This is a genomic window from Fibrobacter sp. UWB12 (genome assembly GCF_900142485.1).
Classification (GTDB): Bacteria; Fibrobacterota; Fibrobacteria; order Fibrobacterales; family Fibrobacteraceae; genus Fibrobacter.
Genome location: NZ_FRAZ01000003.1, coordinates 57,672 through 115,342 on the forward strand (window position 1 = coordinate 57,672; position 57,671 = coordinate 115,342).

45 protein-coding genes (2 of these 45 cut by a window edge) are annotated in these 57,671 nt (G+C 47.1%); 27 read left to right on the forward strand and 18 right to left on the reverse strand.

Annotated features, from left to right (window positions below; translation table 11 throughout):
* Together BUA34_RS05220 and BUA34_RS05225 are read right to left on the reverse strand one after the other, a co-directional pair.
* Window positions 1-371, reverse strand: partial view of an ABC transporter ATP-binding protein gene (locus tag BUA34_RS05220; protein ID WP_072827688.1) — the 5' portion only. Its footprint begins 1,348 nt before the window's first position; the window shows 371 of its 1,719 coding nt (coding positions 1-371); the start codon lies at window positions 369-371; the stop codon falls past the left edge of the window.
* Complete coding sequence (locus tag BUA34_RS05225) at window positions 371-2,125, reverse strand: ABC transporter ATP-binding protein (protein ID WP_072827689.1); 1,755 nt, start codon at window positions 2,123-2,125, stop codon at window positions 371-373. Before BUA34_RS05225 ends, BUA34_RS05220 begins: the two co-directional genes overlap by 1 nt.
* Before the next feature lie 255 nt (window positions 2,126-2,380).
* Here BUA34_RS05225 and BUA34_RS05230 point away from each other — a divergent pair, with 255 nt between their 5' ends.
* The 7 genes from BUA34_RS05230 (at window position 2,381) to BUA34_RS05260 (ending at window position 9,607) form a co-directional block, all read left to right on the forward strand.
* On the forward strand, window positions 2,381-3,088 hold the full coding sequence (locus tag BUA34_RS05230; protein ID WP_072827996.1) for an energy transducer TonB: 708 nt from the start codon (window positions 2,381-2,383) through the stop codon (window positions 3,086-3,088).
* The gene (locus BUA34_RS05235; RefSeq protein WP_014546407.1) at window positions 3,088-3,654 is read left to right on the forward strand and encodes a MotA/TolQ/ExbB proton channel family protein; all 567 of its coding nucleotides are present in this window, start codon (window positions 3,088-3,090) and stop codon (window positions 3,652-3,654) included. Before BUA34_RS05230 ends, BUA34_RS05235 begins: the two co-directional genes overlap by 1 nt.
* A complete protein-coding gene (locus BUA34_RS05240) occupies window positions 3,647-4,039 on the forward strand; it encodes an ExbD/TolR family protein (protein ID WP_014546408.1) in 393 nt (130 codons plus the stop codon). The genes BUA34_RS05235 and BUA34_RS05240 overlap by 8 nt, the downstream gene beginning before the upstream one ends.
* A 4-nt stretch (window positions 4,040-4,043) precedes the next feature.
* Window positions 4,044-6,419, forward strand: coding sequence for an efflux RND transporter permease subunit (locus BUA34_RS05245; RefSeq protein WP_083579738.1), 2,376 nt, complete (start codon window positions 4,044-4,046; stop codon window positions 6,417-6,419).
* 9 nt (window positions 6,420-6,428) lie between these two features.
* On the forward strand, window positions 6,429-7,202 hold the full coding sequence (locus BUA34_RS05250) for an outer membrane lipoprotein-sorting protein (protein WP_072827690.1): 774 nt from the start codon (window positions 6,429-6,431) through the stop codon (window positions 7,200-7,202).
* 116 nt (window positions 7,203-7,318) lie between these two features.
* Window positions 7,319-8,539 (forward strand): DUF1302 family protein, encoded by a 1,221-nt coding sequence (locus BUA34_RS05255; protein ID WP_072827691.1) that lies wholly within the window; start codon window positions 7,319-7,321, stop codon window positions 8,537-8,539.
* A gap of 192 nt (window positions 8,540-8,731) precedes the next feature.
* Entirely contained in the window at window positions 8,732-9,607 is an 876-nt protein-coding gene (locus BUA34_RS05260; RefSeq protein WP_254794338.1) for a helix-turn-helix domain-containing protein, read from the forward strand.
* 24 nt (window positions 9,608-9,631) lie between these two features.
* On the opposite strand, the gene BUA34_RS05265 is transcribed toward BUA34_RS05260, so the two are convergent.
* The 4 genes from BUA34_RS05265 to BUA34_RS05280 all read right to left on the reverse strand — a co-directional run bounded on the left by BUA34_RS05265 (window position 9,632) and on the right by BUA34_RS05280 (window position 13,591).
* Window positions 9,632-11,272 carry a sensor domain-containing diguanylate cyclase gene (locus tag BUA34_RS05265; protein ID WP_072827693.1) on the reverse strand — a complete coding sequence of 547 codons (1,641 nt, stop codon included), beginning with the start codon at window positions 11,270-11,272 and terminating at the stop codon, window positions 9,632-9,634.
* 3 nt (window positions 11,273-11,275) lie between these two features.
* Window positions 11,276-12,751: a sensor domain-containing diguanylate cyclase gene (locus BUA34_RS05270; protein ID WP_254794339.1), complete on the reverse strand. Its 1,476-nt coding sequence runs from the start codon at window positions 12,749-12,751 to the stop codon at window positions 11,276-11,278.
* Between the two features lie 97 nt (window positions 12,752-12,848).
* Window positions 12,849-13,073: a DUF167 domain-containing protein gene (locus BUA34_RS05275; RefSeq protein ID WP_072827695.1), complete on the reverse strand. Its 225-nt coding sequence runs from the start codon at window positions 13,071-13,073 to the stop codon at window positions 12,849-12,851.
* 8 nt (window positions 13,074-13,081) lie between these two features.
* The gene (locus BUA34_RS05280; protein WP_072827696.1) at window positions 13,082-13,591 is read right to left on the reverse strand and encodes a DivIVA domain-containing protein; all 510 of its coding nucleotides are present in this window, start codon (window positions 13,589-13,591) and stop codon (window positions 13,082-13,084) included.
* Between the two features lie 542 nt (window positions 13,592-14,133).
* Between BUA34_RS05280 and rpmH the strand changes: the two genes are divergently transcribed.
* The 6 genes from rpmH to BUA34_RS05310 all read left to right on the forward strand — a co-directional run bounded on the left by rpmH (window position 14,134) and on the right by BUA34_RS05310 (window position 18,520).
* Complete coding sequence (gene rpmH, locus BUA34_RS05285; RefSeq protein WP_014546417.1) at window positions 14,134-14,289, forward strand: 50S ribosomal protein L34; 156 nt, start codon at window positions 14,134-14,136, stop codon at window positions 14,287-14,289.
* Window positions 14,290-14,327: 38 nt separating this feature from the next.
* Entirely contained in the window at window positions 14,328-14,666 is a 339-nt protein-coding gene (locus tag BUA34_RS05290) for a ribonuclease P protein component (RefSeq protein WP_072827697.1), read from the forward strand.
* Window positions 14,650-14,901, forward strand: a complete 252-nt coding sequence (gene yidD / locus BUA34_RS05295) for a membrane protein insertion efficiency factor YidD (protein ID WP_072827698.1) — start codon at window positions 14,650-14,652, stop codon at window positions 14,899-14,901. Before BUA34_RS05290 ends, yidD begins: the two co-directional genes overlap by 17 nt.
* On the forward strand, window positions 14,898-16,751 hold the full coding sequence (locus BUA34_RS05300) for a YidC/Oxa1 family insertase periplasmic-domain containing protein (protein WP_072827699.1): 1,854 nt from the start codon (window positions 14,898-14,900) through the stop codon (window positions 16,749-16,751). Before yidD ends, BUA34_RS05300 begins: the two co-directional genes overlap by 4 nt.
* A gap of 330 nt (window positions 16,752-17,081) precedes the next feature.
* On the forward strand, window positions 17,082-17,738 hold the full coding sequence (locus BUA34_RS05305; RefSeq protein WP_072827700.1) for a GlsB/YeaQ/YmgE family stress response membrane protein: 657 nt from the start codon (window positions 17,082-17,084) through the stop codon (window positions 17,736-17,738).
* An 8-nt stretch (window positions 17,739-17,746) separates the two neighbouring features.
* Window positions 17,747-18,520 (forward strand): hypothetical protein, encoded by a 774-nt coding sequence (locus BUA34_RS05310; RefSeq protein ID WP_139255880.1) that lies wholly within the window; start codon window positions 17,747-17,749, stop codon window positions 18,518-18,520.
* A 22-nt stretch (window positions 18,521-18,542) separates the two neighbouring features.
* Here the strand turns inward: BUA34_RS05310 and BUA34_RS05315 are convergent, their stop codons facing one another.
* The 4 genes from BUA34_RS05315 to BUA34_RS05330 form a co-directional block, all read right to left on the reverse strand.
* Entirely contained in the window at window positions 18,543-20,684 is a 2,142-nt protein-coding gene (locus BUA34_RS05315) for a histidine phosphatase family protein (RefSeq protein WP_072827702.1), read from the reverse strand.
* An 81-nt stretch (window positions 20,685-20,765) separates the two neighbouring features.
* The gene (locus BUA34_RS05320) at window positions 20,766-21,677 is read right to left on the reverse strand and encodes a hypothetical protein (RefSeq protein ID WP_072827703.1); all 912 of its coding nucleotides are present in this window, start codon (window positions 21,675-21,677) and stop codon (window positions 20,766-20,768) included.
* A 12-nt stretch (window positions 21,678-21,689) separates the two neighbouring features.
* Entirely contained in the window at window positions 21,690-24,146 is a 2,457-nt protein-coding gene (locus tag BUA34_RS05325) for a ribonuclease R family protein (RefSeq protein WP_072827704.1), read from the reverse strand.
* Window positions 24,147-24,148: 2 nt separating this feature from the next.
* On the reverse strand, window positions 24,149-24,871 hold the full coding sequence (locus BUA34_RS05330) for a 1-acyl-sn-glycerol-3-phosphate acyltransferase (RefSeq protein WP_072827705.1): 723 nt from the start codon (window positions 24,869-24,871) through the stop codon (window positions 24,149-24,151).
* Window positions 24,872-25,077: 206 nt separating this feature from the next.
* On the opposite strand from BUA34_RS05330, the gene BUA34_RS05335 reads away from it, so the two are divergent.
* The 8 genes from BUA34_RS05335 (at window position 25,078) to BUA34_RS05370 (ending at window position 40,074) form a co-directional block, all read left to right on the forward strand.
* Window positions 25,078-26,145 carry a glucokinase gene (locus BUA34_RS05335; RefSeq protein ID WP_072827706.1) on the forward strand — a complete coding sequence of 356 codons (1,068 nt, stop codon included), beginning with the start codon at window positions 25,078-25,080 and terminating at the stop codon, window positions 26,143-26,145.
* Window positions 26,146-26,280: 135 nt separating this feature from the next.
* Window positions 26,281-28,590, forward strand: a complete 2,310-nt coding sequence (gene hsdR, locus BUA34_RS05340; RefSeq protein WP_072827707.1) for an EcoAI/FtnUII family type I restriction enzme subunit R — start codon at window positions 26,281-26,283, stop codon at window positions 28,588-28,590.
* Between the two features lie 46 nt (window positions 28,591-28,636).
* Entirely contained in the window at window positions 28,637-29,632 is a 996-nt protein-coding gene (locus BUA34_RS05345) for a Fic family protein (RefSeq protein WP_217650179.1), read from the forward strand.
* A gap of 18 nt (window positions 29,633-29,650) precedes the next feature.
* The gene (locus BUA34_RS05350) at window positions 29,651-31,168 is read left to right on the forward strand and encodes a class I SAM-dependent DNA methyltransferase (RefSeq protein ID WP_072827709.1); all 1,518 of its coding nucleotides are present in this window, start codon (window positions 29,651-29,653) and stop codon (window positions 31,166-31,168) included.
* Window positions 31,168-32,718, forward strand: coding sequence for a restriction endonuclease subunit S (locus BUA34_RS15995; RefSeq protein ID WP_083579739.1), 1,551 nt, complete (start codon window positions 31,168-31,170; stop codon window positions 32,716-32,718). Before BUA34_RS05350 ends, BUA34_RS15995 begins: the two co-directional genes overlap by 1 nt.
* A gap of 23 nt (window positions 32,719-32,741) precedes the next feature.
* Complete coding sequence (locus BUA34_RS05360) at window positions 32,742-38,234, forward strand: hypothetical protein (RefSeq protein ID WP_072827710.1); 5,493 nt, start codon at window positions 32,742-32,744, stop codon at window positions 38,232-38,234.
* Between the two features lie 35 nt (window positions 38,235-38,269).
* The gene (locus BUA34_RS05365) at window positions 38,270-38,980 is read left to right on the forward strand and encodes a hypothetical protein (protein WP_072827711.1); all 711 of its coding nucleotides are present in this window, start codon (window positions 38,270-38,272) and stop codon (window positions 38,978-38,980) included.
* A gap of 95 nt (window positions 38,981-39,075) precedes the next feature.
* Window positions 39,076-40,074, forward strand: coding sequence for a virulence RhuM family protein (locus BUA34_RS05370; protein WP_072827712.1), 999 nt, complete (start codon window positions 39,076-39,078; stop codon window positions 40,072-40,074).
* A gap of 95 nt (window positions 40,075-40,169) precedes the next feature.
* On the opposite strand, the gene BUA34_RS05375 is transcribed toward BUA34_RS05370, so the two are convergent.
* Window positions 40,170-41,207, reverse strand: a complete 1,038-nt coding sequence (locus BUA34_RS05375; protein WP_072827713.1) for a Fic family protein — start codon at window positions 41,205-41,207, stop codon at window positions 40,170-40,172.
* Between the two features lie 84 nt (window positions 41,208-41,291).
* Between BUA34_RS05375 and BUA34_RS05380 the strand changes: the two genes are divergently transcribed.
* Window positions 41,292-42,137 (forward strand): 50S ribosomal protein L11 methyltransferase, encoded by an 846-nt coding sequence (locus tag BUA34_RS05380; protein WP_072827714.1) that lies wholly within the window; start codon window positions 41,292-41,294, stop codon window positions 42,135-42,137.
* Between the two features lie 104 nt (window positions 42,138-42,241).
* Here the strand turns inward: BUA34_RS05380 and BUA34_RS05385 are convergent, their stop codons facing one another.
* The 5 genes from BUA34_RS05385 to BUA34_RS05405 form a co-directional block, all read right to left on the reverse strand.
* A complete protein-coding gene (locus BUA34_RS05385; protein ID WP_072827715.1) occupies window positions 42,242-44,473 on the reverse strand; it encodes a YgiQ family radical SAM protein in 2,232 nt (743 codons plus the stop codon).
* A gap of 75 nt (window positions 44,474-44,548) precedes the next feature.
* Window positions 44,549-45,577 carry an FISUMP domain-containing protein gene (locus BUA34_RS05390; protein ID WP_072827716.1) on the reverse strand — a complete coding sequence of 343 codons (1,029 nt, stop codon included), beginning with the start codon at window positions 45,575-45,577 and terminating at the stop codon, window positions 44,549-44,551.
* 33 nt (window positions 45,578-45,610) lie between these two features.
* Entirely contained in the window at window positions 45,611-46,264 is a 654-nt protein-coding gene (locus BUA34_RS05395; RefSeq protein ID WP_072827717.1) for an epoxyqueuosine reductase QueH, read from the reverse strand.
* Window positions 46,265-46,654, reverse strand: a complete 390-nt coding sequence (locus BUA34_RS05400; protein ID WP_072827718.1) for a hypothetical protein — start codon at window positions 46,652-46,654, stop codon at window positions 46,265-46,267.
* A gap of 179 nt (window positions 46,655-46,833) precedes the next feature.
* Complete coding sequence (locus BUA34_RS05405; RefSeq protein WP_072827719.1) at window positions 46,834-48,225, reverse strand: hypothetical protein; 1,392 nt, start codon at window positions 48,223-48,225, stop codon at window positions 46,834-46,836.
* Between the two features lie 80 nt (window positions 48,226-48,305).
* Between BUA34_RS05405 and rsmG the strand changes: the two genes are divergently transcribed.
* Window positions 48,306-49,070: a 16S rRNA (guanine(527)-N(7))-methyltransferase RsmG gene (gene rsmG, locus BUA34_RS05410; RefSeq protein WP_139255881.1), complete on the forward strand. Its 765-nt coding sequence runs from the start codon at window positions 48,306-48,308 to the stop codon at window positions 49,068-49,070.
* A gap of 225 nt (window positions 49,071-49,295) precedes the next feature.
* On the opposite strand, the gene BUA34_RS05415 is transcribed toward rsmG, so the two are convergent.
* Together BUA34_RS05415 and BUA34_RS05420 are read right to left on the reverse strand one after the other, a co-directional pair.
* Window positions 49,296-51,464: a PorV/PorQ family protein gene (locus tag BUA34_RS05415; protein ID WP_072827720.1), complete on the reverse strand. Its 2,169-nt coding sequence runs from the start codon at window positions 51,462-51,464 to the stop codon at window positions 49,296-49,298.
* Window positions 51,457-52,020: a hypothetical protein gene (locus tag BUA34_RS05420; protein ID WP_072827721.1), complete on the reverse strand. Its 564-nt coding sequence runs from the start codon at window positions 52,018-52,020 to the stop codon at window positions 51,457-51,459. The genes BUA34_RS05415 and BUA34_RS05420 overlap by 8 nt, the downstream gene beginning before the upstream one ends.
* Window positions 52,021-52,092: 72 nt before the next feature.
* Between BUA34_RS05420 and BUA34_RS05425 the strand changes: the two genes are divergently transcribed.
* From BUA34_RS05425 to BUA34_RS05440, 4 genes are all read left to right on the forward strand, one after another.
* The gene (locus tag BUA34_RS05425) at window positions 52,093-53,283 is read left to right on the forward strand and encodes an FKBP-type peptidyl-prolyl cis-trans isomerase (protein ID WP_072827722.1); all 1,191 of its coding nucleotides are present in this window, start codon (window positions 52,093-52,095) and stop codon (window positions 53,281-53,283) included.
* A gap of 360 nt (window positions 53,284-53,643) precedes the next feature.
* Window positions 53,644-54,510, forward strand: a complete 867-nt coding sequence (locus BUA34_RS05430) for a DUF4423 domain-containing protein (RefSeq protein WP_072827723.1) — start codon at window positions 53,644-53,646, stop codon at window positions 54,508-54,510.
* Entirely contained in the window at window positions 54,507-55,724 is a 1,218-nt protein-coding gene (locus BUA34_RS05435) for a hypothetical protein (RefSeq protein WP_072827724.1), read from the forward strand. The genes BUA34_RS05430 and BUA34_RS05435 overlap by 4 nt, the downstream gene beginning before the upstream one ends.
* A gap of 122 nt (window positions 55,725-55,846) precedes the next feature.
* A protein-coding gene (locus BUA34_RS05440) for a carbohydrate-binding protein (RefSeq protein ID WP_072827725.1) crosses the window boundary here: on the forward strand, window positions 55,847-57,671 show its 5' portion. Its footprint extends 404 nt past the window's final position; the window shows 1,825 of its 2,229 coding nt (coding positions 1-1,825); its start codon is at window positions 55,847-55,849; its stop codon lies beyond the right edge, outside the window.

The following is a 57,671-nucleotide window of genomic DNA, read 5'->3' on the forward strand; positions in this document are numbered from 1 at the left end:
GCCATGTTGGTCGTAATCGTATTGTTGATGCGACCGAGCGATTCCTTCGAGAAATAACCCATCGGAGCGTTTTTCAGCTTGTCGCCAAGTTCAAGGCGCTTGTCTGTAAAGATGATGAACCCTGCAGCGGTCATGAAAATGTTCGTCAAGAACTTGAGAATAATTTTGCCTACAAGCCCAACGCCCAAAATCGCGATGGTTGTCCAGATGACATCCATCGTGAGATTGTTGATGTTTTGCAATACCCAAAGGAATGCCAATACAGAAGAACAGTTGAAAATCGTGTTCAGTACGCTACAGACAAGTCCCCAGTAAACGCGGCCCTTGTGTTTCCCGGAAAGCTTGATAATCCTTTTCAATGTCTTAAGCATTATGCCTCCTCCTTATTGTCGGAACCTGCAATGTGGCGTTCCCACATGGATTTGTACAAATCGCATTTTTTCATCAGTTCGTCGTGCGTGCCGCTATCGGCAAGTTCGCCCTTTTCAATGACCAGAATCTTTTCGGCGTTCTTGATGGTCGAAAGTCTGTGGGCAATGACGATGAGCACCTTGTCGTGAATGAGTCTCGAAAGTGCCTTCTGGATTTCGGCCTCGTTTTCAGGATCGGCGTAAGCGGTCGCTTCGTCCAAGATGATGACGTCTGCGTTTTTGAGAATCGCGCGTGCAATCGTGATGCGCTGGCGTTCGCCTCCAGAGAGCCTGTTGCCTGCATCTCCAGCCTTTGTTTCGTAGCCGTGTTCAAGCGCGCTGATGAACTCGTGGCAACCCGCAGCCTTTGACGCTTCATAAACTTCTTCGTCGCTAGCTTCTGGGCGTCCCATGCGGATGTTTTCCATGATGGAAACATTGAACAGGTAGTTGTCTTGCGCCACGTAGCTGATTTTTTGCATCTGCTGCTTGAACGGTATTTTAGACAAGCTGACGCCACCGAGCAATATGTCGCCTTCACCCACATCCCAGAACCCGGCCATCAATTTGGCGATGGTGGATTTTCCGCTGCCAGAATGTCCGACAATTGCGGTGACGCCTTTTTCTGCTGTCTTGAACGAGATTTTGTTCAAAACATTCTTTTCTTTATAGCCAAATGTGACGTTCTTGAATTCGAAAGAAGAACCGTTAAACTTTACGTTTTCTTTCGGGCGAATTTGATCTTTTTCGTTCAAAAATTCATTCACTTGCGTAAATGCCTGGAATACCGAAGCGAACATTTCCGCGTAATTCATGGCGGCAATCAATGGCCCCGCAATGCCCATGCTGAGTACCGCGCAAGTGAGGAACGTGCCGAATTCAATTTTCCCATTCATGAACAAGTAAGTTCCGAGCGGAAGCGTTACAAGTAAAGTTGAAGAAAGCGTATTCAAACCTGCGGCCGAGAAGAACCAGCAACCGCGCCACCATTCGAGTGTCGTATCGCGATAGTACTTGCAGGCGTTTGTGAACTTGCTGAACGATGATGCGCTTTGGTTGAAAGCCTTGATGACTTCGATGCCGTTTACGTATTCCACGATGGAATCGTTCATGTCGGCATTGGCCTTGAAGAATCGGGCAGATTTTTCCTTATAGCCAATTAATTGCCCCATGGTTACCAGAAATCCCAAAGGAATGGTCGCTACAGCGCCGAGAGCCATACGCCAATCCATGACAAACAACACGATTATTATTGTCAAAGGAGTCACGATGTTTGCGGTCATTTCTGGCACCATGTGAGCAAAGGGTTTTTCGATGCGTTCAACCGTATCGACGACGAGCATCTTGTAAGAACCGGAAGCTTTGTCGAGCATGATTCCCATGGGGATGTGCTCCATTTTCTCGGTAATCTTTGTACGCAACGTCTTTAAAATGGAAAATGCGGCCTCGTGCGAGGTCATTGTCGAAAATGTCGTCAAGAATACTTTCAGGGCGTAACCTGCAATTGCTATTCCGCCGTAAATCAGCACTTCGTCACTGGTAACTGTCTTGTTGTAGAATGCGGATAGCAATTGTGCAACACAAAAGTAGGGGATGATTCCGCATAAAATGCCCAAAACGGCATAAAAAGAGGCTCTGAAGAGCTGTGCTTTTTTATTTCCGGCGTAAACCCAAAGCAATTTAAAGGGGGTTTCCTGTTTCTTGTTCGAAGTCATTTTGAATAAATTCCTGAAAAGATAGTTTAGGCTAACAAAATTTAGAACAAAGAATCAATTTTTTTGAGGAAAATTCTTTGATTTAAGCCGGATTGGATTTAAGCAAAACTCTTTGGATTGTTGGCGAAATTCGCTCAAAAACGCCATTTCTGTTAAAAATGTTACCCTAGTCTAATTGGAGCTTTTTTAAACCGTTTAGAGTAGAATGGAGGGGGTGTTCTGATTTATTTTTGTCCGTCCAATTGTGTGGTTCAAATGACTCAGAAACGAATCTATTCAGCTTTGTCTTTCAACAAGGCCTTCTATATAGGGCTTGCCGTTGCAATCCTTATCCATATCGCCACACTTTTAAACCCGTATTTCAAGAAACAAGAAATCTCAACGCAACGCCCTGATAGCCCCGTAATGCATGCGGAAAAGGTCTATATCGCGCCCCCTCCGCCTCCAGAAGCGCCTCCGGTCGTGAAAAAGGTCGTTCGTGCTAAAATTATCCCGAAGGTCGTAGAAAAACCGGTCGAAGAACAGCCTCCTGAACCAGAACCAATTCCGGAACCGGTTACAGAAACGGCACCAGTCGCAGTTGCGGAACCTGTTGTCGAAGCGCCTCCTGCGCCCCCTGTGGTCAAGGAACCGCCCAAACCTTCGGCAGACTCTATAAAAATGGTGACCCGCACGTACTTGCGCTCGCTCAAAAAGCAACTGGAACAGATCAAGGATTACCCTGCGACGGCGAAGCGCCTAAAGCAGGAAGGCACGGTACGTGTGCGGTTTACCATCCTCGCCGATGGCAAGATTGAACAGATTGAAGTCTCAGAATCGAGCCGCTATTCTTCCTTGGACAATAGTGCCTTGGAAGCCGTTGCCAACATGGGCAAATTTCAACCTATTCCAAAACTTTTAGAAAAAGAACGCTGGAGAATCGAAATTCCAATCCAGTACAAACTTAATGCAGGGAGATCGTAATGAACTTCATTCTCGACTTTGTCAAACAGGGCGGTTACATCGGCTACATCCTGGTTGCACTGAACTTTATCGGTTACGCCATCATTATCTGGAAGGTGATTTCGCTAATTGTCTTTAATAAAACGGTTCAGCCGCGTTTGACAGACAAAGTTATTCATCGTGTGGTGACTTGCAATACCGACCATCACATCATTACAGAAAGTATCCGCACTGAAATCGGCCTTGCTTTCTCTCCGCTCACGAAGGGCCTTACGACAGTCGAAAATATCGCATCCATTTCTCCAATGCTTGGCCTCCTCGGTACAGTGGTGGGCATTTTCAACGCTTTCACGGTGATAGCGGCCTCTGGCCTTGATGATCCATCCGCTTTTGCGACGGGCATCAAGTTTGCTCTCGTGACAACGGTCCTTGGGCTTGTGGTCGCTATCCCGCACGTGATTGCGTTCAACTACCTGAACGCCCGCATGGAGCAGGAACAGGACGAAGTCGAAAACCAGGTGCTTTTGCACTTGGGCAAGACTTTGCAGGAACGTGACGCAAAGAGAACGGAGTCCCGCAATGGCTAAAAGACGTCGTCGCATATCGCTGGACATGACGCCGTTAATTGACTGCGTGTTTTTGCTGCTTGTCTTTTTCTTGGTGACGTCTGTCTTTAAGCAGGACAAATCTGTCCTCAAGCTTTTATTGCCCGAGACTTCGAGCGAAGTCAAGCAGGAAGTTTCCGAAGGATTCTTTATAGAACTTTCAGAAACCGAAATCGCCATCAACGGTGAATTGGCGACAGTTGAAATTTTGAAGAACAAGAGTGCCGCCGTGCAAAACAAGAAAGCTCCGGTGGCCTTGAAAATCGACAAAAAGACTCCTTACGAAAAAGTCGCAGAAGTCTTGGATGTTCTCCAGATGGAAAAGATTTACAACATACAATTCGTCAATGAATTAAAAAAGGAGTGAGAAGATGTCACGTATTCGAATAAATATCGAAAAGGTGAATGAAAAATTTGAAAACTTCGCAAGGTTCCTGATTTCGCACAGGGCCTTGCTTCTTGTTTCGTTTATCGCCTTGCTTGCGATTTCTATCGTGGGCATGAAAAAGATTTACGTCGAAGCATCATGGGATAGCTACTTTATCGAAGGCGACCCGATGCTTGTCGAAACGGACAAGTTCAAGGAAACGTTTGGCAATGACTATTTCGTAGGCGTGATGGTCGAAACGGAACAGTCCGTCTTGACGCCGGAAAACTTGAAGCTCTTGCGCGAGCTTTCTAACGAGTTGCGCGATAGCCTCTCGTATTCTGACGGTAAGGCCACATCGATTGTCGATTTGGAATACATGCTCGGTACAGACGAAGGCATGGAAATCGTGCAGATCGTGCCGGAAGAAATCCCGACAGATGCAGCGGGCCTTGCCGAAATCGAAAAGCGCCTCGCCGCAAAGCCGGAGCTTGCAAAAAAGCTCATCTCTAAAGACCGCAAGCAGGCCTTTATTAACGTGAAGCTCCGTCCGTTCCCGGATGATTCCGTGTGGAAAGCCGAAGGCGAAGCTCAGGGCAAAAAGGCCGAAGCTCCGGACATGAAGACAGGCCGCGAAACCTCTGAAATCATCGCCAAGGAAAAGTACGCTCCGCTGCACCCTCTTGCAACGGGTATGCCTTACTTGAGCCATCAGAAACTCAAGTACATCGGCGAAGAAATGAGCCGTATTTTCCTCATTACGGTTCTTTGCTCCATCATCGTGATGTTCCTTGTGACGCGTTCGCTTCGCGGAATTATTTCTCCGCTGATTACCACGTTCGCGGGCGTCATCATGACTTTTGGCTTGGTTGGCTATCTCGGACTTTACATGGACGCGACCAACATCATGGTGCCTGTTATCTTGGCGTTTGCCGTCTCCATTGCGTATAACATACATATCCATTCTTTCTTCCGCAAGAATATGATGCTCACGGGTAAGCGCAAGGAATCTGTGCTTTACGCCATGAAAGAAACCGGCTGGTCAGTGCTGTTCTCGGGACTCACAACGATTGTGGCACTTCTGTCGTTCCTGTCGGTGATGCTTAAGCCTATCCGCTCCGTGGGCATCCTCTCTTCTATCGCTGTTGGCTTCATTCTCCTTGTGGCTCTTACGGTTTCGCCGATTCTCTTGAGCTTTGGCAAGGACAAAAAGCCGAACGCCAAGGTGCTCGAAAAGGGCGATACGCGTATGGGCCTCATCCTCAATAATCTCGGTCAGTTTGTTCTGACTCACGGAAAGCCGATTGCAATAATCTTTGCTGTGATTACCGCAATTTCGATTTATGGCGTCACCAAGATGGAACCCGCTTTCGACGTGGAACGCACGATGGGCCGCAAGGTCGAATATGTGAACAAGATGCTTTACGTTGCCGAATCTGAAATCGGTAGCTTCTATTCTTACGATTTGGTAATTGACTTTGGCGAAAACGACAAGGCTAAGGAAGTCGATAATCTCAAGAAGTTGGAACAATTGCAGGATTACGCCCAAAAGTATCCGCTGACAAAACGTTCCACTTCCATTCTCGACATCTTGAAGGACTTGGACCGCACCTTGAACGAAAATCGTCAGGAAATGTACGCTATCCCGGAAACGGAAGAACAGGTGGCCCAGCTCTTGCTCTTGTACGAAAATGCCGGCGGTTCCGAAGCAAGCTACTGGATGGATTACGATTACAAGAAGCTCCGCTTGATGGTCGAAATTTCTAGCTACAACTCCAACGAACTCCAGAAGGAAATCGAGGACTTGCAGAATTTCGCACGCGAACTTTATCCGAATGCGAAGGTAACAGCTGTGGGTAACTTGCCGCAGTTTACCGCTATGCAGCAGTATTTGGAAGTAGGCCAGATGACGTCCTTCCTCATTTCTGTTGTGATTGTGGCGGTGCTCTTGATGATTGTCTTCGGTAGTGTCCGCACGGGTCTCATCGGCATGATTCCGAACATCGCTCCGGGTATTTTCGTGGGTGGCTATCTCGGCTTTAGCAACATCCCGCTCGACATGATGACGGCAACGCTTATCCCGATGATCATCGGCCTTTCCGTAGACGATACGATCCATTTCATCAACCATGGCCATGTGGAATTTGACCGTTGCAAGGACTACAAGGATTCCATTCTCAAGGTGTTCCGTGCTGCAGGACCTGCTCTTGTAATGACAACGATTATCATGGTGGCGACATTTGCGGGCTTTACGACTTCGCAGGCCACGCAGATGTTCAACTTTGGCTTTGTGGTGTTTGTGGGCCTTGTCTCGGCTTTGCTCGCCGACCTGTTCGTGACACCACTTTTAATCAAGAAGTTTAAAATTTTCGGAAAATAGGAGGATCTTATGAAAATTTCAAAAATTGCTGCGACGCTCGTTGTCGCTCTCAGTGCAATGTCTATGGCTCAGACGAATGCCCGTGACATTATGGTTAAAGTCAAAAACCGCCCGGATGGCGACACGCGTTCTTCCTCAATGGAAATGAAGCTCGTGAACAAGAGCGGTAACACCCGTGTCCGTAAAATTACTTCGTATGCGATGGACGTGGGCGAGGACACGAAAACCATCATGTTCTTCCTTTACCCGAACGACGTAAAAGGTACGGGTTTCTTGACCGTGAACTATGATGACGTCAACAAGGAAGACGACAAGTGGCTCTATCTCCCGGCTTTGAAGAAGACCCGCCGCATCAGCGGAAAGAGCTCCAAGACCGATTACTTTATGGGTTCCGACTTCACCTACGATGATATCGGCAAGCGCAATGTCGATGAAGATACGCACAAGCTCTTGCGCGAAGAATCGGCAGACGGTTTCGATTACTACGTTGTTGAATCGACTCCCAAGAAGGAAGGCGAAATCTTCTCCAAGAAACTCGTCTGGATCCGCAAGGATTGCGATGTCGTCGCCAAGGTCGAATTCTACGACAAGCTCGGTAAACTCCACCGTCAAATGGTTTCTTCGGACATCAAGAAGGTAGACGGCTTCTGGACTATCGGCAAGATGGAAATGAAGAATGTGCAGACGGGACACTCCACAGAACTCCTCTTCCTCGATCCGAAATTCAACATCCAGGTCGATTCCAAAATCTTTACGGTCAACAAGCTCGAACGCGGACTGTGATAGTAGGAAGTAGACAGTAGTAAGTGATGTTCTCTGTCATCCTGTAGGGGCGAATGATCCAGTGAATGTCCGGTTGTCATGCCCGCCTTGAGCGGGCATCTCCCATGGAGAAGGATATGATAAAAAAGTTGAGTCTCGCGTTATTGTCCGCAGCATTCGCCTTATCCGCGTATGCGCAGGATGAACTTTCTCTGCAACTGAACGGCTTTGTGGATTCCTATCACGCGTTGCAGGTGGAGCATCCGCACAAGATTATGTCTTCGCGGACGCGTCTCCGTCTTGAAATGCGTGCGAATTACGGCGAGGCATCGCTCTATTCGAGTATGAACCTTGCTTACAATAGCCTTATCAAAGATCAGACTGGCGCGTTTCTCCGTGAGGCCTATTTCGACTATGCCGGAAAATACCTTGAAGTCAAGGCGGGCCGTCAAATTATCACGTGGGGCGTTGCCGATGGCCTCCGCATCACGGACCTTATTTCGCCAATGGATTACACCGAATTCATGGCGAACGATTACGATGATATCCGCGTGCCTGTGAATGCGATCAACCTCAAGTATCCTGGCGAAAGTTTTTCTGCAGAACTTGTTTTTGTGCCGGTTCCCGAGTATTTCGTGATTCCGACGGGCGATGATAATCCGTGGCAAATGCCTGTGCCCAATGGCATGCGTATGGATTTGAGCGGAACGCCGGAAAAACGTCTCAAGAACAGTGAAGTTGGCGGACGTTTGCGATTCTTCCTCGAAAATCTGGATTTCTCGCTTACCGCGTTGCGTACCTTCAACAAGTCGCCTGTGACGATTGCAGGCTACGATCCGGAAACGAAATCTGCCGTGATTAAGGGAATATACGAGCCGATGAATGTCATCGGTGGTGATGTCTCGATTCCGGCGGGTGAACTCGTGATTCGCGGTGAAGTGGCGGCGTATTTCGGTGAACCGATTGCCTTGAAAAATTCAATGGATTATTGGCATAGAAGTTCGTTCAATGCCTTGATCGGTATCGATTGGTATGCTGGCGATAACTGGACCATCATGGCTCAGTACATGCACAAGACTATCATGGATTACCGTGAAGTGTTGGGGATGGAACAGAATACGTCCATGATTACAGCGCGAGTTTCCAAGGAAGTCTTGAACAATACGCTTAAACTTTCCGTTTATGGAATATTTGACGTCGATAATGTCGGTTTCTATGTGCGTCCGGCGGCAGATTACCTGCTGAATGACCAAATAACGATTTCGTTAGGCGGCGATTGGCTTGGCGGAAGGCGCGGTACGTTTAAAACTTACAAGAAAAATACGCAAATATGGGCAAAAGGTAAGTTTTTCTTTTAGATAAGTTACTTGACGCTTTCTTGAAAATTGCCTAAATTTAGTCTAGATTAAGTTAGTTGATTTAATCTAATAAAATTGGTTTAATCTAAAATACTTGGTTTGGTCTAATTTTTGAGAGAGTGAATTATGATAAAGCCTATCCCTGATAGAAATCTGATTCTAATACAGAATACAGATTTCTTTTCGCATTATATGCTTCAAAATAAAACGGGAACCGGGCATCTTCTAGTGTATAATGTGTTGCCTGGACTGCAGGTCTTTTACAGCAATTTCCACCTCAAAGAATTCACCTTCAACTTTGAAAATCAAGGGAAAAGCCTAATCGTTTTACATTGCCATAATGGCAGCTCGGAATGGCTGGATTCGAATTCCTTGCCGCGTTCCATGGAAGAAGACGGCTTGTTGCTCTTGGACCAGATGCCTTCTAGCAAGACGTTCCAATTCCCGGTGCATTGTTATCACGGCATTGCTGTTGTCTTTTCTATGGAACGTTGTCAAAGCGAACTTATGGATATGTTCAAGGCCGTGGGGGTGGACTTTGCGGCCGTAATTCAGAAAATCCAACCGCTTACGCTCCCGCTGAAGCTCCCTTCTAGCGAACATGTGAGCCACATCTTTTCGGAACTTTACAGGCTCCCTAAAAATATCCGCTTGCCTTATTTCAAAATCAAGGTGCTTGAGTTGATTCTCTTCTTGAGCCGTCTTGATTCCGAAGCCAAGTATGAGACTGCTGCAAAAATTCCGAGCCAGTACAAAGGTAAAATGGAGCTCTTGCGTGAAATCCTTCGCGAAAACGTTGAAGAGCACCTGACGCTCGAAGAACTTTCCAAGCAAATCGAGATGAGCCCGACGCAGATGAAAAAGTATTTCAAGCTTGCATACGGCGATTCCATTTACTCGTACCTCAAAACGTACCGCATGAAAAAAGCCACCCAGCTTTTGTTGGATGGCAAATTCAACATTGCCGAAGTTGCAGGCCGTGTGGGCTATACCAATTCCAGCAAGTTTGCGCAGGCGTTCAAGGAATTTACGGGTTGCACGCCCAAGGAATTCCGGAACAAGGCTTAATTTGCAATAACTGCGTTTTCGATTTTAGCTTTCGCTGTCTTCTTCGGCAGTGTATTTTGCTTCGTGCATTTCTTCGTCGCGGCTCAAAGGTCTGTGTTCCGCAATTTTAATGGCACGTTTGTTCTTGTACATGTTCTTGTCGGCTTTGTTGAATGTTTCCGCGATAGTCGTTGATTTTGCGACAGGGGCGATACCAATGCCATAAGCAATGGAAATTTGCTTCCACGGGAATGATGCGTTCTTGGTCGAATTCATGCCGTCCTTGAGTTGCCTCAGCAGGTTATGGTGATTGTCCAAATCATCCCCGATAAGGATTGCAATAAATTCATCTCCGCCAATTCTAAAGACCGGGCTATGCGTGAAAACCTGGCAAATCAATTTACTCGAATTGATAAGGTAAGCGTTTCCGTTTTCGTGACCGTAAGTGTCGTTGATTTCTTTAAGGTTGTTCAAATCCAAAACGATGATGCCGTATGACTCTACTTCGCCTTCTTGAATCCGTTGTTCCAAATCATTCAAGAAACTGTCGTATGCCATTTTGTTACGCAAGTTTGTGAGCGAATCCTGAAAGGCGAGCCCTTGCATATGCTTCATGTATTGGTTGATATGGAACTTGGCCGCAGAGAAACTTTTGGCGAGGTCCCCGATTTCATCGTTCTGGCGAATGTTGAATTCTGCATTCATGTCGCCCATAATCATCTTTTTTGCTTCTGCTGTAAGTTTTTTGAGCGGCTTGGTAATGCTTCTCGAGAAGAAAATCGAAATAGCCGTTGTAAAGGCCAAAAGGAACAGAATGAATATGATACTTTGTTTGAGGTGCTTGTTACGCTGGGCGTTTATTTCGAGAACCGGAGCGACCATAACAAGTTTCATGCCGTTTTGAAGCGGGTACGATAATTTCACTTGGTCGTCTTCGGGTTTGAAGGTGAGCCCGTTGGGAAGAGTGGGGTGGTAGACGACAAGTCCTTCGCTGTCTTCCAAGAATGCAAATCCCGTTTTCATGATGTGAACTTGCGAAAGCTGCTTTGTCAACAAATCGAAATCAATGTCTACGCCCGCAACGCCAATTTCTTTGTTGTTCAGGAACATGGGGATAACATAAGATATGATATAGGCGTTGTAATTTTTGTTAAAATAAGGCGAAATCCAAAGTGCGTTTCCCGAAAGAATGGGCTTGTAATACCAACCGACATGTTCGTTGTCTGTCGGGCTGTACTGTGAAATGTTTGTCGGTGTGCGTGGCTTAAAGAAATCATCCGGACCATCTCTAACGAGAAGCACTCCGTCACTTGGGTTTGTTATTTTGGGGTTGAATCTCACAAAAACGCTCTTAGTGCCCGAAAGATTGTAAATCGTTGAAACGAGACGTTCCTTGATTCCCTCAATATTGCCATGATGTTTTTCTTTATTTGTTAAAAACGTTGAATCTTCGTTTATTTGCGATAAAATTCCAGCAGCCATTGCCATCGTGTATTTTTCATGCGATTCGAACATGTAATTCAACTTGGCGGCTTCGGCACTTGCCTGGTCCCTCATGTATTGCATGGAATTGCGCTGTGTCGTTCGGCTGATAAATACGGTGCTGAGAATGCCGAGTGAAAGTGTGCCGATGAGGGTGCAAGATAGAGAAAGAATTAAAATTTTTGATTGAATCGATATTTTCATAATTTACTCGATGTTGTCACGGCCTTTTAGCATGTCATTTTCGGCGATGACCAATTGTTCGGAAAGTGTAGTCGATTGGACGTTTTTACAAATGGCGGTTCCAAGGGATATTTCGACTTTTTCCCACGCTTTTTCGGCGTTAGCTGTTGCTTCGATGCCTTCCTTTAATTTTTCCTGGAGCTTTTTGCAGTTCTTTAAATCGTTATTCATGAGGATGATGACGAATTCATCTTCATTTACTCTAAATACCGGGCTGTGATCAAATGTGGTGCATATAAGCTTGCTTGCGGCTTGCAAGAGCGCTACGGCCTTGGTGTTACCAAACTTGTTCTTGACCTTAAAAAAGTTATCGACGCTTGCGACGAGGACTCCGTAAGAACTGATTTCGCCAGATGTTGCTCGAATGTGGAATTCGTTGATGTAATGCTCGAATGAATTCCTGTTGCGTACGTTCGTTATCGGATCTTTGAAGGCGAGGCCCTTGATTTGTCCCATCGTTTCGGCGAGGCGCATCTTGGCGTTGACAAAACTTTTGGCGAGGTCTCCGATTTCGTCGTTCCGCTTGATGTTTAAGCTGATACCCATTTTACCGTCGATAAGCCTGTTCGCGTAATCTGTAAGGAGACGGATTGACTTGGTGAGCGAACTTGCGAAAATCAGCGATGCGAAAATAAACACGACCAAAATAAGCATCGTGATGAGTACCAAATTCTTGATGAGATTGTCGCGATTTGCGGAAAGCGAGGCTCTCGGAATGACAAACGTCAAGTTCATCCCGTTAGTGAGCTTGTTATGAATGAGTAACGTATTGCTCGGCAATGTAAATGAATGGCCTTTAGGAATAGTTGGGTGGAAAAGCGTGTTGCCGTATCGGTCCGTCAGAAATGCGTAATCCTTGTCGAAAAAGCGGATAGATGCGATTTCGCGGGTCAAGTAATCAAAGTCAATATCAACCCCTACAACGCCAATTACTTTATTAAACTTGAATATCGGAATAACGTAAGAAATCATGTAAATGCCGATGTTCTTGTTCAAGTAGGGCGCCATCCAGATGGGCCTCTTGGATTTAATGGGCGCGTAGTACCAGCCGACGTGTTCGGTATCGTCAGGTTTGTATTTCGAAAAATCAGTAGGCTCTGTGAATCGGAGGACGTGGTCTGTCGGAGTCATCGCCATGAAAACGCCCGATGTCGGGGAGGTCAGTTCTGGATTGAATCGCAAGTAGGCTGCGACAGTCTTTTCTGTATTCCCGATGGTAAGGCGAATGAGTTCGCGGCTTTTTTCAGTAAATTCTGCGAGTTGCTTTTCGTTGGTCAGCTGTCCGAGGCTGTCGAGCATGCCGTTGATGGCGATGTTCAGCGTGTTCACGTACTGCTCGACATTTTTGAGCCGGTTGTTTATTTTGATAGTCTCGATGTTGGTCAGACTTTGCAGGTTCTTTTCGGTCCCCTCGTAAACAACCTTGTCTGTAGTATACAAGCAAAGCCCGCCAAAGGCGAGCGCGCAAAGGAGTAGCCCGGCTAGGGCCAAAAACAAAACTTTTGTCTGAATTGAGGCTCTAAACCGGTTTTTCATCTTATCTCCCCAATATTTCGATGACTTTTTTGTTGTTTGTTGATCCCACTACCACTGAGACATCTCGCTTGTGCACGTGGAAGTGTTCCGCAATAAGTTCGCAAATCGCTTCGTTTGCAGCGCCATCTACCGGCGGGGCCTTGACATCGACCTTGTAGCTTCCGTCGGGGAGTGGCGTGATGCTTTCGCGCTTACTGCGTGCATGTACCTTTATGTTTATTCTCATAGCGTAGACTATGTGAGGGCGTAGCCGTCATTCCGCGGAGGGACCGGAGCTTCGAATTCTTTTTGCTGGTCGTTTTCCATTGCGGCGAGCAGCTCGTCTTGGCTATGGATGAGGGCGCGGCAGCGGATGAAGTAATTTGTGCGGAGCTGGCGGAGCTGCTCGATTTCGGTGCGCAGGTTTTCGCTCTCGCGCTTGATGCTTTCGACTTCGCGCAGTGCGCGTGCCTTTGCTTCGGCGACGATGATTTCGGCTTCCTTTTCTGCAGAAGCTTTGACTTCGTTAATCGTGCGCTGCATGGTGACTACGGCATCCTGGATGGTCTTTTCGATTTGGCGGTAGTAGTTCACGCGTTCTTCGGCGACCTTCAAGCGTTCGGTCAAGTTGGTGCGGTCGCGGAACATGTTTTCGAATGCGGTCGCGGCTGTTTCCAAAAACGCTTTCACTTCTTCCGGATCGTAACCCTTGAAGCTTTTTTTGTGGAAAGTTTGATTTCTGATGTCAAGTGGGGTAAGTTCCATAAAATTCTACTATTGCTCCATTATATATGTAAAAGATATAAAAGGAAATGCAAGTTGGTAGTTGTTAGTTACTAGTTACTAGTCAATAGTTGCTAGTTATTAGTTAAATCTTGCTTGAAAATGTGTTGGCGTTGTTATGCCCCGCTTGACGTCTTTGACTACTTGCAGCTTTGCTGCTTAGTAGTCATGATCCGCGTATGGGGAGGGCGTCTCCTTGTAATAGAGAATGGAGATTCCCACCTAAAGGTGGCCATGCGCACTATGGAACGAAGTTCCAAGTGCTGTCCGCCCGCTCAAGGCGGGAATGACATGAGCTTGCATGTCTATTATCTACTGACTAATGACCATTGACCACTGACCTGCTCTTTAAAAATATCTGTTTATATCTTGTGAATACATTGTGCTTTCGTTGAATGCTTTTTGTTTGGGTCTCGTTTGGGGCGATTTTTTAACCTTTAGGGGAGGTGTAACCCCTTGATAAAAACCAACATTTTACTAAATTTGAGTCTCAAAAAATTCTGTTTTCATAGAAAGGTTTTATCATGAAAAGAACATTCCAGCCTCACAATCGTAAGCGCGTTAACAAGCACGGTTTTATGGCCCGTATGGAAGACCGTTGGGGTCGTGCTGTTTTGAGCCGTCGCCGTGCTAAGGGCCGTAAGGTCCTCACCGTCAGCGACGAAATCTATAAGAAGTAAGTCGGGGCTGGCTTATAGCCACTCTGCGTTCTTATCGGCTGCCCAATCAGCCCGCTTACCGGCAAGTAGCCGTCCAAGGAAAGTTCGTCCGTGCGCCTTCTTTTAGTATGCGTTGGATTGAAGCTCCGGACGGTTTTTGTCGTTTCTGCTTCTTAGCCAAGAAGAAGAACGGAAATGCCGTGTATCGCAATAAGTGCCGTAGGATTCTACGTCCACTTTTTTATGGTATTGTCCCGAACATCAAAAAGCCCGTGTGGGCGATGATTATCGTGAGCGACAATTCCAAGGAAATGTCCTCTGAACGTTTCCGTGAATCCGCCCAGAAAATTTTCCACAAGATGGAATGGGATAAGCAGCCGGATGTGGCAGAAGGTTAAACAAGCCTTGGTGGCGGTGTTGATCGCCCCCATCCGTATATACCAAGTGGTTCACCCCTATTTTTTTCATGGGGTCTGCAGGTTCCAGCCTACGTGTTCAAACTACGCAATTGAAGCTTTACGCCTACACGGACCGTTCAAAGGTTTCTATCTTGCGGTTTTTAGAGTCTTAAGATGCAACCCCTTCTGCAAGGGCGGATATGATCCCGTTCCGCTCCCTAAGGATAAAAAATGAACAAGAATACACTCATTGGTTCCATTCTTATCGCGGTCATCGTGATTTGGTGGATGGCTGTCAATAATGCAAATGCCGAGGCGCAGGCTGCCGCTCGTGCCGCAAAGGCTAAGGCAGCGGCTGCTCAGGTTTCCAAGGATTCTGCAAGCACGCTCGTGGTGCCGAAGAAAACGCCTGAAATCAAGGCTGCTCCGGTCTTGGGCGGTGCTCAGGCTGAAGCCACTTCAGATAGCGTCATTGCGAGCGAAGCGAAGCAATCTGTCGCCCCGAAGGCAGAAATCGCAGAACGCTCCGTGACGGTCGAAAACGACAAGTTCATCATGACCCTCACCAACAAGGGTGCTAAGGTCAAGAGCGTCATCGTGAAGGCTCTCCCGGATTCTACCGGCAAGTTCCCGGAGCTCATCCAGGATACGACGCTTGGTGCATTTGACTTGATGCTCGACAACGCTGACCTCAGCGAAGCCATGTTCGAACTTGGCAACACGCCTGCAAAGATTGTCGTGACCGACAGCGCCAAAGTCCAGTTCGCATTCCAGGATGCAAACGGCAATCAGGTTATCCGCTCTTACGGCTTTACGAAGGATGGCCCGGCAGTCCGTCAAGAAAACAAGTTCATCGGTTTTCAGCCGAATGCTTATGAACTCGCATGGAAGGGCGGTCTCAAGGAAACTGAAGATATTCCGAAGTCCAAGGGTTTCATGGGTCTCGGTGGCGGTAGCACTTACTACTTCAGCGAAGTTGTCTTTAACGACCGTTATTCTGTGGAACGCGAAATGCCGCGCGAACAGGCTTCTTTTAATGCTACTGAAGGCAAAATCGTGTGGGCGGGTCTTCGTCGCAAGTACGTTGCCATGACGGTCCAGTTCGACGAAGCTGTTCCGGCAGTGCTCAAGACGAAGCATATGAAGGTTGACGATAGCGAAGTGGATCCGGGTACGTACAAGCTTACGATTGCCGACGATTTCCGCGGTGCTCAGTCCCTCAACTACGACTTGATGATTCTTCCGCTCAAGTGGGATGAACTTGCCTCGCTCAACAAGGACTACGAAAAGATTATTGTGAGTGGCTGGAGCTGGTGCGGTGCAGACGTCTGGTTCGTCTGGATTTGCAAGATGCTTCTCAAGCTCTTGAACCTCTTCTACAGCATCATTCCGAACTACGGTGTGGCTATCATCCTCGTGACGATTATCGTTCGCGGTATCACGACTCCGTTCACCGTGAAGCAGATCAAGTCTACTCGCGGTATGGCCGCTCTCAAGCCGCAACTCGACGAAATCAACCTCAAGTATCGCACCGACCCGCAGAAGAAGCAAGCTGCAATGATGGAACTCTACAGCAAGAACAACATCAACCCGCTTGCTAGCTGCACCGGTGGCTGCCTCCCGATGCTCATCCAGATGCCGATTTTCATGGGCCTCTTCTTTGTGCTCGGTCGTGCCATCGAACTCCGCGGTGCTCCGGCATTCCTCTGGATTTCTGACCTTAGCCGCAGTGACGTTGTCTGGAGTGGTATTAGCATTCCTATCATCATGCCGTCCGGCCTTGCAATTCTCCCGTGGCTCATGGTTGCAACGACCTACTTCCAGACCAAGGTGACGATGAGTTCTAACGCCGGCATGGATCCGGCTCAGCAAAAGATGATGGTGTGGATGATGCCTGCCATGATGCTCTTGTTCAGCGCCGTGATGCCGTCTGGTCTCGTGCTCTACTGGATTATCGGTAATATTTGGAGCATTGCTCAGTACAAGTACATCTACAGCAAGTTCCCGCCGATCAACGGCTCTACTCCGAAGACTTCTTCCAAGCTCAAGGGCAAGAACGTCAAGGACGCCGAAATCGTGAAGTAATTGAGGAAATGCGCGGGCTTTCCCGCGCATTTGTCATAATAGCCGTTTAGCCGCACATTTGGTATGCTCGTTGTGCGATGTCATCCCGGACTTGTTTTCTTTGACCACTTGCGGTTGACGCTTCGCGTCAGCAATTTCGGCTCGATCATAAAATCAAGTATGCTTGATTTTGCGACACTCGCCTTGAATGCTATTCAGCGCTTACGTGGTCATGATCCGCGTATGGGGACGGGATCGTCTTTTTACCGCAAGGATTTTATTTTTTCTACAACACTTATATAGCATTCCGGTTGATTTTTATTGATAGGTGTGTATTTTATAATAGACGTTATGAAAAAAATCTTGTTGCTCATTGTTTCGACTTTTCTGTTATTGACGGGTTGCGCGAATCCAACCCACGTTTACCATCCATTGGATTATCCTGAACAGAGCAAAGGCGAAGTTGTCAAGTACGAAGGTGTGCAAATCAAGATAAAATGGAACGATATCGCTTACGAGTCTAAAGTGTCCGATTCGTTGATGTTGTTCAGAGCGAAAAGATTTTGTTATGATCCGCAGAACGATTATTTTGTATTTCCAAAGAGTAAAGATGCGCTAAGTAATGAAACGGGTGATGGACTCTATTTTATTGTGCCGAAAGATAATGTTACTTTATGTAAAAATGCCGTTGTCAAGGATAATTCTTATTTCTCCAGAAATCACATGTTGAATGGTGCGGTTGTGGGAGGCACGATTCTTGGAGCCGTAGGCGCTGTTGGAGCTTTGGCTATGGCGCCATTGTTTCTCTTTTTATCAAATGGAGGGAGTGCTAGTCTGCTGATTTGGGGTACGACAGGTGCTGGAATTGTTATTGGATCTGCTATTGGTTTTAAGGTAAATTCAGCGATTCATTCAGAAAAACTTATTGATGATATAAAAGAAACTTGCGATGCTTATTATACCGAAGAAGAATTGAATTATTATCTTGAACGTAATTTATGTTTCTAGGAGAAAAAATGAAACGATTTTTTTTGATTTTTCTCCTTTTGAATGTGGCGCTTGCGTTTGCTCAAGATGATGAACGGACTCCTGAAGGGTATCGCATTATTCGTATTGAAAGGGAAAATACGAAAGATTATAAAGATAGTGTAGCTATTGTCGAAGAAATGAAAAAAGAGCCGGTTAATTTCCGGTTCACTTTGGGATTTATGTTTTCGGTGGGGTATAGGGCGATTCTCGGTAGTACTGATTATGACTATTTTCGCCATGCCAATGATGTAGAAGATTCGATAATGTTTTTTCAGGGGGCTCCGATTCAATTGGGAGCGGTTGCGTGGATTCCTTTAAATGAATATAATTTTGCGTTGAGGGTGGGTGTGTTGTTTGAATCAACTTACTTGTTCTGCAAAAATGATCTCCTCTTTGATGATCCTGAAAATCCTGGAAACTTGAAAATTGAACGAGGACGCATTTTGCAAGGACGCATCGCGTTTCCTTTGGTACTTGCTTTGAAACCGAGGACGAGTCCTTTTATGTTCGAACTTGGGGCTCAAATTTCAATCCCTATCGTGGATAAGTATGAGTCGGTTGATTTGATTGATAAAGATTTACGTGCTTCGGTAGATGTGGCGATTCTCTTGGGCGCTCATTTGTTTATCAACCATTATGTCGCATTGGATTTGCTTTGGGAAATTCAACCCAAAAGAGTTTACGATGATGATTTTCTGGTGGGAGTTTCTGATATAATTGCCGCAGGAATTAAACTCGGCGTGGTTTTCTCGCCGTTCTAGATGTCGTGGCGTTTTGCGCTTATTACATCGTTCCTGATTCAAGTCCCTTCACGGGGATGTAGCGCACGGAACCGTCGGCGGAGATAATCATGGCGACGCCTGCCATGTAGTTGACCCAGCGCCACTTTTCGTAGTAGCGCACGTTGGCGTGTCCGTCAGTGACGTAGGCGAGGAGCGGTACCACCAGGTAATCGTGCGTGCACATGATGTTTACGCGTTTCATGGCCGGGAGATTTGCTAGGATTTCGTCCTTGATTAATTGCTCGCTGCGCGATTCCAGATCGTAGAATGCATCGTCGTAGGCACCTGTAAATGCGTATTTAGAATAAACAACCCAGCCACCTTCGGCATTGACGTAGTTGTTTGCAATACTTGGATTCATGACATACCAAGCGCCATCCATGTAAGGGAGAATATCGAGCGTATAACCCATTTGACCTTTGCCGATGGCGATTTCTTCGCAGGTCTCTTGCGTGCGGGTGTAGCCCGAGTAACCGTAATAAAAATCTTCTTTGGCAATGGCAGCAAGGCGTGCTCCCAAATTGCGGGCGTACGTTTTTCCGTTGCTTGTCAAGTGGCCGGTGGGGCCTGTGTCATCGGTGCGTTCGCTGTGGCGGATGATGAAGACCGCCTTTTCGTCGGGCTTGAGGTTGGCGTAAACTTCGACAAGGTCGGTGAAACCGTCCGCTTCTTGCGGGGTGGCGACGCGCCATGCGTTTGTGGCTGTCTCGAAGATGTAATAGTTGTCGTGATTCACGCGGCCTTCGCGGATTTCCTTGTCGTATTCGCCGGGGCCAAATCCTGCAGTGTCTTTTTCGATGGGTTGTGCAATGCGCCATTCCTTGGAATTCACGTCGCAGATGAATCGAACGGTGGAATGGTCGGCATGCTCATAGTCGTTAGCGAAAAGAGTGCTTTGCCCTTGGTTCACGAATGTTACTTGCCCTGCATTTGCGTCGGTGCAGGCTTCAAAGCCGTAAGCGATGGGAACAAACGCGCGCATGTAACGCTCGAAATTCGGAATGGCTGCTACACCCCAAGATGATACGTTGTTGCGGATGTCGTTGTATTTCCAGAGCGTGTCAAGGCCTACAATCCAGTCGGCAATTTTGATTTTCCAGTTCGGGTCGTTCCAAATGCCATCGCCCTTGATGTCTTCGGCGAGGTTGTTCACGAGGCTCATCATATCAGCTTCGCTGCGGTCTCCCTGTAACATCGCTGAAATCGCAAACAATGCGGCGCTATATTCGCTGTTCCCGAACATGTCCAAATCTTCGGCAACGGGCTTATCCATGCGACCGTCGGTGAAGTATGGTTGCGAATAAAGTTGAATTGTGTCGATGCCGAAGGCTGCAAAAATTTCGCGTTCCGCTTGGGCTTTCGCTTCGGTAAAATCAACGTGGTTCATAGCGAGCTGCTCGATGCGCGGAATTTCCAATTGCGTAAGAACGTTCACGTTGACAGAATTACGAACGCGAAGGGGTGTTGTTGCGCCTGCATCTTCGGAAGTGTTTGCAACTTTAGTCAAAGCCGAAAGTGTCACGGGACTTGCGGACGTGCCTCCGGTCACCATGTTTCTGTAAAATCCCGTAGCAGAAATTTTCACGTAGTTTGAATTGGTGCCGACACTTTCTAGCGTGTAGCGACCGTCGTTGGTTTGCACGCAAGTGCTTGCTGTGTGTCCGATTCCGTCGGCCCTGTAGAAGTTCATTTCGTTTGCTTCGTTCTGAACAACGGAAGTTCCAAAAACAAAAGGCCCGTTCTGTATGATTCCCTGAATGGAATCTCGCAGTAACCCGTTGAATCGAGCTGTATCTGCATCGAAATCGGGCTGATTTGCAATTTTATCGATGGCGTGCAAAAATCCGTCGCTGCAGGTAATGCTAAAATCTGTAGTGTCCGCAGTGCTGCGCCATGAGCCTTTGATGCAAAGGCGTGGCAAGTTTTCATTCTGAACAAAGAAGGCGCGACCTTCACGGTTCGCGTCACATGCAGGCAAGTTCGCTGCACTTAAAACACTCAAGGTATCGAGAAGAAAAATAGGCGTGTCCTGTCCGCCGCCGGAGTTGTTGTCAGTTCCACTTGATGGGTTCCCGTCAGAACCACAGCCATTAACCAAAAATGCCGCAGCAAAACCAATCGCTGTTAAACCAAAAAATCTCATTCCATATACCTGTTTTATTACTTGCGCCTATCCTCGAAGCTTGTCATTCCCGCGCAGGCGGGAATCTCCGTGCAATTATCGTTATTTCTTTATCTTATCCAATAACCTTTTCGCAGGGAAGCCGACGAGCTGGAAGCCTTTTTCCCAGATAAAGTCTTTAATGCGTTCGGCGCGAGTCTCGTTGCATTTCGGGAGCCAGCTTTCGTCAAAGTCTTCGTCGAGTCCAGCGTTTTTTACAAGAGCAGCATAGTCCTTGTTGAGAGCATCGTAGGCGTGATGGCGTACAAAGTGCTTTTTCTCTTCATAATCGAAGCGGCGTTCCAAAAGTTTGCGTTTGATGAATCCTGCGCCTTGTTGGGTGATCTCGTCGTAAGCGAAGAATACAGGGCGCTCTGTGTGATAGAGCGATTCCATGAGAACTTCGGCTTCGGTGAATTTTTCGCTTAATCCCACTTCGAGCTTGCGGGTGACATCGTAGAATTCCGTTTGCTCCGGCGTCTCGAAAATGTGCAAGAAGAACACGCCGAGGGCGGCGGGTTTCATGTACAAGAAGAACGATTGCAAATGCGGTGCAAATTCGTCATTGCTCGTGAGCGAAACGACATCTGCATTGCTTTTTTCGGCGCGTTCAAAGAATTCTTTGAATTTGTTCTGGTAATAGACGATCGAATCGTTGATGAGCAGCAAGCGCTCCACATCGCGTGTGATGATGCCGGGGGCGTAGTTTCCAGCTGCGTCTGTGCGGTTCGCCTGCAGTTGCAAATAACGCCGCCACATGCCAAAGTCAAACCCGCGATTTTCGGTGAGGAAAAGCTCGATGTGATTTTCCTTCAAAAAATCGTAGGTTTCGTTCGAAAGCGTTCGGCGATTCGTGAGGAGAACGACCCTGAAGTCGGTCTCCGCGAGATGCTTGAGCGCAAAGCGGACATAGCCGGGGAGGTCTTCCCCGGTTTGGTAACTGGCATAGAGGGCGACTTTATTGCATGCGTCCATCAACTACCTCTCTTATCTCCCGCGACGGCCTCCGCGGCTGCTGCGTCCGCGACCTTTTTCGCTGGACCTGCGGCCACGCCTTGCTTCGCGCGGTTCGCTGGCCACATGGAATCCTTCGCCGAATTCACGGGAGTCACGACCTCCGCGTTTGTCAGAACCGTGTTTCCCGCGCTTGTCAGAACGGCGGCCTTCATCGAATTCGTTACGGCCCTTGAGGAGCCCTTTGCGACCGCGAGAATCGCGACCGGTGCGTTCGAAAATCGGACCGTCAAAATCTCTGCGACCACGGCGACCGCCAGAAATATATTCCGGTTCGTCGAAATCGTCGTCTTCGTCCGGCTGGCTTACATAGCCAAGTGCTTCGGCAGCTGCGGCGCGGTCAGCGCGTTCATTGAAGTTGCGTATGTCGCGTTCGGTATCTTCACGGCTGCGGCGCTTTTTCGGTTCGGCGCTCAGCTTTTCGGTAATGCTGAAGTCTGCCTGACCGCGCAACGGATCAACACGCAACAACTGTACCATCACCTTGTCGCCACGGCGGAAGGTGCGGCCACTGCGCTTGCCAAATGCAAGGCCCTGGTCCGGATTGAACACGTAGAAGTCGTCGCCAGCGATATCGCGGTAACGCACAAGACCTTCGGCAATCGGATCGTCGATGGAAACGTAAATGCCCCATTCTTCGATGCCCGTTACATTTGCCTCGAAACTGTCACCAATGCGGCTCTTCAAAATCCAGCAACTGCACACCTTGATGGCGATGCGTTCCACCTTCATGTTCTTGATTTCGTTTGCAGAAATCAAGTCGCAAACTTCAATCACGCTGTTCACGCGGTCGGCTGTGATTTCCTTGCCTTTACGTGCAAGTTCACGATGGCACCAAAGGTCTGCGTAACGGCGGATCGGCGAAGTAAAGTGGCTGTAATCTTGCCAGTTCAATGCGAAGTGCCCAAAGCTGTTGCTATCGTAATGAGCCTTCTGCATACTGCGTAAAATGCGGTTCGTGAGCGTTTCGTCGCCCGCGGCACGCTTCACCAAATGTTCGTACAGCTTGAATGCGGTCGGGTTCAAGTTCGTATCGCCGCTGCGCGGCTTGCCCAAATCACGCAACATCACCGGAGCGTCCTTGAACAGATCCGGGTACATGTAGTACAGTTCCATGATGTCCTTCGTGTCCGGCGCTTCATGGATACGGTAAATGCCTTGCAGCTTGCGCTGCTTGAGTTCCTTGGCGCAGCAGTTGTTTGCAATAAGCATGCACTCTTCGACCCAGGAATTCGATTCGTCATGTTCGCGCGGCACAATCTTGACCGGTTCGCCATTTTCGTCGAACTTGCAACCATATTCCGTTGTCTGGAATTCGAGTAAACCTTCCTTGGTACGGTTCTGCTTGAGGAGCGCGGTCACTTCGGCAAGAGCCTTGATGGAATCGTCGCCAGCTTCCATCATCTGCACGGCCTGCTGGTACGTGATGCCCTTCGTAATCTTCACGACACTGCGGTGGAAATCCCAAGAGAGCACGTTGGCATGCTTGTCCAATTCCATCATGCAAGTGAATGCGCAACGGTCTACACCCTCGTGCAAACTGCAAACACCGCTGGAAAGCTTTTCCGGGAGCATCGGCACTGCCGTCCACGGCAAATATTGCGTATAACTTCTTTCGAGAGCTTCTTCGTCGAGGTCAGATCCTTCAGGCACGTAGTAGCTCACGTCGGCGATGTGCACGCCGAGCTTGTAACCACCATTCGGCTTGCGTTCCACGCTGATAGCATCGTCGTGGTCCATGGCGCCTTCGGGGTCAATGCAAAGAATGTCCAGCTTACGGTAATCCACGCGGCCCTTGAAATCCTTTTCCGTCGGGTCCGTAATGGAGGCCACGTACTTTTCGATGGCAGGGCTAAATCCCTTGGGGAGATTGCTCTCTTCCATAAACTTTGTCTTGACTTCGTCCCAAGTCACGTTCATGATTTCGGCAGAGCGGTCCACCTTTGCCAAATAGCTATGCTTGAGCTTCGGATGCGGATAAAGTGTAAAGCTGATGGTCTCGCCTTCCTTGCCCGGAGCCTGCCTGCGGTGGCACATCTCGTAGACCTTGCCCGTATCGAGCTCAGTCACCTGCCAATCTTCTTCACCGGTCTGGTGCAAAATGCCGCGCTTCACGCGAGTGCCAGAATCCTTTTCGGTCTGACGGCGGCTGCGAGCGCCCGGACGGCGGTTGTCTTCAATGCCCTGCTCTGCAAGTTTCTTGCGGCGCTTTTCGCGCTTGTCTTCGAGCGGTTCGCCATCGCCCAATTGATATTCCTTGTGTGCAGAACGCTTTAAAACGCCACGCTCGATCATGTCGGCGAGGAGCTGCTTAAAAGCCATCTTCTGTTTTTTCGGGAGGCCGAGAGCGCTACGGAGCTGGCTCCCTACCATGGGTTCGTCACGAAGTATTGCAATAATTTGTTCTTCGCTCGGTAATTCTCTAGCCATAATTAAGCCTCCTTGTTCTGCATGTAAGGCATCGCGGATTCAATCAAATCGTGGGTTTCGTCGCGGAGGTCGGCCATCGGCTTGTCGGCGTAATCTTCATAGCGGATCAGCGGGTGAACGACCATCTCGACGGTGCCGGAATAGACCGCCCATTTGACCTTTGGGAGAATCTTTCCGGTATTGATAAATGTAACTGGCAAAATGTCAAAGTGCTGTTCTTTTGCCAAACGGAAAATTCCATTTTGGAACTTGAACATGTGCCCGTCTTCGCTGCGGTGGCCTTCGGGGAACACGACAATGTTGTAATTGCTTTCGAGGCGTTTCTTGAGGATTTTGCCGAGGCCTGCGTTTTTGCGCGGGTTCGTGTGGATAGGAATGTTGCCGGAGCGGTTCAGGACCCAGCCGAATACGGGCGCTTTCCAGAGGCTTGCCTTCGCCATGAATGACGCCGACGTGATGGAATGCCAGACGACGTTGATGTCCAAAAAGCTCTGGTGGTTGGCGACGATGACGTAGTTTACGCCCTTTGGAATGTTTTCTGCCCCCTTGACCGCGACTTTAATGCCGAAAAGCTTGAAAATAATGTTCCTGAAGGCGAAAGTGCAAATCTTGGTGCAGTTTTCCCAGTGCCCGCGGATACCGCAATAGAGGGTGTAGGGGATACCCGCAACAACCATGATAGTGAAAACGACGATGTAATAAAAGAGTGCAAGAATAGCGCGCATGTTCTCTACTTGTTAAATGTGAACTGAAGCCTACTCAATATAAATAGGTCCCTATGGGCTTAATGTATATTTTTTGAGCGGAGTAAATCGGTTGTTTTTGTTACATACGCATAAATACGCACTTGTCATTCCCGATTTAATCGTGAATCTCCTATTTCCTTGAGAAAAAACTATATTCCTCAACGTAAAACATGGAGTTTTAAATTATGGAAATTAAATGGCTTAATCCCGATGCTAAGTTTGACCGTCTTGTTTTGGCGGGTGATATCGGTGGTACGAATACGAATCTTGGTCTTGTAGGCTACAAGGATGGCAAGTTTACACTCATTCTCGAAACCGTTTGCCCGAGCCAGTGCATTGAAGGACTCGACACCCCGATCCGCGAAACGCTCAAGGCAGCCGCTGAAAATCGCGCCGATTTGAAGCCCTCTCACATCTGCATCAGCGCTGCAGGTCCGGTGGCAAACAACAAGTGCGTCATGACGAACCTCCCGTGGTGCGTCGACGGCGATGCCATCACGAATGCAACCGGCATCCCGACACTCGTGATTAACGACTTTATGGCCATTAGCTATGGCATCCCGACTTTGGATGTCGATGACCCGAATCAAATTCTCAAGTTCAAGCATACCGACGGAAGTGAACCGAAGCCGCAGAAGGCAACCAAGGCCGTGATTGGCCCGGGTACCGGCATGGGCGTTGGCTTCCTCGCATTTGACGGCGAAAAGTACATCCCGGCTTGCTCCGAAGGTGGCCACTCCACGTTCGCACCGTTCGACAAGGAATCCCAGGACTTCCGCGACTACATGGAAAAGCGCATCGGTACGGTGCCGGGCGTCGAACCGCTCGTCTCTGGCATGGGCCTTGCTCACCTCTATGAATGGTGGCGCGACACCAAGGGCGTTCCGCAGAACGAAGCCTTCAAGAAAATTGAAGAAACCGATTGGCATGACCGCCCGAAGTACATCAGCCGCGCAAGTGACACCGATCCGGTTGCTGCCGAAATGATGCGCATGTTCGTGAAGATGCTTGCCCGCTTCGCTAGCGACGCTTGCACGTTGTTCCTCCCGCTGGGTGGATTCTACCTCGCCGGTGGTACGGTCCAGAAGGACCTCCGCTGGCTCGAACGCGATAACTTGTTCATGACCTGGTTCGAAAAGAACTACAATCCGAACATCCGCCCGCTCTTGAACAAAATCCCGGTTTACCTTATCAAGGATTATAGCATTAGTTTGTACGGTGCTGCTAATGCAAGTTTGAATTTGCAGAAGTAAAAGCGGGAAATCTCCTTTTTAAGAGTGGTAGTTTCCATTTTGGAAACTACCACTTTTTTTGTATACAGGTGCGGTGCGAGGAGTTGAGGGCTATCACTCTCTTTATTTTGATATATATTTGTATTAAGGTTTCATATGCCCGAAAACAAGAAAGAACTTTCCGAAGAAGATATCAAGAACCGCTACATAACGCCGGCGTTAAACGCTGTTGGCTGGGCGGCCGAAGATATGTACATGGAAAAGTACTTTACCGACGGGCGCGTGATTTTTCAGGGCGGCAAGCATGCCCGCAAACAGGGCAAAAAGGCAGACTACCTGCTTTATTCTGCCCCAAATTATCCAATTGCCATTGTTGAAGCGAAAGACAACAACCATCCGATGGGTGGAGGCTTGCAACAAGCTATGGAATACGCTCAAATCCTTGATGTGCCGTTTGCCTATAGTAGCAATGGCGATGGATTTGTCGAGCACGACTTTTTGACTGGAGTTGAAACAGAACTCACATTAGAACAGTTCCCGACGAAAGAACAACTTCATGCGCGCTTGAAAGCTGCCAAGCAGTTCACGCCTGAACAAGAAAAGGTCATCAACGAGCCCTACTATTGGGATGTGGATACGCATTCTCCACGCTATTACCAACGTATAGCAATCAACCGTACGGTCGAGGCTGTAGCGAAAGGCCAACAGAGAATATTGCTCGTGATGGCAACGGGAACGGGCAAAACTTTTACGGCGTTCCAGATTATGGAACGTCTGCACAAATCCGGTTGCAAAAAGAAGATTCTTTATCTTGCGGACCGCAACATTCTTATCGACCAGACCATGGTCCAGGATTTCAAGCCCTTCACCAAAATAATGACGAAGATAAAGGGCAAGGAACTGGATTCCAGTTACGAAATCTACATGGCTTTGTACCAACAGCTGGTTTCGTATGATGAAGGCGTGCCTGATCCGTTTACGACATTCCAGCCCGAATTCTTCGACTTGATTCTGGTGGACGAATGCCACCGTGGTAGCGCTAAAGAAGATTCCGAATGGCGAAAAATTCTGGAATATTTCAGCGGTGCAACTCAAATAGGAATGACCGCTACTCCTAAGGTGAAATTCGGCGCAAATAATTTGGAATATTTTGGCGAGCCGGTTTTCACGTATTCCCTGAAGCAGGGGATTGAAGATGGATTCTTGGCTCCGTATCGCGTGACCAATAGCTTCTTGAACGTGGATTTGAACGGTTGGACTCCTGATGGCCCGCAAGAAATAGACCTTTTTGGCAATGTGATTCCGGAACAGCTTTATCAGCGTCCGGACTTTGGCCGCGAACTTGTTATCAAGACTCGCCGTGAGGTCGTTGCTAGACGAATCACTCAAATGCTTTACAAGATTGGTCGTATGACCAAGACCATTGTGTTCTGTCCGGATGTGGAAGAAGCAGAGGCGATGCGTCAACTATTGGCGACATTGAATGCCGACATGATGAAGGAAGATCCTCGCTATGTCATGCGCATTACAGGCGACGATGCCGTCGGCAAAAAACAACTTGGAAACTTTATTGAACCCGATGAGGCGTACCCGGTTGTTGTGACTACGTCTGAAATGTTGAGTACGGGTGTTGACTGCAAGACTTGCGGACTTATCGTCATTGATAAGGAAATCGGTTCGATGACGGAGTTCAAGCAGATTGTCGGCCGAGGAACTCGCCTCAAGACGGACAAGGGCAAGTGGCATTTTGAAATTCTTGACTTTCGCAATGCGACCAAGCTTTTTAAGGATCCCGAATTCGATGGCGAACCGGAAATGCCCGAGGAACCTCAAGGTCATGGAGGGGGAGTCCATGAGCCTCCTTCACCACCATATAATGCGGGCCCCAAGAAGTATTATATCAACCATGTCGAAGTGAAAATCGATGCCGAAACGGTCTCGTACTTGGGTGCCGACGGTAAGACACAGGTAATTGAAAGCTTTACTGACTTTACTCGCAAGAACATTCGTGGTAAATACGCTACTTTGGATGACTTTATCAAACGTTGGTCTGCCGAAGAACGCAAGGCTGCTATCGTTGATGAACTCAAGGAATACGATGTTCTGATTGATGCAATTCGCGAAGCTAATCCCGACTTGGCGAAAGTGGATGTTTTCGACATCATTTGCCATGTGGCTTTTGACCAGAAACCCTTGACCCGAAGCGAGCGCGCAAATAATGTCAAGAAGCGCAATTACTTGGCGAAATACGAAGGTAAAGCCCGTGAGGTCTTAGAGGCTCTTTTGCTCAAATATGCGGATGATGGTATTTTGCAGATGGAACAGAACGATGTTTTGAAATTGGACCCGTTCAATCATATTGGTACAGTTCCTAAAATCATGAAACTTTTTGGTGGCCGTGAAGGCTACGAAGCAGCTGTCATAGACCTCAAAAAACAGCTCTACTTGACCGACGACGTTGCATAATATATATTTTTGATGTCGGAATAATGTCGGTTTAATGTCGGAATAAATGTCAGTGAAAATGTCGGAAAAATACGAGCCGCCTTTTAAGATTACTGAGGCTATAGTGAACCTTGTGGCAGAAATTTCTGCCAAGGTTGAACGGTTTGTTATTCGGTTGGAACAACCGGATGGTTTGCGTTTGCGCAGGGTAAACCAAATTCAGAGTATCCATAGTTCCTTGGCAATAGAAGGGAACACCCTTTCTGAAAATCAGGTGACTGACATTATTGATGGAAAGCGAGTCCTTGCCCCTGCTCGTGAAATTCTTGAAGTGAAGAATGCTTTGCGGACTTATGAGATGTACCCCTCGCTGAAGGCTCTTTCCGAAAAGGATTTGCTCAAGGCTCACGGAGTTATGATGCAAGGCATGATTCCCGATGCGGGTAGATACCGTAACTGTAACGAAGGTGTTTTTAAGGGGAATAAGTGTGTCCATTTTGCACCGCCACCAGGTATGGTTCCCCTTTTAATGAAGAATCTTTTTTCGTGGCTTAAAACGAGCAAGATGCATTGGTTGATTAAATCTTGCATATTTCATTATGAGTTTGAATTTATCCATCCATTCCGCGATGGCAACGGAAGAATGGGGCGTCTGTGGCAATCTCTCATTTTAGGCAAGTGGAACTCGGTCTTTGCCCATTTGCCTGTTGAAAATTTGGTCTATGCAAACCAGCAGGAATACTACAACGCTATAAACGCCTCGAGTACTGCAGGCGATTGCGGTATTTTTGTTGAATTCATGCTGAATAAAATTCTGGATTCTTTAAAGGAATCTCAGAAGATAGAACTAGATTCTTTGATTGTCGAATCGGTTCATTTGACGGCTCGCCAGGAAAAGATTCTCGCTTTGTTGAAAAAGAACAACTTCCTCACAGAAAGGGAATTGGCGGAAAAATTCAAAGTCACGGCAAGAACCATTGAACGTGATTTAGCAAAATTGCAACAGAACAAGGTTCTTGAACGTGTAGGGGCAAAAAGGGACGGCCGTTGGCTCGTCAAATAAGGTTTCAAAAGGAATACTATGTCTGTAAATAATTTGGTGAAGAGACTCCAGAACGAAATGCGTGGCGATGCCGGTATTAACGGCGATGCCCAGCGTATTGAACAGATGGTGTGGATGTTTTTCTTGAAGGTCTATGACGCCCAGGAAGAAATCTGGGAATGCACCAAGGACAAGTACAAATCCATTATCCCCGAAAAACTGCGTTGGCGCAATTGGGCCGTCGATGAAAAGGACGGCAAGGCTCTCACCGGTGAAGCTCTGCTCGCGTTCGTGAACAACGAACTCTTCCCGACTTTGAAGAACTTGCCCGTTAACGAAAATACGCCCCGCGGCAAGGCCATCGTGAAGATGGTTTTTGAGGATTTGAACCAGTACATGAAAGATGGCATTATCCTCCGCAAACTCATCAACATCATTGACGAGGTGGACTTTAGCGATGCCGAAGACCGCCATACCTTCGGTGACATTTACGAAGGTATTCTGAAGGACTTGCAGAGCGCAGGCAATGCGGGCGAGTTCTACACCCCGCGTGCACTGACTGACTTTATCGTGCAACAGCTCCACCCGAAACTCGGTGAAACCTTTGGCGACTTCACCAGCGGCACCGGCGGCTTTTTGACCAGTTGCCTGAACTACCTGAAGCCCACGGTAAAGACGACGAGCGACGAGAAAAAGTTCCAGTCCACAATTGTCGGGCAGGAATGGAAGCCTTTGCCGTATCTGCTTTCGATTACCAACATGCTTGTCCACGACATCGAAGAACCGAACATCGCCCATACGGATTCGTTGGGCCGCAAGGTGACGGAATTCAAGGACAGCGACAAGGTGGATTGCATCGGCATGAACCCGCCATACGGCGGCAGCACCGGCACGAACGCCAAACTGAACTTCCCCTCGTCTATGCAGAGCAGCGAAACGGCGGATCTCTTTATTGTACTTATCATGTATCGCCTGAAAAAGATGGGCCGCGCGGGCGTGATTATTCCCGACGGATTCCTCTTCGGAACTGACGGCGCAAAACTCGCTATCAAGCAGAAACTCTTGCGCGAATTCAACCTGCATACGGTCATTCGCTTGCCGGGTAGCATCTTTAGCCCCTACACAAGCATCGCCACGAACATCCTTTTCTTCGACAACGAAAAGGCGAAAGGCGCTCCGGCCGGATTCAGCACCAAGGAAACATGGTTCTACCGCTTGGATATGCCCGAAGGCTACAAGCATTTCAGCAAGACGAAGCCCATGAAGCTGGAACACTGCAAGCCCATTGCAGACTGGTGGAACAACCGCGAAGAAATCCTTGAAACCAACGACGACGGTGAAGTGGTCAGTGAAAAGTCCCGCAAGTTCACGCCCGAAGATCTCGTCGAGATGGACTGCAACTTTGACCAGTGCAAGTTCCCCAAGGAAGAAGAGGAAATCTTGCCGCCTGCGGAACTCCTGGAAGACTACCACAAGAAACGCACAGCGCTCGACAAGAAAATAGACAAGAAACTGGAACAGATTCAGAAACTTCTCGGCATTGAGGTAATCGCGTAATGGACGGGAAGCAACTCAAGAACAGCATTCTGCAATGGGCGATACAAGGGAAACTCGTTCCCCAGAACCCCAAGGACGAACCCGCCCAGAAATTGCTGGAGCGTATCGCCGCATCCCGAAATGGTGACGTGTCACCCTGGAGCGAAGCGATAGGGTCTAGTAAGAATTCAAAGAAATCCTTATCTACGTCATTGCGAGGCCCCTGTAAGGGGACGAAGCAATCCAAGAACCAGCCTTCCCGCATCTACCGTGAAAACGGTGTTTGGTACGAACAAATCGGCACCGCCACCCCCAAGGACATTTCAGATGAAATACCCTTTGAAATTCCAGAGAATTGGGCTCTTTGCCGAATAAAAGACATTTGTTCAAAAATAACTGACGGCACACATCATTCTCCTGTAAATACACCTTCCGGCGATTACAAATACGTTACGGCAAAGAACATAAAAGATTTTGGAATCCAGTTATCTAACATTAGCTATGTTGACAAAAAGATTCATGAAGAAATCTACGCTAGATGCAATCCAAATCTTGGAGATATCTTATATATAAAAGATGGTGCGACTACGGGAGTTTGTTGTATAAACGATTTAGACGAACCGTTTAGCCTTCTTTCAAGCGTTGCCCTATTAAAGCCTCAAAAAGAGATATTTGCGCCTTATCTCTTATATTGTTTACGCGCTCCCATATGTTATGATTCCGTTAGAGAATCAATGAAGGGAACTGGCATTACGCGTATAACGCTGACAAAGATTGAAAAATGGATTATTCCCCTTCCACCCCTAGCCGAACAAAAACGAATCGTCGCAAAACTTGAACAAGTCCTTCCACTCGCAGAAGAATACGGAGCCGCACAAGAACAACTCGACAAACTCAACAAGGAACTCCCCGAAGCCCTCAAAAAAAGCATCCTCCAAGAAGCCATCCAAGGCAAACTCGTTCCGCAAAACCCCAAAGACGACCCCGCCTCCGTTCTCCTCACCAAAATCCGAAAAGAAAAAGAGACACTTGTTGAACAAGGGAAACTAAAAAAGAAAGATTTAGAAATTATTCCAATTGATAAAAATGAAACCCCGTTTGAAATTCCAGATAGTTGGACTTGGTGTAGAATTGGCGATATTTTCACATTGCAAGCGGGAAAGAACATTGCAAGTAATGAAATTCATAATAGCATGTCAAAAGAATATCAATATCCGTGTTATGGAGGTAATGGGAAAAGAGGGTTTGTATCAACTTACAATCGAAAGGGCCACTATTGTTTGATTGGTCGCCAAGGAGCTTTGTGCGGCAATATTAATTATGCAGATGGATTATTTTATGCCACAGAACATGCTGTTGTAGTTGAAGTATATTCAAATGTTGATGTTTTGTGGTCAGGGATTTTTTTATCTGCTTTAAATCTGAATCAGTATGCAACGGCTACAGCACAACCTGGTTTGGCTGTCGCTAATATAAACAAAGTATTGATACCCCTTCCTCCGTTGGCAGAGCAAAAACGAATTGTGAAAAAAATTGAAGAATTGTATAAAGTTATAGACTCTTGGCATTAAGTGTATTTTTATAGGGGTGGTCTATGATAAATCCAGCTCAAAAAGGTTATGATTATCAAGATTTGTTGTGTGCGTATTTTGTAGCTCAATATATAGCATCCCAAAAATTAGATGTAGAGTTTTTATTTGATACCAAAGACGTTAATGGCGATAAATTTGATGATTTTAAAATATTTGATGGCGAAAAAATCTACTTCCGTCAAATTAAACATAGCGAAAAACATTGCTTAAAACAGAATGACTTCCTTGCTTCTGGATATCCCAATTTACATCTAAAAAAATTATTTGACTCATGGCTAAAGTTACCAAGAGACAATGCTGAATTTAGGCTTTGTCTTGCGTGGGGATTCCCTGAGGATGGTGATAAACTCAATGACGTTCTGAAACCATTGAATTCATGCAACAAGGTCTTTTCTGAAACGACCTGCTATAAAATAGACTGTGATAGCTTGTGGCCTCAAGGAACTGAAATTATTGATGATTGGAAAAAACTAAAGAATGATTTAAAAGATGTTGATAGGGATGAGTTTAAAAGGTTCCTTGATTCTTTAATTATTGAAGTTGATTATCCTAAAAAATCAAAACTAGAGAGCTTATTTTCAAAACTTGTTCAAGATATTGGTGTTGGAACATACCCTAATGACCATCTTCAGGTAGAAGCCGTATGTGATAAGATGCAGTTAATTGCACAAAAGTTAAGAGCAGATGCGTCAAAGAATCATGTATCAGCACTTAAAATTGCAGAAGATTGTCATATCGTTCTTAATTGTGGCGGAATAGAAGAAAACTTTCCTATCGATGAAAAAATGTATGTTGATGTTTCTGATCGACTGCAAACAATAAAAGATGCCTTAAGCCGAAATAATAAGGTCGTTGCCACTGCAGAACCTGGAGCGGGAAAATCCTGGCTAATAAACGCTTTAGAAAAAGATTGCAATCTAAATAATGTGACTTTGGTTAAACATTATTGCTATGTATCCTTAGAGGACTGTGATTTTGAACGGAGAGTCAGAACAACAACGCTTTTAGGTAGTTTAAAAGATCAAATTCAACAAACATTTTCTGGATTACATTCTAATAAAACATTTGCCGCTGATGTTGACGAAGTTAATAACTTGCTGAATCAAATATCATCTAAAACACTTGTGTTGATTGATGGTGTCGATCATGTGAAAAGAATTTATGCAAAGAACTCGTATAATGTCACGCAAAAGCAAGTCAATGTAATATCTGCAATGAATCAATTGGATTTTGATAATCCTAATGTTAAATTGCTGGTTATATCGCAACCTATATCGGAATTTTCATCATTAACGAATTTTCTAAATGTTGAAATTCCTCCGATATCGGTTGGTTTCGTAAGAAAGTATTTGAAAAAGGTAAGTTTAGACGACAAGGAATATGAAGGAACATTACTTTCAACATTAATTCATGAAAAAAGTCAAGGCAACGCCCTTTATTGCAAATACCTAGTAGAATATGCAAAGGCTAAAGCCTCATCGGAAGATTTATCCTGGTTGGGAAAATTACCATCTTACGATAACAATCTACAGTCTTATTACGATTACATTTATGAAAAATTAGATAGAAATATCGATGTTCCCACCGCTTTATGCGGGGTTGATTGTTCGCTCAATAAAGACGAATTAAAGGAAATAACTGGAGCTGGAAAATATATTGACGAACAATTGGAAATTCTAAGCCCCATACTAAGATGTAAATCTGCTTATGGTTATTCCATTTATCATGAAAGTTTCAAAAGATATTTATTTGATCTTTTTGAGAAAAATAAAGTTAATGTAAGAAAGAAGGTTTACGCTCCACTAATCGAATGGTTAGAAAATAAAAATTTTTATAAATACCCCAAGGCTTATATATGTCTTCTAAAATTATATCGTCAAATTGAAGACTATGGAAAAATTTTAGACACGGTTTCTGTTTCTTTTTTAGAAGACAGCATGCTTAATGCATGTTCATTTGAAGATCTGAAACGGAATCATCATTTTCAGAAAGAAGCTTTATTTTATGCAGATGACTTAAAAAAGCACATCATTGTTGCCGAACAAGCGAAAATGATATCGCAAGTTACTCCTGTTGAAGCAAGTGACTTTATCGCATATCTTGATGCCGTTAAGTGGAACATAGGCAATGATCGTGCCTATGATTTCATTCAACGAGAAGGCTCTTTAAGGTTTGATTTTGACAGCATATCCCGTTATTTGGCTAAACAGTCCTTTAAGCCGACGGAAGAAGTTCATTGGGATTTATGTAATTTTAGAGATTCTTTTGATCTAAAATACACCGGAAGATACGCTGTTATGCTATTAAAAACAGGGGCGTATCAGGAATTAGATGATTTTGTTTTGGAAATATACGAGAAATATGGCGATTATTTAGAATCAGTCTTGATTCCTATAGAAAAATGGAATGTAATTTATGGAAAGGAGTGGATGGAAAAAACTCCTAAAATAAAGCAATTATTTAAAGAAATTCGACCGAAGAACATTCTTTTAAATGAAGCTGTAGATTTATTAATAAAAGGTTGTAGATCGTATCAGGAAAAAGAATTATATAATCTTGTAAAAAATGTTGAATACGCAGCACAAGGTGCGTCTGAAGAAGCTGTCCGACTGGAAATAGAGAGACTAAAAGACAATTTCTGGTTCTATAATTGGATAATCTTTGACATACTGACTTCAAGATTGGATAAGAATTCTCTTAATATAGTCGTGTTAAAAGAGGCTTTTTCTTATTTAGCAAAAGATTTGGAACCTTTTAAGGGAATTCCTAGAGCGTGTGATTTACATTATTTATATCCTCATATTAATTTAACGTTTAGAAGGGCTTTATCTTTATGTAATGACGAAAAAACGCTTTCGGAATGTTTATCTCTTTTAGAACATGTATGCGAATTGACAACGACATTGCGAAATTCTGCCTATGGACCATTGACTGATGAACAGTATCTAGAATTGTTATTCGAGTATGCACCTGAAAAATACCCTATAACCAAACAAGAACAAATAATAGGTGACTCAAAATATCGTGGATACTACCAAGACCTTGCAAATTTATACTTTAAATTCTCTGTATTGTTAGCGAAACGCGGAAAAAACTCTCTTGCCCAAGAGAATTTTAAAAAGGGTGTAAAATCATTTTGGGGATATGGATTTAGAAAAGATGCTAGTCTTTACGAATTATTAAATTGCTTGTCTCAATATGCTAATTATACAGGAAATATTGATCGTGACAAACTGATTGAATTGTTTGAAATGTCAATGGCTATTGTCCATCATACGGATGGTAGTGGAACTAACCAGTTTCCCATGGATGTGTTCGAACGCATACTAGAAATTGATTCTAATTTTGCTATAGAATTTCTATTAAAAATGGGACTTAGCAAAGATGGGCCGAATGGTTATTTGGAAGAAATGACATCGGTTTTACTTCGCAAGAGCATGCAGCAGGTTTCTATTGACGAATGGTTCCTAGCTTGTCAAACGCAACCCCTTTTAAATTCTGATTGTGTCTTGTTGTATGGCTTGAAAAATTTGCAAAATGTCGCAAATGAATTAAGAACACCGTTTCGCAATTGGGTTGAACAAATACCATTTATTTCATCTAAAGTAGATGACGAATATTCTGAATGGTATTCTCAAGAAACATCTTCTTTGTATAAGGAAGTTTTTGATGTTGATATTTCTAAGAAGAAAGATGACGGAAAACCTTTAGGAAATTTCAACTTTAAGATGGATAGAGAGCACCCTCCATTTAAAGCCGTTAATGTTGAAGAAGCTGAAAAATATTTTTTGAGATATTCACTGAGAAAGTCTGATCTTAATAAATTCTTTAAATTGTTTAATTCTTTAAATCAGAACGATAAATTTAAAATAATCTCGCAATACATAAAATGCTATGAAACCTACTCGCAGACTACCATAGATTCATTATTGGACAATATTCAAGATGAAGAAACAACTATTTATCTTTGCGTTATTTATTTCGTTTATACATTAAGAGTTAGAAGCAAGCTTGAAGAAAATCTAAAGTATTTCAAAAAAGCTTATTCTATTAATTCTGAAAAAGCTATGAAGTATTTGAAACAATTTTTCGGAATGTATATTGCTGAAAATGATTGGCCTTATTGGGTCTCTTCAACAATCATTAAATTTTTAATGGAAATAAAAGCGGATACAAAACAGGTTCAAGAAGCTTTCGAATTATTATACAAGATTACAGAGAAGAAACTGCCTATAGATACTCGCATTCCTTTTGAAAGTCAAATAGAACAAAAGGGAAGTCTTGACAATTACTCTTATCAGGTAAAATTGGTTCTTTTGATAATTTCACGATTAAATAGATTGGGCATAGAAAAAAGTCAACATGCTATATATGCCTTAACTTATATTGCAAAGAAAAATCCTCAAAATTATATTGAGGCTTTGACGTATATTTACTCTGAAAAAACAGAGATTCTTCCCGTTTGTCGAGCGGCATTATTGCAAATAGTGTCTGATTTTGTTTCAGAAGATTATATTTCAGAGGATTTTAGAAAAGCTATAAAGAAAAAATACCCAACAGAATATTATTATGAAGATTGGTTAATATCCAAGTGGGTTGATTTCGGTTTTGATATCATACACGGGAATAAGTCTATTGCTTATCCTGATTCTTCCGCTGATTATGGATATATCCCGTCTATTAACCATAAATATGAAAAACTTTTGGGAACGGGATTTAGTTTGAAGGGCTCATATAACGCACTTCAGTATAAAATTAAGCAACTTGCGCAAAAATATGGATCTGATTTTGATTTAAGTGCAGATGGAATAAGGGCAATGCATATTGGTTTATCTAATGCCATTTATGAAGTGATTAATGAAGACCGTTATAATGATTTTTCATTATATAAGAATTTGGATGGGACAGATTTGGTTTCTCCGTTTATGTTGGAAAATATAATCCGTTATATCGGTTCAAAGGAAAAAAAGCCTTATTTCATGACTGATGAATGCAATTCTCGTCGAATAAAGGCTTCAGATTTTCTTTGTCCAGATGGTGATGAAACTTGGGCAGTTTTAGTTCGCTACGAAGAAGAATGGCATGACGTAAATTCAATTGCGAAAACGAAGACAAGTTTTGAAAATATGGATGCAAGATTAGAAAAAGATCACCCGTCCATTATCTTCCAAGTTCAACAATATAGCCTTGATAGGGATTATTCAATTGATAGGAGCATATTAGCAAAGTTAGATATCAAGGACCCGTTTGAAATGTTCTTTATAAGATTTTTCTCTCCTGCTGCCATGAAGAAAATGGAACTCCACATCAATCCAAATATGTTTGAAGGCCTAAAAGCGCTAGATAAAGACGGAAATATTGTTGCTAAAATGATTACTTGGGAAGAAAACTTCTATGGGAGTATCAGGCAAGGCGTTGAAATCCCCTGTCAAAAAGGAACTGCATTGTTGTTCAAAAGAGACTGTTTAAAGTTGCTTGAACCACTTATATCTTAGTCTTATAAAGTATAACATTTTTATTGAGGTGAAATATGAGTTTGCCTATTGAAGTTGTTTCGGCTATTTCAGGTGCCATTGCCGGTGGAATTGTTTCTTGCGTTTTCAGTTATTTTAATGACCGACGTAAAGAACGCCGAGCAGACGAGAAAGAAGAGGAAAAAGAACGGCAAAGACGTTTTGAGAACCGACCTGAGTTCAAGATAATTGATTTTCAGGTTGGTTCAAAATATACTGAAGAAAATTTCCGTGAGGAACGATTGCAAGCAGTAACAGCAGAATTTAAGCCGTCTATAGAAGATGGATTTGTTTATGCGAATTTTTCTGCTGAGGAGTTAGATAAAAATGAGTGGATTTCTGTTCGTTATACTTTAGAAAATGTTGGCAAGACCGATGTTTCGTCAATATCGTTGATTTGTCAAAATAAACGCTACTCTTGGCTGTGCGATAAATACCTGGCTGATGATTTGATGAAATCGCGCGTGTTGCGCTATGTTGCGTATTTTGACAATAAAGTTCGTATTGGTGAAACTTTCGAAATAGAGGTCTTTTATAATAAAAATCATTCCCATTTGCCTTTGTTGGACATAGGAATGCAAACTCCCGATGCTCGTTTCTGGACGCAACCGTTGTTTTTTCCCTGCAATAAAGTCGGTGACAGTAAAGAAATTGAGTATACAGAATATTTAGAAGCTGTAAAAACGGATGTCGCAGAGGAATGCTTTAAGAATCCTTGGATGTGGTGAGATGACAATATAGAGTAACAATTCGACCTATTGCACGAAAAAGTACAAGAACCTATTTTAAGGACTAGAGGAAAAACGGGAATTAGAGGTTTTAGATGTCAGAGAATAAAACAGGTGAAATTGTTATATACCAGACTGATGACGGACAGACAAAGATTGATGTCCGGTTTGAAGACGAAACTGTCTGGCTTACACAGGCGCAGCTTGTGGATTTATACCAGTCGAGCAAGGCGAACATAAGCGAACACATCAAGCATATTTTCGAAGAAGGTGAACTTGACGAAGTTTCAGTAGTTCGGAATTTCCGAACAACTGCGGCTGACGGCAAATTGTACAGTACGAATTATTACAATCTTGACATGATTATTTCCCTTGGTTATCGCGTAAAGTCGATCCTGGCGACTCGTTTTCGTCGTTGGGCGACTGAACAGCTTAAGGAATACTTGAAAAAAGGTTTCTTGCTGAATGACCAGAGGCTCAAGGATGCGGGTGGCGGAAATTATTGGTATGAACTTTTGGATAGAATTCGCGATATCCGCTCTAGCGAAAAGGCTTTGTATCGGCAAGTTCTCGATTTGTATGCGACTAGCGTTGATTATGACCCTAAAAGCAAAGAGTCCATCGCTTTTTTCAAGATGGTGCAGAACAAGTTACATTATGCTGCGCATGGGCATACGGCTGCCGAAGTCATCTTTGAACGGGCGAATGCCGAAAAGCCGTTTATGGGCTTGACCACATTTAGCGGGAGCATGCCGACAAGAAGAGATGTGGTGGTTGCTAAGAATTATTTGGACGAAAAAGAACTCAAGGTGCTGAATAATCTAGTTTCGGGTTATTTTGATTTTGCGGAAGTCCAAGCAATTCGCCATAATCAGATGCACATGAGCGATTATGTGGAGCATCTAGATAAGGTGCTTTCTTCGACAGGGGAAAAGCTCCTTGATAATGCGGGAAGCGTGAGCCACAAACAGGCTGTTGATAAAGCTCTTGATGAATATCGGAAATATCAGGTATTAACGCTAAGCCCTGTGGAAAAGGCATATCTTGAGACGATTAAAAGTATTGAGAAAAAGGTGAAAAAGAAGAAGGGGTAATGCGGATGTTTCCGCAGGTTGCGGAAAATTTGCCATTTGAATGCATGGGATTTCTTGATGGTTGGAAATCTCATAGTCTGTGGAAATGCTGATTTTTACCCTTCCACCCTTTCATCCTTCAGTCTATACCGTTTGCTTCTGCCGCCTTTGTTGTTCGTTTGCAAAATTCCTTTGTCCATGAGGCTTTGGATTTCGCGGAGGGCGGTGTCGTGGCTTGTGTTGAATAATGCAGCGGCTTCTTTGGCGGTGAAGGGTTGCGCGAGGCGGCCTGCCATGATTTCGTCGATGAGTTGCTGTTCGCGGGCGCTAAACGTGTCGTTTGCGTGGGCGTTGCGGAACTGGATGCGGCTGATTTCTGCGGCGAAAAGTTGTTCGCTATCTTTGATGGCGTTTCGCAGCATTTGTAGGAACCACAAAATCCATTCGGTGAGGTCACCGCTTGCGGCTTGCGTGCGTGCGAGGATCTTTAAGTATTCGCCTTTGTGAATGTTAATTTGTTTGTTCAGCGCGTATTGGCAATGAGTCGTGTTCTCGGTGCGTGCAAGTTGCATGGCTGTGATGGCGCGGGCGAGTCTGCCGTTTGCGTCGGCGAAGGGGCGAATCGTGATGAACCAAAAATGTGCAATTGCTGCTTTAATCACCCCGTCTATATTTGCGCTTTCAAACCACGATAAAAAGTTTTCCATTTCGCTTTGGAGGCGTTCCGGATTCGGACCTACAAAATGGAGTTGCTTTTCGTCGATGGTCGTTTGCACTTCGTTCGGAACTTCGCGAAACTTTAAGACTTTGTTCTGGCCCATCGCAGAATGCCAGTTGAAAAGGCGTTCTTCGGTGAGGGGCTGCGAGGCGTTCTGGATGGCGCCTAGATAATTTTTGATGTAGTTTTGCGAGCCCTTGCTTTTGAGTTCCACTTCGGCTAGCGTGTTCGTGGGGTCAAGCGTGTAGCCGTCGATGGCGTAATTGGCGACGATGTCTTCGGCGAGGAGCTTGGCTTCAATGTCCTTCAATCCGCAGATCTGCATGATTCCGATGAGCTTGCCTTCTTCAAGGCGTGTCTGCCCAAGCGCTTGGAGCACCTTGGGAGAATCGAAGCGGAATCGCGTCCAGTCTGGGAATTGGTGGATGTAAAGCATGGTCTTTTCTCAAATATATTTCTTTTTCCGGCGTTATTTGGCGCGCGCGTTTCAATGCTCCGTTGAATTTGATAAATTTAAACTATGCAGAAAATTGAAACTTGGTACAAGGCTGAGGGCAATTGCCCCGATGAAGAATATGAAATTGCAAGCTACCTGCTTTTCGAGGCGGGTGTTGCGACGCTCGAAGAACTCGATCCGGTGACCGCTGGCCGCACGGAGTTCTGTTTTTATACGGGCGACAAGGCGGAACGCGACCGCATTGTGGCGGAATTTCCGCAGTACAATTTCAAGGTCACCGAAGAGCCTGCGAAGGATTGGGACAAGTGGTGGCGTGACCGTGCGCAGCCGGTGGCGGTAAGCGAGCACCTTTGGGTGCGTCCGCCTTGGGTGGAATTCACGCCGGAAGATCCTGAAGCGGTTGTCTTGGAACTTGAGGCAAAGACTGCATTTGGAACGGGCGAGCACGAAACGACTAGTAGCTGTGCTGCGCTTATGGAAAACGTTGATTTCAGGGGCAAGACGGTTCTCGACATCGGTACGGGTACGGGCATCTTGGCGATGTTTGCTCGTCGTAAGGGCGCAAGCCTTGCTGTGGGTACGGAAATTGACCCGCTCACGATTCCCTGCATTGCGGAAAACTTTGAACGCAATGGCTTTGGTGAAAGTGACTGCGTGCTCGGTTTCTTGGATGCGTTCAAGGATGGAACGAAGTTCGACGTGATTCTCTGCAACATGATTCGCAGCGAACTTTGGCCGCTTCGCGACGACATTGAAGATTTGCTCGCCGAAGGCGGCGAACTCATCATCAGCGGACAGCTCGTCACTGAAAAGGATTACATCCTTAAGTGGTTCGAAGAAGCTGGTTTCAAAGTCTCCGTCGAACGCACCAAAGGAGAGTGGTGGAGCGTTCTGGCGACAAACGCATAAGGCGAGTGTTGCAGCCAAGCTAGCTTGGCTATAACCGAGCCGCGCGTTTGGCAAAATCACTCCGTGATTTTGCAATGGTGGAGCGTGCTTGCACGCTCCTAAAACTACTTCTTAAACGATGGTTTCTTAAATCCTTTGCCGTGTGAGCGGCGGCTGGCGAGGTTTATCTCGCCGCTGTTGAAACGGTTCTTGTCTTCGACATTGCGGTGTTCGCGGAACGGCGCATTCTGCTGATTCCCGCGGCGGTCAAAGTCGCGACGTTCATCTCGATGGAAGTCGCGGCGTTCTTGGCGTTCTCCATCTCGTTCAAAACGGTCGCGACTCTCGCTGAATCCACGATTCTCGCTAAAGCGATTTTCGCGCAGCTCGTACCCGTCGTCTCTCCAACGATTCTTGACTTTCTCTTTTTTCGGGCGTAATGCATTTGTGCGTTCGTCGCGCTTTTGCATTTCGCGATTGCGGAAGTCTTCGTTTTCTTCGCGTTCCTTGCTCGGGAAGTATTCCTTGCCCTCCGCCATTGCAGTGCGGCTCAGCAACAAACGGCTGACCTTACCCATCTTGAGGCGTTCCAAAACTTCGCGCAGGTGCGGGCGGTTTGCCGGGATGTACCAGAAGAAGAACTGCTTCTGGTTTGCTTTTTCTTCGGGCGTTTTGGCGACAAAGAGCGGCTTTCCGTCTGGCGTCATCTCGGCGTAGAACATTTCGGTCGCAATGGTCATCGGCGTTGGTGTAAAGTCTTGCACTTGTTCCAACTGGAAACCCAATTGCTTTGTTTCGAGTGCAAGTTCGGCCATATCGGCTTCGGTGCATCCCGGATGGCTACTGATAAAGTATGGAATCAGCTGCTGCTTTTTGCCGATGCGTTTACATTCGTCGTCAAAGAATTCCTTGAACTTGTGGAACAGCGTAAAGCTCGGTTTGCGCATCAATTTCAGCACGGCATCGCTTGTGTGTTCTGGAGCGACTTTCAAGCGACCGCTCACGTGGTAGTCGATGAGTTCGCGGGCGTATTCTTCGTGGTCCTTGCGGAGTTCTTCGTCATCCGTCTCCTGCAAGAGCATGTCATAGCGCACACCGCTTCCGATGAACAAATGCTTCACTTTCGGATGGTTGCGCACTTCGCGGTACAGCTCCAAAATTTCTTTATGGTGCGTGTCCATGTTGTCGCAAATCTTGGGCGTAAGGCAGCTTGCACGGGCGCACTTTTGGCAACGGCTCGGATCTCGGCCACGCATGTTGTACATGTTTGCGCTCGGGCCGCCAAGGTCTGTGATGGTTCCGGCAAAGCCTTCCATATTCGTCACGATTTCGACTTCGCGCAGGATGCTTTCGCGGCTACGGCTTGCGATGAACTTGCCCTGGTGTGCGTTGATGGCGCAAAAACTGCAACCGCCAAAACAGCCGCGGTGCGTGTTGATGCTGAACTTGATCATGTCGAACGCCGGAATGTTGCCGCGCTTCTTGTAGCGCGGGTGCGGTTCGCGGGCGTAGGGGTATTCAAAGCTTTCGTCGAGTTCGCCGTATTCCATCGGCGGGTACGCGGGGTTAATCACCACGGTCTGTTCGGCGACATCTTGCAGAATGCGGTGCTGGAACCACTTGTTGCATTCGATGTCCACCCTGCGGCAGTTTTCGATCTGGTTCCTCTTGCTTTCCAGACATTCTTCGTAGCTGTACAGTTGCAAGTCTTCCCACTTGCTGTTCTTCGGGACGTTCCCCTTGGGCGCCAAGTAGGCGGTCTGCGGAACGGAATTCAGGCTCGAAAACGGAACGCCTTTTTTGAGCAACCGAACGATTTCCTTGAGCGGCTTTTCGCCCATGCCGTAAACGAGAATATCGGCTTGCGTATCAAACAGAATGCTCGGCTTGAGTTTGTTGCTCCAGTAGTCGTAATGCGTCACGCGGCGAAGGCTCGATTCGAGGCCGCCAATGAGCAATGGCACATCGGGGTAGAGCTTCTTCAAAATTTTTGCGTATGTGTATGTCGCGTAATCGGGGCGGAATCCGGCCTTGTTCCCCGGTGTAAATGCATCGTCGCTGCGGAGGCGTTTGGCGGCGGTATAGTGGTTCACCATGGAATCCATGCCGCTCGAAATGGCAAAGAAAAGTCGCGGCTTGCCGAGCTTCTTAAAGTCGCGCAAGTCGTCGCGCCAGTTCGGCTGCGGCAAAATCGCCACGCGCAAACCCTCGTGTTCCAAAAGTCGCCCGACAACCGCATGCCCAAAGCAAGGGTGGTCCACATAGGCGTCGGCGCTGATGATGATTACGTCAACGTAATCCCAGCCCAGTTCGTCCAGGTCTTCTTTGCAAATGGGTAAAAATCGAGGATCGTACATAATGGAACTTTGGGGTTGAAAAGTTTATAAATCTAAAGATAGAAAACGCAAGTGCCGGCGAAATTTATTTTCGTCTTATTCCGCGTTCCCTTTGACGCAACGGATGGATAGCCCGTATTCGTTTTTGTTATGGGGCCAAAGGGTTGCACCATCGGATTCATTGAAACTAGCCGCATAGAAGGAAGGATCTTCAAATTCTGTTGATGTCCAAAATAATGCGTATTCGTTGTACGAATGGAATCCGTCTGTGTAGTGAATTCCTGCTGCAACGACGGAAAAACCGTTGGGATCCTTGTTGACTTTGCCCCATGTTTCGGCTGCTTTTAATTCGCCTCCGGAGCAATTGAAAATGAGAACGGTGTCTTGATAAGGTTCAATGCTGCAAGAGTGGTCCTTTAAAAGTTCCGCCCATTCATCGACAGTGGGCAAATGCCAACCTTCAGGACAAACTTTTTTTGCGGCTTCCCAAGTGTAGAGCCTTCCAAATTTTTGGCAGTGTTCGGGGTTGTTGGCGTAACACCAGTTGGTTTCTTCGCTGCCCTCTTCGGTCTCGATTTTATAGTTCATGTTTTGTGCGGTCCACACATGATTGCTAATGACGATGGTGCGGTAAACCTGGTCATCGCGCTTGTCCAAAAATTCGCCGTAAGAAACGTCTGGATTCAAGTATTCCATGGTGACGCAGTCGTGCTCGGTGCAATCGTAAAAATAGAGTGCGGCACTGGATTTGGGGGCGTCGGAACTGGAGCTGCTCTGGGTGGCGCTGGAACTTTTGGGTGGTTCGGAACTTGATGATTTCGCCTCGGAACTGGACGATTTTGGGACCGGCTTTGAACTGCTTGATTCCGGTGCTTTGCTCGACGACGAGGGCTCAATACTTGACGATGATACTATAACTTCAACGTGGTTTGAAAAAAAGATGTTTGTTATTTTCGAGCGTGAAAACGAACTTGAAGAACTTTCGCTGTCTGTGCTGTCGGGGACTCTGATAATTTCGATATTGCCGGAATGGGGTTCTTCGCTATGCGCGTCAGCGACGTCGTTGCTACAGCCTGCTACGACGGCAAATAAAGCGGCGAATATGTATCCCCTGATTTTGGTCATTTAATAGAATTATATATAATAACGCCTTAAATGTCACGCGGTTTTATTCGTTTCGCGTTCTTGTGCCTCGCGCATGGAATACACGCACCCGCAAAAATTCTGGCGGTAAAGGTTGTATTCGTGCGATAGCTGGATGGAGCGCTTGTAGCCGCCCTTCTTCTTGAAGTCGCTCGGGAGACGCTTGATGCCGTAAATGTCGCATTGTTCCTGAACCACCTCGTTGAGCACCTGGGCATCCTTCATCGGGCTGATGGTAAGCGTTGTGGTGAAATAGTCGCAGTTCAGTTCCTTGGCAAGTTTCGCCGATTCGGCGAGGCGGAGTTCAAAACATTTGCGGCAGCGCTTGCCCCCTTCGGGTTCATGCTCTAGTCCGCGAGCGATATCGTAAAATTTTTTCGGGTCGTAATCGCCTTCGACGAGTGTAACGGGGTATTTTGTCTTAAATTCGGCGACAAATCGTTTAATCTCGTTTACGCGGTGCTGGTACTCTTCGGCGGGGGCAATGTTTGGGTTGTAATAGAAAAGCGTAATTTTGAAATATTGGGAAAGATATTCAATTGTGTAGCTGCTGCATGGCGCACAACAGGCGTGCAACAAGAGCGTCGGCACTTCGCCGGTCTTTTCGAGCCTGCGAATGATGCGGTCCAGGTCTACCTGGTAATTATGCTTCGGCTGTTGCTTTTCCATTTATCCTAAAGTCCCTACCGCGACAATCCAGAAGCAAATGGTCGATGCTATGGCGAGCGGTCCCATCACATGGCGTTCTTTGGCGCTCAGGCTAAAGAATACCGTTGCCGTGTAAAACGTCAGGTAAACTGCATAGAAAAATGCAAGGATTCGGATAATTCCAAATGGAATCGTCTCAGGCAGCACGTGCCCTGCGCTTAAAAGGGTAAACAAAGCCACAAATTGCATGATAATCGGCAATACGAATGCCCGACGGACTTCTTGCGGTACGACCTTGTGGCGGCCGTTCATGGCGTACATGCCGAGCGGTGCGCCCAGTGCAAGCGCTATGTTCAGTGCGATGGAGGGCAAAAAGACGATAGAACCGATGATTGCAGCGATATAAAACATATCCCTAAGATAAAAAAAAGGACTCCTTCAGGCAAAGGAGGGAACCTAAAGGAGTCTGAGAGTGTTTGGGTATTATTAATAATAGATTTCTTTACGGCTGTAAACCTGTTTCCTCAAGAAAATTATGGTTACAAATGTGTCCAGTTTATTGAAAAGGGTGCCTTTTGGGATAAAATGTCTCAAAATTTGAGGCTAGCTTGCAAATGGGCGTAGCTAGGACTGAATGTTTTGGTTCTGGTTTTCTTGAAGGCGAAGACTAAATCGCAGCCGAGCCAGTCGCTGTTTAGCTTGATTTCGTTTTGGACGGAGATGCTTTTGGCGGGGTTCGTTTGTGGAAACGCAATGGTCAGTTTGGCGAGAGCGTTGTTGCTGTGGTAGCCTGCGCCGAGTTCGATTTTGGGTGTTTTTGTGCGGCTGTCCTCGCGGCGGACTTTGGCGCTTGCCTTGAGCGTAAACGACTCCCATGTGGATTCTATGCTTCCGTTCCATTCGGTGCGGTCGCAGTTTTCGCTTGCTTCGATGCAGGTTGCGCTCAGGCTTGGGCGGAATCGGTCGGGACCTGAGGTCAGGGTTGCCTTGAAGCGGGCGTTTACAGAGTCCGAGGCGATTGGGCTTAGCACGCGTGCCTTGATGGAGAAAACGGTGCTGTATACTTCGGGCCATTGGACGTTGATTGTTTGCGATGCCCAAAGGCGGTTCTCGGCTATGATTTTGCTCAAGTTGAGACCTTGCGGGATGGAATCGCCGTGGATGTAGGCTGTTGTTTTCCAGGAGATACGGTCGCCTTGGTTTTGCAGTTGAATCTTGATAAGCGGGAGGTCTTGCCCGAATTGGTACCAGCTGGATATTTGCCCTAGTGTGGTGTGCGCTTGCAATGCGATGGCGGTTGCGTTTGGAAATTTCCAAAATAAGGCGGAAATTTGGTTCGTGCGGTTGGGGTGAAAGTCTAACCCTGCGTGGAACGCTTTGCTGGTGTCGAGGTGCGCGCCTAGCCGGAATTTACCGACAGGGTAGAGAACTGTTGCTCCCCAGAGGGTGTCGAGCGGCAAATGGCTGTGAAATTCTAGGGTTGAAATTTGTCCGAAATGAGCTTCGTAACTGTCACGTCGGTAGGATAGCAATTCTTGTGATCCAAGGCGGAGCCTGAAGTAATAGAACTGGACTTGAAGTTCTTCACGGTGCTTTTTCAAGTGGCCATCGCTATCGTATTGCCCTTTCCATGTGAAGTGCCCGTGCGGGATGATGGATGGTGGCGGCGTCGTTTTTGCGGACTGCGCGCTTTCTGCGGTTTTAGATTTCCGCTTTTTACGAGGTTTCTTTTCTGTGGTTTTGTTGAAATTTGCACAGGGCTCCTGTGCGTAAACTTCGGCGAGTAAACACGCTTCGTCGTAGTTTTCTTCTTCGAGTCGGGAGAAAATTTCATCGGCCTCTGCTGGCGTGATGATGCCGTCGTCCCACCATTCGAAAACTTGCGCGGCGTCTAGCGGTGGTGCAATTGTTGATGTTTCTTCGGCGTAGGCTTGGGCTATTGCAAAAATAGCGAGTGCAAAAATTAAAAGTATTCGATTCAAAAGAACCTCCCTTATATAAACACCCGCGAGAGAGCCTTTTGGACTAAAAAAAGAATGAAAAACTTTCTAAATTTTGAAACATGGCAAATTCTTCTTGGTCAAAAAATTCCAAACCCCGTGGCGCGAGTGCGCTTGGCAAGGACTTTATCCCGCACATGAAGGCTCCTCGCACGGAGTTTCCGCTTTTTAACGGAAAGCGCGTAACACCCTCGCTTGCGGGGCTCGATAAGCTTTTGCATTACTATGGTGTGGAACTCCAACCTGAAACGCTCAAGCAAATTTGGGAATTTCACCAGTTGCTCCGCGCGAATAACGATGACCAGGATTTAACTCGCCTCAATGCTTTTGAGACGATGGTCGAACGCCATTATGCTGACTGCACGCTCATCAACGCTTATGTGCCCAAGTGGCCTGCCCGCATGATTGACGTTGGCAGTGGTGCCGGATTTCCCGGAATCCCGCTTAAAATCGTGAACCCGTCCATTCAACTTACTTTGTGCGAACCGCGCCCGAACCGCATCAACTTTCTCAATATGGTCATTGAAAAAATGGGCCTCAAGGGAATCGACGTGTTTGGCCACAAGGTCACGAGCCGCAGCATGACAATCCCTGTCGATGGCGTGATTAGCCGCGCGTTTGAGCTCATGGAAAAAACGCTCCCGCGCATTGCAAATTCACTCAAGGTTGGTGGCCGCGTGTACTTTATGAAGGGCCCTGCGGTAGCCGATGAACTCAAGACGTTCTACCCTGAAGATTTCGGTTACAAGTTTGTCGGGAAGCATTTCTACACGATTCCGAACAGCACACAAGACCGTGCGCTGATTATTCTCGAACGCGAAGAATAGAGCGCGTGGAATAGGGCGCGATTTTTCCCATTATCATATAAAAGGAGATGCCCTCCCCATTCGCGGATCATGACCACGTAAGAGCTAGTTGCATTCAAGGCGAGTGTCGCGACAGGCTGCTTGCAGACTGTCATGATTGAGCCGAAGATGCTGACGCAAAGCGTCAAAGCTCTAAGTGGTCAAAGAGAACGGAGTCCGGCATGACATCGTGGAGGCAGAGACTGCTTAGAACTTGAACAGCATGCCGAAGCGCATCTGGCCATCGCGAACGCCGTCTGCACGGCCTACGTTCTTGATTGTAGCCCAGTCGAACTGCAGCACATCGGAGAGCATCACTCCCACACCGAAGTCCACTTCGTTACGTTTGCCCTTGTAGTCGTACAAGTAACCGAGGCGAAGAGCAATCGTGTTAGAATAAATGAATTCAGTACCGAAGTTGAAAACGCCCTGGAGGAACGTGTTCGTCTTGTCGTCTTCCGGATCAAAGAGCGATTTCCAGCAAGCGATGTAGAACGGTTCCGGATTGCCCTTGTCGTCATCCATCACAACTTCGCGGTTGTAGTCAAATGCGACTGTCCACTTGTAATCGGCCATGCTCAAGATTTCGTAAGAAAGCCCGAGGCGCCAAGTCAAAGGAATCGGGTCTTCGATTGTCTTATCTACATAGTAGACGCTCGGACCGATGTTTGCAAGGACCAATGCAAAGTTGAGTTTCGGGATAATGAGGTTCTTTTTCAAGACGCCGATATCGAATGCGTAGCCGAACGTCGTTGCTTCTTCTTCGCCGGCAGCTGCACCGGAACTCAGGTCGGAGTAGAAGAACTTGATAGAAAGGCCGAGGCCCCAGTCGTTCGGGAAGCGCGTGCCGTAGCTTACGCCGCCGACGATTTCGGAACTGTTGTAGGCCACGAGGTCATCTGCATCCAGGTCGCCCGAAACCACTGTAGAACCGAACGAAACGAAGTTCACGGAAACACCGAGCGTTCCCCAGTCGTTGAGCGGAATGGTCATACCGCCGTAGAGGTGGTAAAGGTCAGGAATGTTCAAAACCGGCAAAAGCTTTTCGTAGAATGCGGTGAGCTGGTAGTCAGCGTCCTTGTACTGCTCCATGCCGTTTGCCGTGCTGAACCAAACGTCGTTACCTTCGGGGAGCACTGCCCAGACTCTATTGGTCGAAAGACCATTGCCCTGGTGGTAGTGCGTCCATTCGTCGTCGCGCTTGGTGGCTTCGGGGTCTTCCTTGGAACTGCGTTCGAGTTCTGCCTTACGTCCACTTGCAGTAGCGTAATCCGGCAGGTGGCGCCAAACGCCGAGGTCAGTTGCAATCCAAATTGCACCCTTGCGGTCTACAGAAACGTCATTTACAGTGTTGTTGGCGAACTGTACCTGTTCCCACTTGCGGAGCGTGAAGTGCGAGAGACCGCCCTTGTGGGTTGCCCAAACGTGACCCGAACTGTCGACTGCAAGTGCGGTCGGGTTCAAGTCCATGATGCCGTCTTCCTGGTTGAACAGGCTCCAGCGGTCTTTGTCGTTAGAGCTCTTTTTCGGGGTAAGGCGAGCAACACCAGCGCCGTCGACTGCCACGTAAAGTTCCTTGCGGTTTTCGGACCAGACGAGTGCGTTAATCTTTTGGCTCGGGAGGACTTTACCCTTCTGTTCGAAAGCGCCATTGCGGTAGACGAAGAGGCCGTTGTCCGTACCAATCCAGAGGGAGGTGCCTTGCTTGGTGAGTGCTGTAATGCGGCGTTCGCCGAGTTCCGTTTCGAAGGACTTCCAGCCCTTGCCGTCAAAGCGGTAGAGACCCTTCGGGGTTCCGACCCAGAGCTTTTCGGTAAGGCTTTCGTAGAGGATTGCTGTGATGGTGTCCTTGACGACCAAGTCCCAGGGCATCTTGACTTCGACGACGTGAGATTCGTCGTCTGCGTTTTTCACATCGTTAAAAGCTTTGACAACGCGCGTGTATTCATCGAGTCCGCGTTCGGTACCGACGAAGGTACGTACAGCGTCCTTAATCTTTGCGTTACCCTGCAAGGTGACGGAGTAGTAGTTGACCCACTGTTCGCCGTCGAATTTGAGAATACCCTTTGTAGTACCGGCCCAGAGTTCGCTCTTGTCGAAGAATCCGTTCTTGGAACGGGATGCCATGTGCGTAAAGAACGGTGTTTGCTTGGCATCGGCTTTGTAGGAACTGCGCCATTCGTCGGCGAGCGGTCCAAATGCGAGGCCTGCCGGGTTGTAATACATGGCAGTAGCGTCATCGGCGAGTGCGGCACCGACTTCGCCCATACCAAGTTGGCGGGCACCAACGGGCATTTGGAGAGTAATGATTGCCGAGCCTGTGGCAAGAGCCATGGCAGGGGCTAAAAGAATTGCAGATAATAGTGACTTACGCAAGTTGCCTCCAATCCGGGACGCTATAGGTGTTTCCGTGTGTCGGGATTACTGCCTTCCATCCGGATTTACTCGGGTTTTCCCAGGGTTGCTTCGGTAAAAGCTTACAGTCGCAGCCCAAGACATAGGGGGGTAAAATTTCCGCGTGATTACGAATCTGTTCGCGGGTGATGAAATTTTCTTCACTGACGAATTTGCAATAATTTTTGCCTTTAGGACCAAGCACGATTCTGTAAGTGGCCGTGCCGTTCTTGTCCCCTTCGTCAATGGTCCTGATGGTTTCCTCTAGCGTGGCGTTCCACTGCTCGATGTAGGATAACCTTTGTTCTGGTGTTAAATCTTGCGTTTCGAGCCATGCCCTGATAGATGCTTCGGAAGGCTTTACGGCGGTGAGCGTCTCGCGGGCGGGGCGACCGATAGCCGCATACTGGCCCGATACGTCGATGACCGGTTTGGACGGCTCTTTTTCGTCGGAATTGCGCGTGCCCACATAAATGCCGATGCCGGCGAGGACGATGGACAATAGCACAATCGCGATGACGATAATGATTGATAGCATATTTAAATCCGTTTACGATAAATCCTTACTCTCAAAAACTAGCATTTTCTATTTTATAAGATAGGAGATATTATGTTAAAATTAAAGTTTTTTCTTGTGTTACTTGCTTGTAGTGTTGCTTGGGCTGTTCCGTTCAGCTCTGAAACGCTCAAGGAAGGTAGTGGAGAGCCCATTCGTGCAGGTCAATTGATCCAGGTCCATTATAAAGGCTATTTGGCAGTAGACAGTGCCATTGTGAACAAAGCGGCAACCGATTCGACTATAGAAGTTCCGTATTTTGCAAATTCTTATTACAGCGAAAAACCGCTTGAATTCACGGTTGGCGTAGGCCAGGTGATTGAAGGTTGGGACAAGGGTCTTTTGGGCATGAAGATTGGCGAAGTCCGCAAACTCTCGGTGCCCTCGGTGATGGCTTATGGCGACAACTCGCTCGAAGGTATTCCGCCTAACAGCGATTTGATGTTCGTTGTTGAACTTGTTCATGCTGAAAAGCCGCTCGAAGCAGACAAATTCCCTGCCGATGTCGAAAAGCTCAAGTGGCGCGACATGGGCCGCGGTCTTAAGGTCTATGACGAAAAGGTCGGTAGCGGCAAGTTGAATGCTGCTGGCAATACCATTAAGGTTCACTACACGGGCTGGCTCTTGTCGGGCCGCAAGTTCGGTAGCTCCAAGGATTTGGGCAAGCCGCTTGAAGCCGTGATGGGCGCTGGCAAGATGATCAAGGGCTGGGAAGCAGGCCTTGAGGGCATGCGCGAAGGCGGCGTGCGCTGGTTGCGCGTTTCTCCGGCGATGGGTTATGGCGCTATGGCGTTCTCGATGATTCCGCCGAACTCTACGCTCGTGTTCCGCGTTGAAATGGTTTCTTCTGAACTGGATCCGGAACTTGCAAAGAACATGGACTTCTTCCCGGATACGACGCTCCTCAAGTACGAAAACGGTCCTGAAGGTTTGCGCTATGCTGTCGTGAAGCAGGGCGATGGTGAACCGGCCCGTTCCGGCCACCGCGCTATTGTGCATTACACGGGCTGGATGGTGAACGGTTACAAGTTCGATAGCTCCCGCGATCGCGGTCAGCCGTTTGCATTTGAACTCGGTGCAGGCAACGTAATTCGCGGCTGGGAACTCGGCGTGCAGGGCATGCTCCCCGGCGAAAAGAGAATCCTCGTGGTGCCGCCTGGCCTTGGCTACGGTAGCCGTGGTGCAGGTCCGATTCCTGGTGGCGCAACGCTTATCTTTGCTGTGGAATACCTCGGCGAAGAATAAGTTAGAACGCCTGCCTTCAATCCCGTCATCCTGAACGGCTTTAGCCCAATCCAGTGAAGTCTTGGTTATAATAGAAAAGTCCGCCGTGCGCGGGCTTTTTTTTGTGCGATGCAAATTTGGCGTCAATTGAAATTTTATTTATTTTGAATAAATTAATTCACTGCTAAAACTCAAAAAAATTGTGAAATAGTCGTTTTTTCGCCATTTCCCTCAAAAATGATATTCTATCTATTTATTATCTTTAGTTACCACTTTCCCTAACCCCAAAAACCTGCTACCGACCACCCGTTGACAAAATATCCATACCAAATGTTTACATTGAGGGGCCTCGAGGGTAAGATTTAAATATTTTAGATATTGATGGTTACTTTTTCTGACATAGCGGATTACCGCGACTTCTTGAAGGAATTCTACGACAGGCGCAAGGTCGAGATGCCCTTCTACAGCTACCGCATGATGGGTGATAAGCTCGGGCTAGACTCCAGCTATCTCTATCGCGTATTGCAAAAGAAGCAGCACTTGCCTGCTCATGCATTACCTGCGGCAAAGGAAATCCTTGCGCTGAGTGGTCGCGAGGCCGAATACTTCGACCTCCTCTATTCTGCTGCTGTCAGCAAGGATAAGACCAAGCGCGAAGAACTTATGGCGAAGGCACTTTCGCTCCGCGATGTGGAACGCCATTCTTTGCAAGCCGCCGAACTTAAACTTCTTGAAAACTGGTGGATTCCTGCGGTACGCGCCTACCTGGAATTGAACGGTGGGGTGGTGAATGTCAAGCAGATTGCTAGGGACATTTGCCCGCCGATTACCGAGGAACAGGCTCTCGAAGCCATTGAAACTTTAAAGAGCGTCGGTCTCGTGAAAAAGCTTGCATCGGGCAAGCTCGCACTTACCGAAGCCCATTTGACAGTAGGGGGCCCCGAAAAGGCCAAGGCTGTGCGCAATTTCCAGCGCCAGGTGTTGAGCCTTGCGAGCGACGCGCTCGAAAACGTCCCCGTCAATGAACGCAATATTTCTACACTGACTCTTTCTGTAGACCAGTCCTGCTTCGAGGATTTGGGCGACATGTTGAGGGAATTCCGCCGTTTAGTCCAAAAAAGAGTAGACGGAGCCAAGAATCCTGACCGTGTTATGCAGCTTTCTATGGCATTTTACCCGGTAGCCCGTAAAGGAGGGGCTTCGGAAAATACTATAATAAAAGGGGAAGGTGCAGGAGATAAAAAATGATTAAACGGGCGTGGACATATGGGTTGGCGACGTTGGCACTGTGCAATGTCGCCTGCGATAGCGGTCGTACCGCTGGATCGTCGATGGAAACGGAAAATTCCATCGCGGTGCTTACTCAATTGGCCGATGGCACGCCTGCTGCACGTATGGACGTTATTGTCCGCCCTGAATCTTATTTGTCGGGTGCAACCGAACTGGGTTCGGACTCCCTTTACCAGTTGCATTTCGAAACGGACGAGCAGGGCCGAGTGGTTCTGTCTGATGTCCCGTCGGGCTCCTATGTAATCGAAGCCCGTAATGATTCCTTGAATTTGAAGGGCTTTGCAAAGATTGCCTATGTGGAATCTGATTCCACGACTCCTTTGACAGTCGAAGTTTCTGAACCGACCAAGGTTTCCGGTCGTGTCGGCCTTCCGCAGTTGGTCCGCCGTTCTGCAACCGTTTCTGTGCAGGGCTTGGACTACCAGGTCCCGATGGATTCTACCGGTTACTTTGAATTTGAATCGCTCCCGAACGGTAATGTCGAAATTGTCGCGTTTGTAAATGAATCTGGCGCAGACTCGGTTACGGAATATGGCCGCATTGAGGCAGACGTCGGTGCGCAGTCCGATGCTGGGCTTTATCTAGGCGACTCTGCGTACGTCAAGAACTATTTTGTATTTGACGACTTTGAAAATGGCGCTGGCGTTTGGGAAGCTACCGCATCGCTCAACGCTGAGGTTCGCTTCAACATTGAATCGGCAGGTCTTGGTCGCGAAGGTAAGGCCGCCCACTTTATCTGCAAACGCGATTCTGCGGCTCAGTGGGACTGGGCACTTATCGGTCGTGAACTTGGCGGTTATGTCAACATGAGCAATCTGGATTCCATCCGCTTCTGGGTCCGCGTCTCGGCCCCGTCTAGAGTCTCGTTCTCGTTCGACAGGTTCGTAAACGATGATTCTGTGACAAGTTCTGACAATATCAAGTCTTGGCGCCATTTCGATGCGGATACGGTCTGGACGCAGTTTACCGTGATTCCGGCGGAACTGGATACGGCTGACAGCAATGGCGGTAACTACGGTTGGGAAGCGGTGAAGGACAGTGTCACAAAGATTGGCATTTTCGGCGCTATGGATACGGAAGTCTGGGTGGACGATATCGAAGTCTTTGGCTACGGTATCTTTGACCCGTACGCCCCGGTTGTGAAGAAGAGCGTTGTCCGGAAAGAAGAGTAGATTTATCCACTATTGACATTTTATCAATGGACCTGCATCGCTTTGCAGGTCTTTTTTTGTTGTTTGGAGGTAGATTAATAATGGATGGATTGGCGGTGTATGGCTGGTCCGAAGGAGTGTGTATGAACATGAAACGTTTGGCTGCACTGGGCTTATTTGCTGGCTTTGGTGTAAGTGCGCTTGCTGACAACCCTATTTCTAGCTATCACTATCTGGCGGACCCTTCTTGCGCCTCTGACGGTGATACCTTCTACATCTTGACCGATGTGGATGACTATAACAACCAGACGAACTGGAACTACGATATTGTCGGCCTTTACGCCTTCACGTCTGAAGACATGAAGAACTGGACTGATCACGGCATGATTTTCCGCTCCAGGCGTGAATTCGGGAACTATCCGAACAACACCTGGGCTTCGGGCATTGCCGTGAAAAACGGTAAGGTCTATATCGTTTACCCCGATGGCGCGAGCGGCGTGGGCATGATTACGGCCCCTGCAATTGACGGCCCTTATACGGACCCGATCCAGGCTTCTCATGGCGTGAACAGGATCGCTGGCGGTGGCAACAGCGTTATCGGCGGCTGCGATGGCATCGCGCACTGCTTTGACCCGGGCATTTTCTTTGATGACGACGGCACGGGCTACGTGATTTTTGGCGGTGGTGAAAGCGGCCAGCGCCCCTATGGCAACAACTTCGATATCATCAAGTTTACCGAAAGCAACGGCAAAATTACCATGGACAAGAACTCCCTTACGAGAGTCCAGTTGCCGAATTCCTTTGAAGCTCCTTACTTGCACAAGAAGGGGAACACTTATTACTTGAGTTTCAATAACCGTAGCCAGATTATCGATTACGGTACGTCCAACAAGATTATGGGGCCCTATACTTATGTGGGCCAGGTCATTCCGGGCATCGGCTCTGTGCCCGATGCTCACGGCGAAGGCGGCAACAACCATCACGGTTTTGCTCCGTTCAAGGACAAATGGTATGCCGTGTACCATGACCGCCGTTTGGTGACTTCCAATAACCATCCGGCTGCAACGACGCAGCAGGGCGTGCGTTCCGAAAATCCGAACTACGAAAACCACAGAAGCGTGTCCATCGATGAACTCACCTGGAATGGCGACAAGATGAACAAGCTCACCTTCACCCGTGAGGGCCCCAAACAAATCAAGAACTTTGACCCGTACAAGACATACAAGGCAACGACGAGTTCCAAGCAGATGAACATCCGTAGCCGTACTGACTGGACTAAGGGTCAGCCGGTGAAGCACGTGCTCTTGCCGCTCACGAGCCGTAGTGAATCTTGGATCCGTGTTTCTGGCGTGGACTTCGGTAAAGGTGCTGAAAACCTCCGCATTAAGGCTGCAAGCGTGGCCGATGGCAACACGATTGAAATCCATAAGGGTAGCGCAAGTGGTACGCTTGCCGGTACTTGCAAGATTGCAAAGACTGCCAATAACATGACCTTTGGCGACAACGATTGCGAATTGACTGGCCTTACGGGCGTTGTCGATGAATTGTTCTTCGTGTTCAAGGGCTCCAAGGATTCGACCATGGGTATTCTCGAATGGGAATTCCAGGGCACGAAGCGTGAACCTGAACCGCAGACTCCGTTTGGCGGCAAGGCTTGGGCAATTCCGGGCAAGATCGAAATGGAAAACTTCGATGAACCGGGCTATGGCGCAGGTAACGATTCTTACGCCGATAATGATTCCGATGACCATGGTGCAGATTCCAACGATGGCAAGAGCTACCGCGAAGGCACGGGCGTCGATATCTACAAGAAGGCAACAGGCTATGTCGTCGGTTACAACCAGGCAGATGAATGGCTGGAATACACCGTGGATGTGGCTGCAGAAGGCGACTACACGATGTTTGCAGCGGTGGCTTCTGCCAATGCAACCTCTAGCTTCAAGCTCTCCATCGATGGCGACGATATTA

Bases quoted from the DNA above. Each gene is read 5' to 3' on its own strand.
- BUA34_RS05225 (WP_072827689.1), bottom strand. From the start codon at position 2,125: ATGACTTCGAACAAGAAACAGGAAACCCCCTTTAAATTGCTTTGGGTT.
- BUA34_RS05230 (WP_072827996.1), top strand. From the start codon at position 2,381: ATGACTCAGAAACGAATCTATTCAGCTTTGTCTTTCAACAAGGCCTTC.
- BUA34_RS05235 (WP_014546407.1), top strand. From the start codon at position 3,088: ATGAACTTCATTCTCGACTTTGTCAAACAGGGCGGTTACATCGGCTAC.
- BUA34_RS05240 (WP_014546408.1), top strand. From the start codon at position 3,647: ATGGCTAAAAGACGTCGTCGCATATCGCTGGACATGACGCCGTTAATT.
- BUA34_RS05245 (WP_083579738.1), top strand. From the start codon at position 4,044: ATGTCACGTATTCGAATAAATATCGAAAAGGTGAATGAAAAATTTGAA.
- BUA34_RS05250 (WP_072827690.1), top strand. From the start codon at position 6,429: ATGAAAATTTCAAAAATTGCTGCGACGCTCGTTGTCGCTCTCAGTGCA.
- BUA34_RS05255 (WP_072827691.1), top strand. From the start codon at position 7,319: ATGATAAAAAAGTTGAGTCTCGCGTTATTGTCCGCAGCATTCGCCTTA.
- BUA34_RS05260 (WP_254794338.1), top strand. From the start codon at position 8,732: ATGCTTCAAAATAAAACGGGAACCGGGCATCTTCTAGTGTATAATGTG.
- BUA34_RS05265 (WP_072827693.1), bottom strand. From the start codon at position 11,272: ATGAAAATATCGATTCAATCAAAAATTTTAATTCTTTCTCTATCTTGC.
- BUA34_RS05275 (WP_072827695.1), bottom strand. From the start codon at position 13,073: ATGAGAATAAACATAAAGGTACATGCACGCAGTAAGCGCGAAAGCATC.
- BUA34_RS05280 (WP_072827696.1), bottom strand. From the start codon at position 13,591: ATGGAACTTACCCCACTTGACATCAGAAATCAAACTTTCCACAAAAAA.
- rpmH (WP_014546417.1), top strand. From the start codon at position 14,134: ATGAAAAGAACATTCCAGCCTCACAATCGTAAGCGCGTTAACAAGCAC.
- yidD (WP_072827698.1), top strand. From the start codon at position 14,650: ATGTGGCAGAAGGTTAAACAAGCCTTGGTGGCGGTGTTGATCGCCCCC.
- BUA34_RS05300 (WP_072827699.1), top strand. From the start codon at position 14,898: ATGAACAAGAATACACTCATTGGTTCCATTCTTATCGCGGTCATCGTG.
- BUA34_RS05305 (WP_072827700.1), top strand. From the start codon at position 17,082: ATGAAAAAAATCTTGTTGCTCATTGTTTCGACTTTTCTGTTATTGACG.
- BUA34_RS05310 (WP_139255880.1), top strand. From the start codon at position 17,747: ATGAAACGATTTTTTTTGATTTTTCTCCTTTTGAATGTGGCGCTTGCG.
- BUA34_RS05315 (WP_072827702.1), bottom strand. From the start codon at position 20,684: ATGAGATTTTTTGGTTTAACAGCGATTGGTTTTGCTGCGGCATTTTTG.
- BUA34_RS05320 (WP_072827703.1), bottom strand. From the start codon at position 21,677: ATGGACGCATGCAATAAAGTCGCCCTCTATGCCAGTTACCAAACCGGG.
- BUA34_RS05325 (WP_072827704.1), bottom strand. From the start codon at position 24,146: ATGGCTAGAGAATTACCGAGCGAAGAACAAATTATTGCAATACTTCGT.
- BUA34_RS05330 (WP_072827705.1), bottom strand. From the start codon at position 24,871: ATGCGCGCTATTCTTGCACTCTTTTATTACATCGTCGTTTTCACTATC.
- BUA34_RS05335 (WP_072827706.1), top strand. From the start codon at position 25,078: ATGGAAATTAAATGGCTTAATCCCGATGCTAAGTTTGACCGTCTTGTT.
- hsdR (WP_072827707.1), top strand. From the start codon at position 26,281: ATGCCCGAAAACAAGAAAGAACTTTCCGAAGAAGATATCAAGAACCGC.
- BUA34_RS05345 (WP_217650179.1), top strand. From the start codon at position 28,637: ATGTCAGTGAAAATGTCGGAAAAATACGAGCCGCCTTTTAAGATTACT.
- BUA34_RS05350 (WP_072827709.1), top strand. From the start codon at position 29,651: ATGTCTGTAAATAATTTGGTGAAGAGACTCCAGAACGAAATGCGTGGC.
- BUA34_RS15995 (WP_083579739.1), top strand. From the start codon at position 31,168: ATGGACGGGAAGCAACTCAAGAACAGCATTCTGCAATGGGCGATACAA.
- BUA34_RS05360 (WP_072827710.1), top strand. From the start codon at position 32,742: ATGATAAATCCAGCTCAAAAAGGTTATGATTATCAAGATTTGTTGTGT.
- BUA34_RS05365 (WP_072827711.1), top strand. From the start codon at position 38,270: ATGAGTTTGCCTATTGAAGTTGTTTCGGCTATTTCAGGTGCCATTGCC.
- BUA34_RS05370 (WP_072827712.1), top strand. From the start codon at position 39,076: ATGTCAGAGAATAAAACAGGTGAAATTGTTATATACCAGACTGATGAC.
- BUA34_RS05375 (WP_072827713.1), bottom strand. From the start codon at position 41,207: ATGCTTTACATCCACCAATTCCCAGACTGGACGCGATTCCGCTTCGAT.
- BUA34_RS05380 (WP_072827714.1), top strand. From the start codon at position 41,292: ATGCAGAAAATTGAAACTTGGTACAAGGCTGAGGGCAATTGCCCCGAT.
- BUA34_RS05385 (WP_072827715.1), bottom strand. From the start codon at position 44,473: ATGTACGATCCTCGATTTTTACCCATTTGCAAAGAAGACCTGGACGAA.
- BUA34_RS05390 (WP_072827716.1), bottom strand. From the start codon at position 45,577: ATGACCAAAATCAGGGGATACATATTCGCCGCTTTATTTGCCGTCGTA.
- BUA34_RS05395 (WP_072827717.1), bottom strand. From the start codon at position 46,264: ATGGAAAAGCAACAGCCGAAGCATAATTACCAGGTAGACCTGGACCGC.
- BUA34_RS05400 (WP_072827718.1), bottom strand. From the start codon at position 46,654: ATGTTTTATATCGCTGCAATCATCGGTTCTATCGTCTTTTTGCCCTCC.
- rsmG (WP_139255881.1), top strand. From the start codon at position 48,306: ATGGCAAATTCTTCTTGGTCAAAAAATTCCAAACCCCGTGGCGCGAGT.
- BUA34_RS05420 (WP_072827721.1), bottom strand. From the start codon at position 52,020: ATGCTATCAATCATTATCGTCATCGCGATTGTGCTATTGTCCATCGTC.
- BUA34_RS05425 (WP_072827722.1), top strand. From the start codon at position 52,093: ATGTTAAAATTAAAGTTTTTTCTTGTGTTACTTGCTTGTAGTGTTGCT.
- BUA34_RS05430 (WP_072827723.1), top strand. From the start codon at position 53,644: ATGGTTACTTTTTCTGACATAGCGGATTACCGCGACTTCTTGAAGGAA.
- BUA34_RS05435 (WP_072827724.1), top strand. From the start codon at position 54,507: ATGATTAAACGGGCGTGGACATATGGGTTGGCGACGTTGGCACTGTGC.